The 57,671-nt window shown below is 31.3% G+C and carries 47 protein-coding genes, 1 tRNA gene and 6 pseudogenes (2 of these 54 only partly in view); 26 read left to right on the top strand and 28 right to left on the bottom strand.

Going from position 1 to position 57,671, the window contains the following annotated elements:
• Nucleotides 1-511 carry the 5' portion of a DUF6427 family protein gene (locus ACPWTF_RS12790; RefSeq protein ID WP_427875710.1) on the bottom strand. Its footprint begins 419 nt before the window's first position, so only the first 511 of its 930 coding nucleotides appear in the window; the start codon lies at nt 509-511; the stop codon falls past the left edge of the window.
• A 142-nt stretch (nt 512-653) separates the two neighbouring features.
• Between ACPWTF_RS12790 and ACPWTF_RS12785 the strand changes: the two genes are divergently transcribed.
• Nucleotides 654-884, top strand: coding sequence for a DUF6341 family protein (locus ACPWTF_RS12785; RefSeq protein ID WP_427875709.1), 231 nt, complete (start codon nt 654-656; stop codon nt 882-884).
• 43 nt (nt 885-927) lie between these two features.
• Here the strand turns inward: ACPWTF_RS12785 and purD are convergent.
• A pseudogene (gene purD / locus ACPWTF_RS12780) lies at nt 928-2,202 on the bottom strand (phosphoribosylamine--glycine ligase).
• 122 nt (nt 2,203-2,324) lie between these two features.
• Here purD and ACPWTF_RS12775 point away from each other — a divergent pair.
• Together ACPWTF_RS12775 and ACPWTF_RS12770 are read left to right on the top strand one after the other, a co-directional pair.
• A pseudogene (locus ACPWTF_RS12775) lies at nt 2,325-3,637 on the top strand (phenylacetate--CoA ligase family protein).
• A 43-nt stretch (nt 3,638-3,680) separates the two neighbouring features.
• On the top strand, nt 3,681-4,211 hold the full coding sequence (locus ACPWTF_RS12770; RefSeq protein ID WP_427875708.1) for an ORF6N domain-containing protein: 531 nt from the start codon (nt 3,681-3,683) through the stop codon (nt 4,209-4,211).
• Between the two features lie 286 nt (nt 4,212-4,497).
• Here the strand turns inward: ACPWTF_RS12770 and ACPWTF_RS12765 are convergent, their stop codons facing one another.
• From ACPWTF_RS12765 to ACPWTF_RS12755, 3 genes are read right to left on the bottom strand one after another with little or no spacing between them, the layout of a single operon-like run.
• Nucleotides 4,498-5,265 carry a glycosyltransferase family 2 protein gene (locus tag ACPWTF_RS12765; RefSeq protein ID WP_427875707.1) on the bottom strand — a complete coding sequence of 256 codons (768 nt, stop codon included), beginning with the start codon at nt 5,263-5,265 and terminating at the stop codon, nt 4,498-4,500.
• 29 nt (nt 5,266-5,294) lie between these two features.
• On the bottom strand, nt 5,295-6,278 hold the full coding sequence (locus ACPWTF_RS12760) for a UDP-glucuronic acid decarboxylase family protein (protein WP_427875706.1): 984 nt from the start codon (nt 6,276-6,278) through the stop codon (nt 5,295-5,297).
• Nucleotides 6,275-7,264, bottom strand: coding sequence for an O-antigen ligase family protein (locus ACPWTF_RS12755; protein ID WP_427875705.1), 990 nt, complete (start codon nt 7,262-7,264; stop codon nt 6,275-6,277). Before ACPWTF_RS12755 ends, ACPWTF_RS12760 begins: the two co-directional genes overlap by 4 nt.
• A gap of 73 nt (nt 7,265-7,337) precedes the next feature.
• On the opposite strand from ACPWTF_RS12755, the gene ACPWTF_RS12750 reads away from it, so the two are divergent.
• Entirely contained in the window at nt 7,338-7,580 is a 243-nt protein-coding gene (locus ACPWTF_RS12750) for a hypothetical protein (RefSeq protein WP_427875704.1), read from the top strand.
• On the opposite strand, the gene ACPWTF_RS12745 is transcribed toward ACPWTF_RS12750, so the two are convergent.
• Nucleotides 7,557-8,645: a DUF1972 domain-containing protein gene (locus ACPWTF_RS12745; RefSeq protein WP_427875703.1), complete on the bottom strand. Its 1,089-nt coding sequence runs from the start codon at nt 8,643-8,645 to the stop codon at nt 7,557-7,559. The two genes, ACPWTF_RS12750 and ACPWTF_RS12745, sit on opposite strands and share 24 nt — an antisense overlap.
• A 134-nt stretch (nt 8,646-8,779) precedes the next feature.
• Here ACPWTF_RS12745 and ACPWTF_RS12740 point away from each other — a divergent pair, with 134 nt between their 5' ends.
• Nucleotides 8,780-9,058, top strand: a complete 279-nt coding sequence (locus ACPWTF_RS12740; RefSeq protein ID WP_427875702.1) for a hypothetical protein — start codon at nt 8,780-8,782, stop codon at nt 9,056-9,058.
• Nucleotides 9,059-9,135: 77 nt separating this feature from the next.
• Nucleotides 9,136-9,555 carry a 2OG-Fe(II) oxygenase gene (locus tag ACPWTF_RS12735; RefSeq protein ID WP_427875701.1) on the top strand — a complete coding sequence of 140 codons (420 nt, stop codon included), beginning with the start codon at nt 9,136-9,138 and terminating at the stop codon, nt 9,553-9,555.
• A 13-nt stretch (nt 9,556-9,568) separates the two neighbouring features.
• Here the strand turns inward: ACPWTF_RS12735 and ACPWTF_RS12730 are convergent, their stop codons facing one another.
• The 8 genes from ACPWTF_RS12730 to ACPWTF_RS12695 form a co-directional block, all read right to left on the bottom strand.
• Nucleotides 9,569-10,684 (bottom strand): glycosyltransferase family 4 protein, encoded by a 1,116-nt coding sequence (locus tag ACPWTF_RS12730; protein WP_427875700.1) that lies wholly within the window; start codon nt 10,682-10,684, stop codon nt 9,569-9,571.
• Nucleotides 10,674-11,936 carry a hypothetical protein gene (locus ACPWTF_RS12725; protein ID WP_427875699.1) on the bottom strand — a complete coding sequence of 421 codons (1,263 nt, stop codon included), beginning with the start codon at nt 11,934-11,936 and terminating at the stop codon, nt 10,674-10,676. Before ACPWTF_RS12725 ends, ACPWTF_RS12730 begins: the two co-directional genes overlap by 11 nt.
• Entirely contained in the window at nt 11,936-13,207 is a 1,272-nt protein-coding gene (locus tag ACPWTF_RS12720) for an oligosaccharide flippase family protein (RefSeq protein WP_427875698.1), read from the bottom strand. Before ACPWTF_RS12720 ends, ACPWTF_RS12725 begins: the two co-directional genes overlap by 1 nt.
• Nucleotides 13,208-13,356: 149 nt before the next feature.
• Complete coding sequence (locus tag ACPWTF_RS12715) at nt 13,357-13,905, bottom strand: hypothetical protein (RefSeq protein ID WP_427875697.1); 549 nt, start codon at nt 13,903-13,905, stop codon at nt 13,357-13,359.
• Between the two features lie 65 nt (nt 13,906-13,970).
• Entirely contained in the window at nt 13,971-14,963 is a 993-nt protein-coding gene (locus ACPWTF_RS12710; RefSeq protein WP_427875696.1) for a hypothetical protein, read from the bottom strand.
• A 12-nt stretch (nt 14,964-14,975) separates the two neighbouring features.
• Nucleotides 14,976-16,652, bottom strand: coding sequence for a DUF6909 family protein (locus ACPWTF_RS12705; protein ID WP_427875695.1), 1,677 nt, complete (start codon nt 16,650-16,652; stop codon nt 14,976-14,978).
• 139 nt (nt 16,653-16,791) lie between these two features.
• Nucleotides 16,792-18,276 (bottom strand): GH3 auxin-responsive promoter family protein, encoded by a 1,485-nt coding sequence (locus ACPWTF_RS12700; RefSeq protein ID WP_427875694.1) that lies wholly within the window; start codon nt 18,274-18,276, stop codon nt 16,792-16,794.
• 11 nt (nt 18,277-18,287) lie between these two features.
• Nucleotides 18,288-18,794: a peptidase gene (locus ACPWTF_RS12695; protein WP_427875693.1), complete on the bottom strand. Its 507-nt coding sequence runs from the start codon at nt 18,792-18,794 to the stop codon at nt 18,288-18,290.
• A gap of 213 nt (nt 18,795-19,007) precedes the next feature.
• Between ACPWTF_RS12695 and ACPWTF_RS12690 the strand changes: the two genes are divergently transcribed.
• The 3 genes from ACPWTF_RS12690 (at nt 19,008) to ACPWTF_RS12680 (ending at nt 23,298) form a co-directional block, all read left to right on the top strand.
• Nucleotides 19,008-19,187 carry a Sec-independent protein translocase subunit TatA/TatB gene (locus ACPWTF_RS12690; RefSeq protein ID WP_008465789.1) on the top strand — a complete coding sequence of 60 codons (180 nt, stop codon included), beginning with the start codon at nt 19,008-19,010 and terminating at the stop codon, nt 19,185-19,187.
• A gap of 98 nt (nt 19,188-19,285) precedes the next feature.
• Nucleotides 19,286-20,689, top strand: coding sequence for a glycosyl hydrolase family 8 (locus ACPWTF_RS12685; RefSeq protein ID WP_427875692.1), 1,404 nt, complete (start codon nt 19,286-19,288; stop codon nt 20,687-20,689).
• A gap of 113 nt (nt 20,690-20,802) precedes the next feature.
• Nucleotides 20,803-23,298: a T9SS type A sorting domain-containing protein gene (locus ACPWTF_RS12680; RefSeq protein WP_427875691.1), complete on the top strand. Its 2,496-nt coding sequence runs from the start codon at nt 20,803-20,805 to the stop codon at nt 23,296-23,298.
• A 74-nt stretch (nt 23,299-23,372) separates the two neighbouring features.
• On the opposite strand, the gene ACPWTF_RS12675 is transcribed toward ACPWTF_RS12680, so the two are convergent.
• Together ACPWTF_RS12675 and ACPWTF_RS12670 are read right to left on the bottom strand one after the other, a co-directional pair.
• Entirely contained in the window at nt 23,373-23,999 is a 627-nt protein-coding gene (locus ACPWTF_RS12675) for a hypothetical protein (protein ID WP_250834641.1), read from the bottom strand.
• A gap of 239 nt (nt 24,000-24,238) precedes the next feature.
• Nucleotides 24,239-26,364, bottom strand: a pseudogene (locus tag ACPWTF_RS12670) (Tex family protein).
• Nucleotides 26,365-26,479: 115 nt separating this feature from the next.
• On the opposite strand from ACPWTF_RS12670, the gene ACPWTF_RS12665 reads away from it, so the two are divergent.
• Nucleotides 26,480-26,749 carry a DUF1294 domain-containing protein gene (locus ACPWTF_RS12665; RefSeq protein ID WP_427875690.1) on the top strand — a complete coding sequence of 90 codons (270 nt, stop codon included), beginning with the start codon at nt 26,480-26,482 and terminating at the stop codon, nt 26,747-26,749.
• Between the two features lie 152 nt (nt 26,750-26,901).
• Here the strand turns inward: ACPWTF_RS12665 and rpiB are convergent, their stop codons facing one another.
• A complete protein-coding gene (gene rpiB / locus ACPWTF_RS12660) occupies nt 26,902-27,333 on the bottom strand; it encodes a ribose 5-phosphate isomerase B (RefSeq protein ID WP_427875689.1) in 432 nt (143 codons plus the stop codon).
• Nucleotides 27,334-28,135: 802 nt separating this feature from the next.
• The gene (locus ACPWTF_RS12655; RefSeq protein ID WP_095930570.1) at nt 28,136-28,369 is read right to left on the bottom strand and encodes a putative signal transducing protein; all 234 of its coding nucleotides are present in this window, start codon (nt 28,367-28,369) and stop codon (nt 28,136-28,138) included.
• 110 nt (nt 28,370-28,479) lie between these two features.
• Between ACPWTF_RS12655 and rnr the strand changes: the two genes are divergently transcribed.
• From rnr to ACPWTF_RS12640, 3 genes and pseudogenes are all read left to right on the top strand, one after another.
• Nucleotides 28,480-30,663, top strand: coding sequence for a ribonuclease R (rnr, locus tag ACPWTF_RS12650; RefSeq protein WP_427875688.1), 2,184 nt, complete (start codon nt 28,480-28,482; stop codon nt 30,661-30,663).
• Nucleotides 30,664-30,686: 23 nt separating this feature from the next.
• The gene (locus ACPWTF_RS12645) at nt 30,687-31,355 is read left to right on the top strand and encodes a head GIN domain-containing protein (RefSeq protein ID WP_427875687.1); all 669 of its coding nucleotides are present in this window, start codon (nt 30,687-30,689) and stop codon (nt 31,353-31,355) included.
• 13 nt (nt 31,356-31,368) lie between these two features.
• Nucleotides 31,369-32,050: pseudogene (locus ACPWTF_RS12640) on the top strand (LysE family translocator).
• 801 nt (nt 32,051-32,851) lie between these two features.
• Here the strand turns inward: ACPWTF_RS12640 and ACPWTF_RS12635 are convergent.
• The 4 genes from ACPWTF_RS12635 to ACPWTF_RS12620 all read right to left on the bottom strand — a co-directional run bounded on the left by ACPWTF_RS12635 (nt 32,852) and on the right by ACPWTF_RS12620 (nt 33,897).
• Nucleotides 32,852-32,922, bottom strand: a tRNA-Cys gene (locus ACPWTF_RS12635).
• A gap of 94 nt (nt 32,923-33,016) precedes the next feature.
• Complete coding sequence (gene folB, locus ACPWTF_RS12630) at nt 33,017-33,376, bottom strand: dihydroneopterin aldolase (protein ID WP_095930566.1); 360 nt, start codon at nt 33,374-33,376, stop codon at nt 33,017-33,019.
• Nucleotides 33,377-33,379: 3 nt separating this feature from the next.
• Nucleotides 33,380-33,676, bottom strand: a complete 297-nt coding sequence (locus tag ACPWTF_RS12625) for a hypothetical protein (RefSeq protein WP_427875686.1) — start codon at nt 33,674-33,676, stop codon at nt 33,380-33,382.
• 2 nt (nt 33,677-33,678) lie between these two features.
• The gene (locus tag ACPWTF_RS12620; protein ID WP_427875685.1) at nt 33,679-33,897 is read right to left on the bottom strand and encodes a hypothetical protein; all 219 of its coding nucleotides are present in this window, start codon (nt 33,895-33,897) and stop codon (nt 33,679-33,681) included.
• Between the two features lie 142 nt (nt 33,898-34,039).
• Between ACPWTF_RS12620 and ACPWTF_RS12615 the strand changes: the two genes are divergently transcribed.
• The 5 genes from ACPWTF_RS12615 to ACPWTF_RS12595 all read left to right on the top strand — a co-directional run bounded on the left by ACPWTF_RS12615 (nt 34,040) and on the right by ACPWTF_RS12595 (nt 38,829).
• Nucleotides 34,040-36,157, top strand: coding sequence for a glutamine--tRNA ligase/YqeY domain fusion protein (locus tag ACPWTF_RS12615; protein WP_427875684.1), 2,118 nt, complete (start codon nt 34,040-34,042; stop codon nt 36,155-36,157).
• 1,089 nt (nt 36,158-37,246) lie between these two features.
• Nucleotides 37,247-37,726, top strand: coding sequence for a hypothetical protein (locus ACPWTF_RS12610; protein ID WP_095930163.1), 480 nt, complete (start codon nt 37,247-37,249; stop codon nt 37,724-37,726).
• A 93-nt stretch (nt 37,727-37,819) separates the two neighbouring features.
• Nucleotides 37,820-38,146 (top strand): YtxH domain-containing protein, encoded by a 327-nt coding sequence (locus tag ACPWTF_RS12605; protein ID WP_095930164.1) that lies wholly within the window; start codon nt 37,820-37,822, stop codon nt 38,144-38,146.
• Nucleotides 38,147-38,221: 75 nt separating this feature from the next.
• A complete protein-coding gene (locus tag ACPWTF_RS12600) occupies nt 38,222-38,572 on the top strand; it encodes a competence protein (RefSeq protein WP_250834653.1) in 351 nt (116 codons plus the stop codon).
• 2 nt (nt 38,573-38,574) lie between these two features.
• Entirely contained in the window at nt 38,575-38,829 is a 255-nt protein-coding gene (locus ACPWTF_RS12595; protein WP_427875683.1) for a DUF6327 family protein, read from the top strand.
• A 25-nt stretch (nt 38,830-38,854) separates the two neighbouring features.
• Here the strand turns inward: ACPWTF_RS12595 and ACPWTF_RS12590 are convergent, their stop codons facing one another.
• Nucleotides 38,855-39,835, bottom strand: coding sequence for an SPFH domain-containing protein (locus ACPWTF_RS12590; protein WP_427875682.1), 981 nt, complete (start codon nt 39,833-39,835; stop codon nt 38,855-38,857).
• Between the two features lie 254 nt (nt 39,836-40,089).
• Nucleotides 40,090-41,597 (bottom strand): annotated as a pseudogene (gltX, locus tag ACPWTF_RS12585) (glutamate--tRNA ligase).
• Nucleotides 41,598-41,760: 163 nt separating this feature from the next.
• Between gltX and ACPWTF_RS12580 the strand changes: the two are divergent.
• Both ACPWTF_RS12580 and ybeY read left to right on the top strand, forming a co-directional pair.
• Entirely contained in the window at nt 41,761-45,162 is a 3,402-nt protein-coding gene (locus ACPWTF_RS12580; RefSeq protein ID WP_427875681.1) for a hypothetical protein, read from the top strand.
• Nucleotides 45,159-45,578 carry an rRNA maturation RNase YbeY gene (gene ybeY, locus ACPWTF_RS12575; RefSeq protein ID WP_427875680.1) on the top strand — a complete coding sequence of 140 codons (420 nt, stop codon included), beginning with the start codon at nt 45,159-45,161 and terminating at the stop codon, nt 45,576-45,578. Before ACPWTF_RS12580 ends, ybeY begins: the two co-directional genes overlap by 4 nt.
• Nucleotides 45,579-45,889: 311 nt before the next feature.
• Here the strand turns inward: ybeY and ACPWTF_RS12570 are convergent, their stop codons facing one another.
• Nucleotides 45,890-46,759 carry a hypothetical protein gene (locus ACPWTF_RS12570; RefSeq protein WP_427875679.1) on the bottom strand — a complete coding sequence of 290 codons (870 nt, stop codon included), beginning with the start codon at nt 46,757-46,759 and terminating at the stop codon, nt 45,890-45,892.
• 120 nt (nt 46,760-46,879) lie between these two features.
• Here ACPWTF_RS12570 and mnmG point away from each other — a divergent pair.
• From mnmG to ACPWTF_RS12545, 5 genes and pseudogenes are all read left to right on the top strand, one after another.
• Nucleotides 46,880-48,754 (top strand): annotated as a pseudogene (gene mnmG / locus ACPWTF_RS12565) (tRNA uridine-5-carboxymethylaminomethyl(34) synthesis enzyme MnmG).
• Nucleotides 48,755-49,090: 336 nt separating this feature from the next.
• The gene (locus tag ACPWTF_RS12560) at nt 49,091-49,939 is read left to right on the top strand and encodes a class I SAM-dependent methyltransferase (RefSeq protein WP_427875678.1); all 849 of its coding nucleotides are present in this window, start codon (nt 49,091-49,093) and stop codon (nt 49,937-49,939) included.
• Nucleotides 49,940-50,173: 234 nt separating this feature from the next.
• Nucleotides 50,174-50,758: an OmpH family outer membrane protein gene (locus ACPWTF_RS12555; protein WP_095930173.1), complete on the top strand. Its 585-nt coding sequence runs from the start codon at nt 50,174-50,176 to the stop codon at nt 50,756-50,758.
• Nucleotides 50,759-50,860: 102 nt separating this feature from the next.
• Nucleotides 50,861-53,140 (top strand): helix-turn-helix domain-containing protein, encoded by a 2,280-nt coding sequence (locus ACPWTF_RS12550; protein ID WP_427875677.1) that lies wholly within the window; start codon nt 50,861-50,863, stop codon nt 53,138-53,140.
• A 78-nt stretch (nt 53,141-53,218) separates the two neighbouring features.
• The gene (locus ACPWTF_RS12545; protein ID WP_427875676.1) at nt 53,219-53,980 is read left to right on the top strand and encodes a hypothetical protein; all 762 of its coding nucleotides are present in this window, start codon (nt 53,219-53,221) and stop codon (nt 53,978-53,980) included.
• A 250-nt stretch (nt 53,981-54,230) separates the two neighbouring features.
• Here ACPWTF_RS12545 and ACPWTF_RS12540 read toward each other — a convergent pair whose 3' ends face one another.
• Together ACPWTF_RS12540 and ACPWTF_RS12535 are read right to left on the bottom strand one after the other, a co-directional pair.
• The gene (locus ACPWTF_RS12540; protein ID WP_427875675.1) at nt 54,231-54,665 is read right to left on the bottom strand and encodes a hypothetical protein; all 435 of its coding nucleotides are present in this window, start codon (nt 54,663-54,665) and stop codon (nt 54,231-54,233) included.
• Nucleotides 54,666-54,790: 125 nt separating this feature from the next.
• Nucleotides 54,791-55,762 (bottom strand): SPOR domain-containing protein, encoded by a 972-nt coding sequence (locus ACPWTF_RS12535; protein WP_427875673.1) that lies wholly within the window; start codon nt 55,760-55,762, stop codon nt 54,791-54,793.
• Nucleotides 55,763-55,999: 237 nt separating this feature from the next.
• On the opposite strand from ACPWTF_RS12535, the gene dprA reads away from it, so the two are divergent.
• Entirely contained in the window at nt 56,000-57,100 is a 1,101-nt protein-coding gene (dprA, locus tag ACPWTF_RS12530; protein WP_427875672.1) for a DNA-processing protein DprA, read from the top strand.
• 265 nt (nt 57,101-57,365) lie between these two features.
• Here dprA and trpS read toward each other — a convergent pair whose 3' ends face one another.
• On the bottom strand, nt 57,366-57,671 hold the 3' portion of the coding sequence (gene trpS, locus ACPWTF_RS12525) for a tryptophan--tRNA ligase (RefSeq protein WP_427875671.1). Its footprint extends 669 nt past the window's final position; 306 of the gene's 975 nt are visible here — the last part of the coding sequence; its start codon lies beyond the right edge, outside the window — the gene reads right to left on this strand; the stop codon is at nt 57,366-57,368.

The raw sequence follows: 57,671 nt of genomic DNA, 5'->3' as shown, positions 1-57,671 counted from the left end.
CGGCCAAAAGTGCTATAAAAGGCAAAACCCAGTTTCTATAATCTCTTGAAACGTGAAAAATAATAGAGATATAAACCAATATTATAAAGAGAATACTCCAAAATTGAAATAAAGAAGCTACAAAAATCCAAAATGCAGCATCAAATATTTTTTCTTTTGATGCTTTTAGAGATTGCAGCGAAACTAATCTTCGAAGCGCCAATAAAATGAAAAAATTGGCATAGACAACATTGGAGTCGTTAAAGATTGTTGGAAAAAATAAAATGAACAACAAGTAGAAAAGTATCGCGTAACCGTTGTCTTTACTAAGCCCATTCTTTTTTACGATAAAATTAATCATAAAAAAAGAAGCCAAAATAAAGCACAACAAACTCACTTTTTGAAAAGCCAAAAAATAAGAAGTAACCCAAGATGGGTCTTTAATTTGGAACATAAAAAAGAAAACCAGTATTAAAATTACAACCAATGAATAATTTAATGGTGTAGATTTTTTAAAAACACTTGTTATCATAAGGATATTTTATACTTTTGTGATTGTAAAGATAATACTTGTTTAAAAGGAAAAACCTAACAAGTTGAAAAAAAGATTTGGTTTACCGAATTTTATCTTCAAGGCATTACACAACAATAAATAACATATAATTTTTAAAATTATGACAGCTTTTTTTGAAGGAATTCAATACCTATTTGTTAACATTTTGTTTGCTCCTCTTGACTTTTTACGTCATTTAGAATTAATTACTTGGTTTGGTGCAAACACTATTAACTGGATTTTTATGATCATCTGTACATGCGCAATCGTTTATTGGATTAAACAATTACGTATTTTTGATGACGCTGGAACAGAAAACCAAGATACAACGGCTCATTCATTTTTAAAATAAAAAACCAAACCCTTTAATTAAAAAGGGCTTGTGAATTTATTTTTTAGATTAAATCGAAACCGATATCTTTTCTAAAATACATCTTATCAAAGCTTAGTTTATCTATGTTTTGGTAAGATTTTTTTATGGCCTCCTGGAAATTATCTCCATAAGAAGTTACAGCAATTACACGTCCTCCATTAGTAACAACATTTTCTCCATCTAATTTTGTTCCCGCGTGAAAAACTATAGAATCTGTAACATTTTCTAAACCAGAAATTACTTTTCCTTTTTCGAAATCTTCAGGATATCCACCAGAAACTACCATTACAGTTGTTGCACTTCTTGGATCAACTTCTAAATTAAAGTCTCCTAATTTCTGATCTGCAACAGATAAGAACAATTCAACTAAATCTGATTTTAATCTTGGAACCACAACTTCAGTTTCTGGATCTCCCATTCTAACATTGTACTCAATAACGATAGGTTCGTTTTTAACATTAATCAAACCAATAAATACGAATCCTTTATATTCGATTCCGTCTTTTTGGAAACCCTCGATTGTTGGTTTTACAATGCGTGTTTCAATTTTTTCCATTAAAACAGCGTCAACATAAGGGACTGGAGAAACTGCTCCCATTCCGCCAGTGTTTAAACCTGTATCTCCTTCTCCAATTCTTTTGTAGTCTTTTGCCGTTGGAAGAATTTTATAGCTTTTTCCGTCAGTTAAAACGAAACAGCTTAATTCGATTCCGTCCAAGAATTCTTCGATAACAACTTTTGCACTTGCCGTTCCAAATTTTGCATGAACCAACATGTTTCTCAATTCTGTTTTTGCTTCTTCAAGATCTTGAATAATCAAAACACCTTTTCCTGCTGCTAATCCATCTGCTTTTAAAACATAAGGCGGCTGTAATGTTTCTAAAAACTCACATCCTTTTTCAACTGTTTCAGCAGTGAAACTATCATAAGCTGCAGTTGGAATATTATGTTTCATCAAGAATTCTTTTGCAAATTCTTTACTTCCTTCTAATTGAGCACCCAATTTTGATGGTCCAATAACTGGAATATGTTTTAAACTTTCGTCGTTTTTAAAATAATCGTAAACTCCTTTTACTAACGGATCTTCTGGTCATACGACTACTAAACTTATATTTTCTTTAAGCACTAATGCTTTTACTGCTTCAAAATCAGTTGGAGATATCGCAACGTTTTCAGCAATTGCAGCAGTTCCTGCATTTCCAGGTACTACAAAAAGTTTTTCGCAAAGCGGACTCTGAGTCATTTTCCACGCAAATGCATGTTCTCTTCCGCCTGATCCCAATAGTAAAATTGTCATGGTGTAGTTGTATTTAGTTGTGCTGCAAAAATACTTGCTTTTGTACGTAAAAAATAATTAAATCTTTAAAAAGTTGTTGAATCATTCCGAAACATTATTTTTGATGAAAATTATTCTAAAAAATGATTCGCCTTTTTGATATTTCGCTAAAATTAAATGGTTTTCCTATAGAGAAAGCCAAGACCGAATTGGATAAAATTGTTCATTTTTCTGAAGAAGAATACATTACATTTCTTGAAAATAAAAAGAAAGAAATCGTTGATTTTCATTTAAATAATAATTCTTTTTACAAGAAATTAGTTGGAAATACTCCTGTAGAAAATTGGGAAGATTTACCAATTTTGAACAAACAAAATCTCCAAAAACCACTCGAAGAAAGACTTTCGAATGGTTATTCAAAAAACAATATTTACCTCAACAAAACTTCTGGATCAAGCGGAACTCCTTTTGTTTTTGCTAAAGATAAATATTCACATGCTTTAACTTGGGCTTCCAATATTATGCGCTTTGGCTGGTTTGGAATTGATTTTAACCATTCGTATCAGGCACGTTTTTACGGAATTCCAATGGATTTTATTGGATATCAAAAAGAACGTTTCAAAGATTTTTTGAGTCATCGTTATCGTTTTCCAGTTTTTGATTTGTCTGATGAAGTACTAGAAAAATTTCTGGAAAAATTCAAAACCAAAAAATTCGATTACCTCAACGGATATACCAGTTCTATTGTTTTGTTTGCCAAATATTTGGAAAAGAAAAATATTGTTTTAATTGAAATCTGCCCCACCTTAAAGGCTTGTTTTGTTACTTCGGAAATGCTTTTTGAATCGGATAAAAAGTTATTGGAAAAACAATTTGGTATTCCGATTATAAGCGAATACGGCGCGTCTGAATTGGATTTGATTGCTTTTGAAAATCCAAAAGGCGAGTGGCAAGTTAATGCCGAAACCCTTTTTGTCGAAATTTTGGATGAAAACAATAATCCTGTTCCACATGGAACAGAAGGAAAAATTGTGATTACTTCTTTATACAACAAAGCAAATCCATTCATTCGATACGAAATTGGCGACATTGGAATTTTGGACGAAAAAAGTACACCTCAAAAACCAATTCTTAAAAAATTAATTGGAAGAACCAATGATGTTGCCATTTTACCAAGCGGCAAAAAATCTCCAGGTTTGACGTTTTATTATGTAACCAAAAGCATTATTGAAGATGATGGAAACGTCAAAGAATTCATTATCAAACAAACTAAATTAGATACTTTTGAAATTGAATATATTTCTGAAAATGAATTAGTTTCAGAACAAATTCAAAAAATAAAAGAAGCAATTGATTTATATTTAGAACCGAATTTAAACTTCACTTTTACTCGAAAAACAGTTTTAGAAAGTGACCGAATCGCGGGAAACTAAAACAATTTAAATCGTATTTATAAAAAATAAACAAAATCTTACATTTGTTTTTTTAATTAAAAACTTATGGAAGATCAATCTTTACTTTCTGAAGAAACAATTTCTAATAAAATATATTTTATCCGTGGTCAAAAAGTGATGCTTGATCGTGATTTGGCTTTGCTTTATGAAATAGAAACTAAAGTTCTAAAACAATCTGTTAAAAGAAATTTATCCCGGTTCCCGGAAGACTTTATGTTTGAACTTACTAAAATAGAATATGATTCTCTAAGGTCACAATTTGTGACCTTAGAGAAAGGAAGAGGTAAATATCAAAAATATTTGCCTTTTGTTTTTACAGAACATGGAATTTTAATGCTTTCAAGTATCTTAAAAAGCGACAAAGCAATTCAAACCAATATTCAAATTATGAGGATTTTTACGAAAGTGAGACAGATGCTTTTAGATACAACTGAAATTAAAGTTGATATTCTTCAAATTCAGAAGAAATTAGAGAATCATGATAAAAACATAGAGTTGGTTTTTTCTTATTTGGATGAATTGAATGAAAAGAAAGAAAATGAGTCTGAAAGAGTGAAAATTGGATATAAAAAATAATTCTCTAAGGTCGCAAATTGCGACCTTAGAAACTTGATGTCACAATTTGCGACCTCAAGTTTGTCATTTATATTACGGTTTGAAAAAATTGGAAGTCACAAATTGTGACCTCCAATTCTAAACTAAAATCTTTAAGGTCGCAAATTGCGACCTTAAAATTCGAAACGTATTATTTAAAAAAATTGGAGGTCGCAATTTGCGACCTCCAATTCTAAGCGAAATTCTTCAAGGTCACAATTTGTGACCTTGAAACTTGAAGTCGCTATTTGCGACTTCAAGTTGAATTTTAAATCTTCTTTATATATTTTGATTTGATTATCAATTGAGTAAACAAAAACCTTATCATCAATAAAATAGAAAACACAAAATTATATCCGTGAAATTCTCTGTAAACACCAAAATTATGTTTAATCAATTTAAATTTTGAAGAGGAAACAGAATCTTTTCTAATTCTGTAAAAAGCTAAAGATTCTGGAACTGGTTTTGCTATTTTAATTTGTTTTAAAATCGTAAGCCATATTCTCCAATCTTGTCTTTTTTGTGAGGTTTCCAAGATAATTTTTCCAAAATAATCTGCATCATAAACAGCTGTTAGATTGCCTACATAATTGCAGAAAAACAATTGTTTATAAGTTAATGGATTTGGTGATTCAACTCTTCTATTCAAATCATTTCCTTCTTCATTAATAGAATCGTAAAAGCTAAAAGTAAAATGTAAATTATTTGCTTTTAAAAACTGAATCTGTTTTTCTAATTTCTCAGGAAACCATAAATCATCAGCGTCTAAATAGGCAATATATTTTCCTGTGGCTTTTTCTAAAGCGGCGTTTCTGGCAAAACCATTTCCGCGATTTTGTGGTAGTTTAAAAAGCTTTATTCGACTGTCTTTTTTTACAAATTCTTCAATTATAGTAATCGTAGTATCTGTAGAAGCATCATCAACCAAAATCATTTCCCAATTTGTATAGGTTTGATTTTGAGCTGACTCTATTGTTGTTCTAATGAACTTTTCAGTATTATATGTTGGAGTTAAAATAGATACTAAATCGTTCATTAGAATTGAATGTCTTTCAAAGTTAAATGTTATTTAATGTAGCTTGAAAAATCTTTATGTTCTTCTTTAGCAAGTTCTTCAGGAGATAATGATTTGAAATACTCATAGGTAATTTTCATTCCCTCTGCACGGTTTACTTTTGCTTCCCAACCTAGCAATTCTTTTGCTTTTGTGGTATCGGGCTGACGCTGTAATGGATCGTTTATTGGCAATGGATGATAAACCACTTTCTGATTTGTTCCTGTCAGTTTTATAATTTCTTCTGCAAAATCTTTGATCGTGATTTCGTCTGGATTTCCAATATTTACTGGATATACATAATCTGAATGCAACAATCTATAAATACCTTCAACTTGATCATCAACATAACAGAAAGAACGTGTTTGCATTCCGTCACCAAAAATGGTTAAATCTTCTCCGCGAAGTGCTTGTCCGATAAAAGCAGGAATTACACGTCCGTCATTTAATCGCATTCTTCGTCCGTAAGTATTAAAAATACGAACGATTCTGGTTTCTACGCCATGAAAAGTATGGTACGCCATTGTTATAGATTCCTGAAAACGTTTTGCCTCGTCATAAACACCACGTGGGCCAATTGTATTAACGTTTCCGTAATATTCTTCAGTTTGCGGATGCACCAAAGGATCTCCGTAAACTTCTGATGTTGATGCAATCAAAATTCTGGCTTTTTTTACTCTCGCCAATCCAAGTAGATTATGCGTTCCTAAAGATCCTACTTTCAAAGTCTGAATCGGAATTTTTAAATAATCAATTGGGCTTGCCGGCGAAGCAAAATGCAATATATAGTCTAAATCTCCAGGAACATGAACAAACTTAGTAATATCATGATGATAAAATTCAAAGTTTTCTAATTTGAATAAATGTTCAATATTTTTAAGATCTCCCGTAATCAGATTATCCATTCCGATTACAAAATAACCTTCTTTGATAAATCTGTCACATAAATGCGATCCTAAAAAACCTGCCGCTCCTGTAATAAGTATTCTTTTCATTTCAATATTTTCTGTTCATTACAATCGTTTACCAAATTAAGCATACAGTAAAAAATTATAAAGAAAATTATTCCTCTTTGTCGACTCAAAAAAGATTCGGTCAAAAATAAGACTATCATTGTTACTGCGAAAGCAATATGTACAAAATCTTTAGTAGCTATTCCTTTTCTGATGGTCGTAAACAACATCATTACGACTGTCAAAAATCCAAATATTCCTAATTCTGAAAATATTTGAACATATTCATTATGGAAATTAAACTCGCCATAATTGGGGTATAAATTATGTTCTTTTACTTTTTCTTTTATTTTATTTTGAGAAGCATCTAATCCAAATCCCGTGAAAAAGATATTCTCTTCCACAAGCATTTCTTTAAAAATTCTAATTTGAAAAAGTCGAAAAGCTGTTCCTGGAAAAAAATCATTTTGTTGAAATTGATCTTGGTTCCAAGCTTGTTTTAGACTAATATTATAAATTGGCCCTTGATTTTTTGCTTTAGTTTCATTCAAAAATCCATCAACAAATACAGTTTCAAATTCAATCATAAATCGATCTCTAACGGGTTTAATAAAAAGTATAGAACTCACAGATAATATAATGACCGACAACAATATGGCTTTCTTCGTTTTTCTAGAAACATCAGAAAAAAACGAGTAATATATTATTATCATTACTAAATCGACTATAATGATATTCTTTGATGATAATAAAAAAATAAAAACAATAAGGATTATAAATGCTATTTTATCGATAATTGACTTTTCTTTTTTGGCTAGAAAAAAAAACATGGCCAATGAAACAAAGACAGCCATATATATAGCATTCAATTCTAAAGTAACGAGTTCATGGTAGAAAAAGACTTCTTTATTTCCTGAATTTATAAATCTTACAATTGCCTTTAAAATATAGAAAACCGTAAAACCTACCATTGCAAAACTATACCAACTGAAAACCTTGTTTACATCATTTCGATTTATTTTTGGCAAGCTGCAAAATGCTAGAGGAATTAATAAAAATAAAACTTCTTTTTGTAACCCCTTAATTGTTTGCTTACTTTCTATGGTTCAGATAAGTGATAAAAGCATTAAACCATACAATAGAATTGGAAATACTAAAACCTTTGGAATTGAAAAATTTGCTTTTTTTGATTTGACTAAAGAAACCAGTAAAAAAACAATACAAGTTAAACTTCCTATTGAATGTTTCAATGGAAGGGCAATCAACATTACGGCTAAAAGAAAAATGAGCAATGTTTTATTCTGCCATAATTCATCAATTTTACTGAAGACTTTTTTCAAATAATCTGAGGTACGATTCATTTATTTTATTCCAATTAAATTCTTGAATTATAGTATCGAAGTTATCTTGAACCATTTGGTCATGATCTGTTCTTTTTACCGTTTCTATGAGACGCTTAATATCTGCTGCATCCGAGAAGTAAAATGCATTTTCTTGTAAAATAGCACGGTTAAACTCATTGTTATGCGCTACAATTAATGCTTTTGCCGCCATCGCTTCCAGTAAAGACGGATTTGTCCCTCCTACTGAATGCCCATGAAAATAGAGCTTAGAAAAATATCTCAAATTATCTAAATGTTCTTTATTATAAATTCCGCCTGTAAAACATATATTTTGATAACTGCTAAATTTATTTTTAAGATGATTCCCAAAACTATTATTACTGTTTCCTACAACCAATACAACCTTATCATCTTTACTATCGACTATTCCTTCTAAAATTACTTCGATATTATTCTCAGGCTCAAATCGAGCGATCAATAGGTTGTAGTTGTTTTTTTCTACATTATAGACTGAAAGTAATTCTTCCTTTTGCTTAAGGAACGGCTCAGCTCCATACGCAATGTAAGTTGCTTCTACATTGTATTTCTCTTGCAAATATTGTTTAATTCCAAGTGAATCGGCAATTAGGTAATTACTGCCTTTCACTGCTTTTTGTTCTGCAAATTTTAAAAACTTTTGGGTGGTTTTAGAATATTTTGTTCTCTTCCATTCCAATCCATCCATATTGGTAATAATAGTCGATTTTTTAGGGAAAAGAAAAGACCAAATAGAACTGCTTGTGTATCCTAATTGTAAGATAATGTCAAAATTTCTTTTTCTCGAATCTAGAATACAATTCAAATCATAAATAAATTGTCCTGCAGAACCCATTTTATCTTCGGGATCATATTGATGAATAATATGTACTCCCCTATACTGTTTTTCCTGAAAAACATGATTATGTGAATTATATACATAAACTTCATATTTTTGCTGCGCTAAATACACTGCAAAACATTCTGCAAATTGCTCAAATCCGCCATAATTGTTAGGGATTCCTCTAGTACCAAGAATGGCTATTTTCATCTATTTTTTTATCAATCAGAAGCCAAAAATAATGATTTTAAAAATTAAAATTTAGTTATAACAAATTCTATTTTAAATTATGAATACATAATTAAATTCCTATTTTTGTTTGAAAGCAGCTTATAGCAATATTTATGATAAATTTTGAATATCTCGAAAACCACTTAGATGATCTTCGCTTAAAGTATTTAACAGCAAAACCTTTTCCGCATTTAATAATTGATAATTTTTGTGAAGAAGAAAAATTACTTAAAGCTCATAAAAGTATCCCTGAACTCAACAACAAGAGTCGCGATTATTCTTTTGCAAATAATAAATTTGAAAAATCAAATTATAGAGAATTAGGCATGAACTTCATGAACTATATGATGACCTCTCATCTGAAAGATTCAATAAAATCATATCTTATATAACATCAAAATCAATTTTTGTTGACCCGAAAAATCACGGTGGAGGATTACATCAGGGCAAGAAAAATAGTTTTTTAGATATGCATTTAGATTTTAATTATCATCCTATTAACAAAGATTGGTACCGAGAATTGAATCTGCTTTTATATCTAAATAAAGATTGGAAACCAGAATATAAAGGAGGTTTAAAAATATGTGATTTAAGAACTCTAGAAGAAGCTGAACTTGATGTTCCTTTTAATCGCTTAATTATCCAACAATGTGCTCCTTACACACTTCATGGATATGATATGACTTATTTTCCAGAAGGAAGTTATAGAACATCAATCGCAACGTACGCCTATCAAATTCATAAAAGACAAATTGAAAAACCGCGAACAACAGATTGGTTTCCAAAGGAAGATGCTTCTTTTTTAAAAAAACAATTTGCAAAAAATTATAACTTTTTAGTGCAAACGAAAAATAAGCTGTTTGGAAGCAATACTGCTAAAAATCAGTAATTAAATTATCTAATTACTGATTCTGTTTTGTAAGACGGTATACTATTTCTGCTGATTTTTTCCAGCTATACTTTTCTTTAATCTTTTGCGCCATTATTTTAAAATCTGCGCCTAAGTTTTCTTTTAAGATTTTTTGAAGTTTATCATTAAAATCAATCTGATTATGAGGATCGAAATAATAGTCTTCAAAAAAGCTAAAATCTGACATAGCCGTTTTATCTGAGCAAATTGTCGGAATTTTTGCTGCTACTGATTCTAATGGAGGAATTCCAAAACCTTCAGCCATAGAAGGATAAACAGATGCATCTGCCCCTCTTAGTAGTAATAACATGGTTTTAAAATCGGTGTTTTTTAAAGTAATTATCTTATTTTTTATTTCAGAATCTGCTTGGCTAAAAATTTCATTGTATTGAGGATTACATAACGTATCATTTCCTAAAAAAAGAAGCTCGTATTCTTTATACAACTCCAAGTCTAAAAAAGCCTTTAAAACCATTTGGTGATTTTTTCTTGGCTCCCATCGGCTTACATAAATAATATATTTTTTTAGTGAAAATTTTTGGGCTACTTCATTCTTAATTAACACTTTATCATAATCTTCAAAAAATACATTGTCAATTGCGTTTGGCGTTATTTCATAATTTGAAAAACCAAAATGCTGATGGATTTTTTGTTTAGAAAATTCTGAAACTGTTAATCTAATTTCTGACCATTTGGCACTTTGTTTATATAAAAACGTATTGATGATTTTGCTGAAAAAAGAGAAATATTCTGGAAAATCAATAAACAATATATCGTGTGTTGTAACAATGTATTTACACCTTTTAAACGGTGAAACGGTATATTGAAAATGAGCAAAATCTATTTTATGTTTTTTTATAATTTTCGGTATATCAATAAGCAATCTCAAATATTTGTTTTCGTATTTATATTTCAAATAGGTAACATTTGAATGATTGCCAAAAATAGATGCTAAATTATCTGGATTAGAAGACACTAAAAAGAAATGAAGATCTTTTTTTATAATCAACTCAGAATATAAACCTTGTATATATGTTCTAGTTCCTTGAAAACCACTATCAAAAACATGACAGTCAACAAAAATACTGGTTGTGTTTTTAATATTCATCTTTTATTCTTTTTTGGCTATTATGCTCTCTAATCATTAATTCTCTAAGAGCAATCAAGAATCCAATTATTATCGATTTGTTGTCTAATTTTAAATACAATCCTAAAAATACCCAATTTGAAACTATCAGAAAAACACTTGAGCCTATTAATAAATAATTTATTGTCTGCACGTTCTCTACATCAGATTTTTTTTGTCTGAATAAAAAAATCAAAAAAATCAGTAGCAATGAAACACCCAATAATCCCGATTTTAAAAACACAGTCATGTATCCATTGTGTACAATTGGAATATACTGAACATATTCGTGGTCGTTTGTCCAAATTTTTCTACCCAAATTCAGAGTCGATCCTAAGCCTTCGCCAAAAATTATAGCCCTATTTCCGTTAGCTGAAACTTGTTTTACAGTAATTATATTTTCAAATGATCTATAATTGTCATTAAAATCTTTCCAGTCATCCTTGTCTATTTTTGTTTTAAAAGCTTCCTGAGGAGCAATTTTTATTTTATACAAAAAAGCTTGAATTCCTTTTCCTTCTCTTTTTGGATTAATATAAACAATGGCTGTATAACCTACAATTACAGCCACTAGAACCAATAAAATTACTTTTAAAGATCTTTTATTAAAAGTTAAATATCCTTTTAAACCAACATATAGAATTATAAATTGAATCAAATTTGTACGAGCGAGATATAAAAAGCTTGATAAACCAATTATGACTATTAAAAGTAATCTTTGATTCTTTGAAATTTCTAATTTCAGGTTTTTATAAAAAATAAGAATAATTAGTATATAGATTTCATAATCACTAAAATATCCTCCATGTTCTCTTAAAAGATTTACACTTAAAGTTCTAAATTCAATTACAGCAAAAAGTATCATTACCAAGTGCATAATAGCAATCGCTAATCCAGTATAAACCATGACTTTTAATCCTAGTTTACTACTAAATCTGCATAGTTGATAACCTATAAATAATCCTAAAATCGGTTTAACGAGATACGTAAAATCTCTTATGAATAAAAATGGTGTTGTATTATTGAAAAAAGTAGAAACAATTGCAATTAAAAGAATTAGGAGAAAAATGGCATTGTATTGAATTATGGTAAAAGAGTATTTTCTTTTAACGGTTACCAATAAAGTTAAAGACCAAACTGCAAAAGTAAGTTCGTAATTAGCAAACAAGGAAACTATAATGCATAGCAAAAATAAAACTTGATACGGAAAACTTTTATAAATCTTGATATTCATTATTCCTTGTTCAATCTAATTATTGGTTTTAAAACAGTACAATATAAAAGGATTACCATTATTTCTATAACAATTGTAGCCAAAAAAGCACCTTGGAGTCCAATGTTTTTTACGAACAAGTAAATTACGAACAAACTAAAAATAGAAGAGCTAATCGTAATATTTATGTACATTTTATTCTTGTCTAATGCAAAAAGCAATTGTTTTAAAGCAAAGGAAATTGCCATAAACAGAGGAATAATCAGACCTAGTCTGAAAAAGAATGCCATAGAATCTAATTCATTTGAAGAAATATTGAAATACATTAAAATCTGATCTGTCAATACAAATGCAACAACTACTAATAATAGGATAAACAAATAATTTAGACCATTATACTTCAACCAATTAGAAATTCCGTTTTTTAAACTAGTATGTATCTGCAGACAAACATCAGCATATACGAAATTGAAAAACATTTGCAAATAAGTCCTGAAAGTCATAACAATCTGCTCTATAATTCTATATTGTCCGGCCATGTTATTTCCTCCTACATAACTAATAATCATTATTGGCAGATACTGATAAAATGAAAGAAACAATTGAGAAAAAGTCAGAGAAAACTCTTCTTTTAACAACATCACAGCGTCTTTAGTAACATTGCGGTAGAATCGTAAATTATATTTTTCGATCAGACTAATTAATCCTATCAAACTCGAAATAATTAATCCCAATCCTAAATAAGCATTGGCAAAAATGTAGTCTTCCTTTTTATTAATAAAAATAAAGATCCCAACTACATATATTGCTTTAGAAATAATATTGATGAAAGAAATCCATTTATAATTTTCTAGACCCTGAAAAATCCAAGTGGGATTTATTAATTGACCAGCCACATATAAAAAACTGAAAAAGAATACAGCCTGTTCTTTTTTAAAAAAGGGTATAAAATAAACCAGGAAAAGAGCTATAAATAATAAAATTACAATCAAAAATAACTTCATTACATAAATTGAAACTATTTTCTTTCTTATAATTTCAGCATTATTTCTGTTAATTGATATTTCTTTAGTTCCGTTAATATAAGAACCGTAATCGACCAAAACATTTAATACTAAAGCAAACGAAAATCCTACTCCAATCTTACCTAATCCTTCTTTTCCACAAATAGTTACCAAATATGGCATTACCAAAAGCGGACTCACCAGATTAACAATCTGACCAATTCCGTAAATAACAAAATTCCTGATTCGGCTATTTTGCAATATATTTTGGTAATTTAATTTAAACAAGATATAGGATTTGTTTAGAAATTAGAATAAAGCTTTTGGTTAATTTTAAAAGCTACGAAATTCATTATAAAAAAGTTAAAAAATATTTTGTATCAAAACCAGATAAAAAGAGCCACAAAATGTGGCTCCTAAATATTTATAAAATATCGTTATTTTACGATTAATTGTATTTGATCATAAAGTGCTTTTTCTGAATAAAACAACGGATCATATTTTCCTTCCTTAGTTTTGAAGTTTTGTATAACAGCATTTTTCTTATCTACAATTTTTATGCAATCATTTGGAATGAAATAGTTGAAAAATAATGAATCTTTAGCTTCAAAACTTTTACTGTAATACTTCATTTTAAAATTTTTGATAATGATTTCTTTTTGGTCTTCATTTGTTCCAAAATCAATTCGGATATAATTCGGAATTGCATCTTCTGGAAGATTAAAAACAATGTCTTGCGGATTATCATTACCTTTTACAGCTGTCCAAACTGAATTTTCTTCTTTATAAGGAGCCTCATAAGCATCCTGGCTATAATACAACTGAAAATTATCGTCCGTTTTTACTGTTGCTGTTAAAGTCACTTGAAAATTATTATTTTTTGTTTCAACTTCAGCGGGTTTAATCTCTTCTTTACTAACTTCTTTCTTACATGAAGTAAATGTGACGAATAAAATCAAACTTGCAAAAAATAGTTTTGTTCTCATTTTAAATTTTTGGGCTAATTTAGTTTTTAAAGTTTAAAAATGCTTTATCTGTATTAATATTTCTTCTATGCTATTTTATCTACAACTAATAACTTCTGCTTTCTATAAAAAGCCTTAAAAAATTGTAGCAAAATATAAATAAAAACAAATAAGAAAGGAAAAAACAGTTTCTTTTTTCCGTAAAGGATACCTTCTTTTTCAATGTTTAATGTTGTACTAATATCTTTTATAATTTTATCGTAGCCTATTAATTCAATTCTATGATTTCCTTGTTCTCTAACTAAATCCCCTTTTGTTTTAATAACATCGTTAAGCTGGCTATTCTCATTATAATAAACTAGTTTGTCGCTTTTTTGAGAATTGTTTGCTTTATTAGAAAATTCATTGAGTAAGCCTTCAATCTGAGAAATTGTCACATCATTTTGCTCCATTTTCGCTTTAACATTAGCTAATTGCACCTCCTGAATCTTTTTATAAAACTCTGTTTGATTTAAAAAACTCAAAAATGGTTCTGTCCCTTTTTTATCATCAAGTAATCCATCTGTCATAATTGAAATTCTGTGATATCGGTAATTTTTACTGGTCAGATTATCTTCTATAATTTTTTTGACATCGCCATTATCTGACATCAATTTTATTAATTCAAAATTTTCGGGTTTATTTTCAATTAATTTATAGATATCGGTTATAGGCTTTATTTCAATAGATTTAAGGTTTTTAGGATATTGAATTCCAACAGTATTTTTTAAAAATAGCGTATCGCCTTCATTAATTTTAGAGTCAATTAAATTAATTTTTGAATATAAATAATCAGTACTCTCAAAATTTGGAGCTACAATAATTTCATGCGTATATTTTCTTTGAGTAATGTCTAGAAATAGTCCTATACCGAATCCTAGCAAAACTAAAACCAAAACAATTACCCAATTTTTTATGAAAAACTGAATTCCTTTAAAAATAGAAGTATTAATTCTAGCAAAAAAACTATTAACCTTCTTTGAAATCAGAACTAAATCAATCTCTTGATCTTCTGCATTTTGCGGTACTTTTGTACTCATTTAAAAGCGCTATTATAAATTGAAAATCTGTTCTAAAATTTTAATGGTAATCAAATAAGTTGGTTTTACACCTGTTGTTCCTAATCCGCCTGAAGCCAACGTGCTTCCTGTTTCTAAAGGATTATCTGAAGCATAATACGCATAACGAACTTTAATATCGTGTGGTACACTTTTTCTAATTTTTGATGCCGACTGAATTGCTTTTTGGTAATAAGAACCTTCCATTTCTAGACCAATTACGCCCCAAGTCGATTCATGGAAAAACTTTAATAAATCTCTATTTTGTAATGAAGTTCCAAGAACGGTAACCATTGCTCCTTCATAAATATCTATATCATTTCCTTCAAACATTGCGCCTGTCAATTCATTTTCGAAGAAATAATTATCTGCCGTTCCTTCGTTGATATGTGCAGACGGAATCATGATATCGCCTTTTCCTCCTTCTAGAATTCCGGCTTTACCCATAATAGAAACCGATTTTACATTTAGTAAAGTTTCTTTTTTATATGGTTTTAAAAGTTCGTCGATAGTCTCGTAGGCTTGTTCACCAAAAGCATAATCCATTACGATTATTACTGGTTTATCTTCCCCAACATTAGCGTGAGAAAAGGCTGTTTTTGACCAGTCAATTTTAGCAGTATCAAAAATTTGAACATCGATATTGGTTCCTGAGCAATCTGGTAATGAAATCATTCCGTTCTTTAAAGCCAAATCTTCTACTTGAGATCTAATTTCTTTTGAACCAGAACCGCTTAATTCTTCATAAATAAAGAAATCTGTTTTTCCTTTGTATTTTGTTTTTAACAATGGTGTTGCAAAAATCGAATTCATTACACTGTGCATGTTAGCACTGATAACGTGAATTGGTCTTTTCAACAAATCATTTGCTTTAAGAACTTCTTTGATGTTTGTTGCCCAAATTTCTCCGTGAATATGGTGTCCCAGACGCTCACGTAAAACGGGGCTAAAAGTAATTGTACGTTTATTATTTTCAACAATTTCTTCGATTGCTAATTTTCCTAACCAATAAATAACGTGCAAGAAGCGATCTGGCGCAGTTTCTGAACCAAATGCGTCGTAAATGTCTAAAACCTCTTCAAAAGTTCTCGCCAAAATATTCGCAACATGAGAAATCGCTTTTTCTTTTTCTACCAAAGTAAGCTTTTTGGTCTGCATAACAGCTTGTTCCAGTTTCTGCCAATCGCGAGAAACCTCTCCTCCATCGTCTATTAAAACTCTATTTTTAATTTTATGAGATTCAATGAAAATGAAAGTCAAGTGGGTTAGAATATCGTAAATGTCTGAACGTCCACGCGTGATTTCGACATTCATTTGCTCTTCGTCGATTCTATAGCAGTTTCTTCTTCTTTTTGGAGGAACAATTGCTTGGAAATGCGATTTAGAATATCCTTCGTCTGAAGTTAAATTGATAAAACGGCATTGCTCAATTCCTATCGGAAGACGCTCAATAACGTACAGAAGTCCGTTAAGTTCTACTTTTTCTTCGGCAATATTCCCGTAAATCTCAGGACGTAATGCTAATAATGATTCTCTTAAACTATCGCCCGAAACTCCCATTGGTTTGTAAAAACCGCGGTTGAATAAATGGCGCATTGTAATGTACATTTTTTCTATCGCCGCAGAAGATTCCTGCGCTCTAGATCTTGAAATATGTTTGGTTTCTTTCATTTCTTTTTAATTTTAAAATCATCTTCATTTGTAAAGAAGATGTGAATATTTCAATAAACGAAAGTAGGAATTATATATATAACTTTAATGAATTTCCATTTAACAAATTGTTAGACGGTGATTTTAAAAAAGCTAAATCCTACTTCAAATTATCTGCAATATCTCTATTATTTGATAATCTCGGAAGTTTATTTTGTCCGCCCAGTTTTCCTTGCGATTTCATGTAATCTTGAAATCCATTTTTAGAAACTTTTGTGATCACTACTTTTCGTAAAACGTTTCCGGTAATTAAATCATCGTAATAAATGTTTTGCTTACGCATTGAATTGTCAATCGTTTCTGCAAAAATTTCCATGTCTTCAGGCTCTTTTTCAAATTCTATTAGCCATTCATGATAAGGTAATCCGCTTGCAGGCGTTATTTGTGGTGCAACGGTAAATTCGTTAATTACAATATTAGTAGAATTTACGGCTTCTTTCATCGCATTTTCGACCTCATTGGCAATTACGTGTTCACCAAAAGCCGAAATATAATGTTTAATACGTCCAGAAACTATAACACGATGCGGAGCCAAAGTGGTAAATTGAATAGTATCGCCAATATTATAACGCCAAAGTCCTGCATTGGTCGAAATAATCAAAACGTAGTTTACTCCTACCTCAACTTCACCTATTGTATATACTTTCGGATTTTCGTTAAAGAATTCGTCTGCTTTTATAAACTCGTAAAAAATACCAGAATTCAAAAGTAGCAACATTCCTTTTTCTTTCTGAGAATCTTGATAGGCAAAAAATCCTTCAGAAGCTGGAAACAATTCGATACTATCAACTTTTCGGCCAATCATGTTTTCAAATTTGGCGCGATAAGGCTCATAATTAACGCCTCCGTAAATAAACAGATTAAAGTTTTTGAAGATCTCGCCAATCTTTTTTCCGCCGCTTTTTTGCTGTAAACGTTCAAAATACATCTGGACCCAAGACGGAATTCCAGAAATCACCGACATATTTTCTTTGATTGTTTCATCTGCAATAGCATTTACTTTGGTTTCCCAATCTTCAATACAATTAGTTTCCCAAGATGGCATTCTGTTTTTCTGTAAATATTTAGGAACAAAGTGTGCTACAATTCCAGAAAGTCTTCCAAATTTGATTCCGTATTTTTCGGTTAGAATTGGGCTTCCTTGCAAAAAAATCATTTTTCCGTCAATAAAATCCGCATTTCCAGTTTCATGAATATAGTGTAAAATTGCATTTCGAGCCGCTTCTATATGATAAGGCATTGATTCTTTGGTTAGCGGAATAAATTTTGCTCCCGAAGTTGTCCCCGAAGTTTTAGCAAAATACAATGGTTTTCCTTTCCATAAAATATCCGATTCGCCTTTTACAACCTTTTCAACATAGGGTTTTAAATCTTCATAATCTCTTACAGGAACGCGTTTCTGAAAATCCTCAAAGTTTTTTATCTGATCAAAATGATGATCTTTTCCAAATACAGTACTTTTTGCATTCTCTATCAAACTTTTAAAAACCTTTTGTTGGGTTTCAACTGGTTTTTCAGTCCATTTAAGCGTTTGTTTATATATTTTTCGGGCAAAAATTTTTGCCGCAATTGACTTAATTGACATTTTCAGTGGTATTATTTTTTGTCACTTTTCTTTTTGTCTTGAGATTTTGTCTTTAGCTCTTTTTCTGTTTCGGCTACATCTTCTCTTAGCTTTATTTCTGCATCAGATGCTTTCATATTTAAATCTGAAGCATCTTCAACAGATTCTGCTAAGATAGAATCTTTATTAAATTTTGAATAATCTAATTCCCCTTTTAAAACTTTCTGAATCCCTTTTATATAAGCCTCATTTTGTTTTAAAGCCGTTTCTAAAGAATCTGATTTAATAGCCAGTTTCGTAGCATTTCGTTTTAATTCTGTCGAAGAATATCCAGGAATAAATTCACGAAGTGGGGTAAATGCAATAATGAAAGTTGTAACCAAAATTAGAAATATTCCGCCTAAAGTAAACGTTACAAACACATTCATTAAAGTAAGCTTAAAAGAAAAGATCTCTTCAAAAGTGTCTTCATTTAAAATTACTAATCGGTTTTTAATGAATAGTTTTTTCCTAAAATTCTTTTTCTTATTCTTAGTCATTCTGCTTCTTTATGCTAGCAAATATAGTAATTAATCGTCATGATATTTGTTCTAAAAATTTCATGAAGAGCTATAATTTACGATTTTATAAAATATTTAACGCGGTCTAATCGAAATATTTTAAACTAAAAATACTTCTATTTCGTATATTTCTATATACCTTTGCGGAATAATTAAGATAAACAATTTGCTTCGGCATTAAATATATTAGTCATGGGAAGATTAGGTCTTACAGAAATCCTTGTTATCGTAGGTATTGTGATATTACTTTTTGGAGGTAAAAAAATTCCAGAATTAATGAAAGGTTTAGGAAGTGGAATTAAGGAATTTAAAAACGCTGCTAAAGACGATCAACCTGCTGCTTCTAAAAAACAAGAAGAAGAAACGAAATAATAAATTCGAAAAAATTATTAAGTCCCAAATTACAAATGTAGTTTGGGATTTTTTTTATATCTAAAAATTCTTACTTTTAGAGTCCCAAATTTTTACATATGAAAAACTTAATTTTAGTGATGGCTTTTCTGCTCACAGCAGAAAGTTGGTCGCAAACTCAACCCTTTCCCGCCAATAAGGTGTACGGAAACGGAATTATGGCAGTATCCAAAAACAGTAAGGATGCACAAGAAAGTTACGACACTTGGAAAATCAATTTTGTCGAAACCTGTAACAATGGTCGGTACAGGGTAAAATTTGACAATCCAGGTGAAACCGTTTCTGAAGGTATTGCATACGGAATGCTCCTTTCTGCTTACATGGCCGATAAAACACTCTTTGACGGTTTCTGGCTTTACTACAAAGACCATGTGAACGGAAATGGTGTTATGAATTGGAAAATAAACGGATGCTCAGGAACAGCAGGTGCAAACGGAGCTACAGATGCAGAACTAGACGCGGCATTTGCTTTAATTGTTGCCGATTATCAATGGGCAAGTTCTGGAAGCATCAATTACAAAAATGATGCAAAAGCGCTTATTACAGCAATTAAAAATTATGAAATTGAAGCCAATACTTTTGTTTTAAAACCTGGAGATCAATTCGGCGGAAGCCAAATTACCAACATATCCTACTTCTCTCCTGCTTATTACCGAGCTTTTGGTGTTTTTACAAATGATGTCGCTTTTTGGAATCAGGTTGCTGCTAAAGCTTATACGGTTATCAACAATAATTTGACGCAAAATAACGCCGTTGGCGGTTTAGTATCTGATTGGTGCGAAGCTTCTGGGGCATATTCTTATATTGCTGTAATTAATCGTTATAATCGAGAAGGAAAAACCTATACTTATGATGCCGCTAGAACTCCTTGGAGAATTGCCGTTGATTATCTTTGGTACGGGTCTCCTGATGCCAAAACCTATTCTAAAAAAACATCAGATTTTGTTCGGGTTAATCTTGGCGGTTCTGCAAACATCAAAGACGGTTACAATCAAAATGGAAACGTAATCGGACAATGGCATAATGCTACGTTTGTGGGCGCTTTTGCCTGCGCGGCCATGGCTGGTGAAGATCAGGCGCATTTAAATGCTTCTTATAATGATCTTAAAAACCTCAACGAGCCAAATAGTTATTTCAATCATACCCTTAAAACATTATATTCCCTATTACTAACAGGTAATTTCTATTTACCACTAAACGCCACATTATCTAATGATACTTTCGATCTTGAAAAATCTACAGTTACGCTTTACCCCAATCCGAGTGCTGATCGAATCACAATTAACGCGCCTGGGCAATCTACTATCTCGATAATTTCTTCTTCTGGAAGTATCATTCATCAGCAAAAAACAACTTCAGAATTGACAGAAATAAATTTAGCTAACCAATCAAGAGGTGTTTATTTTGTAAAAATATCAAATGCAGATTTTAAAAGCATTACCAAAAAAGTGATTTTGAAATAACTCTAAATCAAAAACTCCCAAATTACGATTGTAATTTGGGAGTTTTTTTATTTATAAATTTCGTTAAATATTCTCGAGAGAAAATTTCTATATATTTGATTAAAATTTTTTATATGAAAAAAACTCTACTTTTTTTACTTTTCTTTTTGCAATTTATTTCTTTATCGGCTCAAAATCCAGCTGAAATTGAACACAATTTCGGAACAATTCCTGGATTTGATGACGAAGTAAAATGTATACTAATTCAATCTGATGGAAAAATAATTATGGCTGGAAAATTTTCTAGCTATAACGGAAACTCCAACATCAAACAAATAGTTCGTTTAAATCCTGATGGAAGTATTGATTATTCTTTTAATTATATTAGAGAGGGTGAATATTATGAAATATTGTCTATTGCATTACAATCTGATGGAAAGATACTTGTGGGAGGTACAAATTATCTCGCAGAAAAACGATTAATTCGTTTAAATGTTGATGGCAGTAAAGATAACACTTTTGACGTAGGATCTAATTTTATTGTAAAAAATAGGGTAAGTTCTATAAGCATACAACCAGATGGTAAAATACTAGCAGCTGGTGATTATTTAATAGCACGTTTAAATTCGGATGGAAGTAATGATGCCTCTTTTAATTTAGGAACTGGTTTTGATAACAAAATTTCATCTATAGCTCTACAACAAGATGGAAAAATAGTTGCAGGAGGATCGTTTAATAAATTTAAAGGAATTAATCAAAATTATTTAATTCGTCTAAATTCGGATGGAAGTAAAGATAGTACATTTGATATTGGAACTGGATTCACTGGTTTCGTTAATACTATTATTATTCAACCAGATGGAAGAATAATAGTAGGAGGTCGTTTTGGCACTTATCAAGGAAGTTCTCAAAATCGTTTGATTCGCCTAAATACAAATGGAAGTAAAGATTCCTCTTTTGTTGTTGATAATTATAGAGATGTAAACGATTCTACAGGTGTAACTTCTTTGGCGCTACAGTCAAATGGCAAAATAGTTGTTGGCTACGGGGGTAGTGGTAACTCCGATAAATCAGCAGTTTTGCAATATTTAAACCCAGATGGAACGAAAGATCAAAATTTTATTGGAACTAGATTCAACCATGATATTTATTCTGTAGCTATTTTAAATGATGGAAAAATATTGGTTGGAGGTAAATTTAGAGGTTGGCGAAACAATATTCAGTACTATAATATTCAATATTATATGGTTTGTTTAAATGCTGATGCAACCAAAGATATGACATTCAATAAAGAAACTGGTTTTGACGGTATAATATTATGTTCTGCTTTGCAAAAAGATGGTAAAATTTTGGTTGGTGGTTATTTCAATAATTATAAAGGAATTCTACAAAGAAATTTGATTCGTTTAAATTCTGATGGAAGTATTGATAATTCTTTTAATTTGCAATATAAATTCAATAATTCAATTACTTCTATAATCTTACAACCAGATGGGAAAATATTAGTAATGGGTTCATTCACGTACTATGATAACAATAACTATAATACCTCTAAACAGTATCTAATACGTTTAAATCCTAATGGATCATTAGACACTTCTTTTGCTAAGAGATTTGATTATGAAGTTAGCGCAATAGCTTTACAAGCTGATGGAAAAATATTAGTTCATACATATCAAGATAATTTTCCTAACCTCCCAAAAAACAAATTATATCGATTAAATCAAGATGGAACTCAAGATCAATCTTTCTTAACAGGGACAGATTTTAACAATGTAGCCTATAGTATTGTTGAACAGTCAGATGGAAAAATACTTGTAGGAGGTCAATTTACTTCTTTTCAAGGAACTACTCAAAATCGTTTAATTCGTTTAAATACTGATGGAAGTAAAGATAATTCGTTTAATATAGGAACAGGATTTGATGCCAGCGTTAGATGTATAACTTTACAAGATGATGGAAAAATTTTAGTTGGCGGTGATTTTGACAATTTTAAAGAGAATCCTCAAGTAAATTTGATCCGATTAAATAAAGATGGAAGTAAAGATGAATCATTTGATTTGGGAATTGGTTTTGGACATTTACCCAGATCAAGTTACAGCTTGGGTGTTAAATCAATAGTTTTACAAAAAGATAAAAAGATAATTGTTGGAGGAGAATTTCAGTCTTATAAAGAAAGTGTTCAAAATCGCTTAATTCTTTTAAATACTGATGGAAGTAAAGATAATTCCTTTGATATAGGGACGGGATTTAACGCTCCTATCGAGACTATAGCATTATACTCAGATGGAAAAATATTACTGGGAGGATGGTTTTTATCTTATAAAGACCAGCTTTCTTCAAATTTAATTCGTTTAAAAGGAACTGAAGTTGTCTTATCAAACGAAGATTTTATCACAGAAAACAAATCATTTTCTGTATGGCCAAATCCAGTAAAAAACACATTAAATATCAATTCATTAAACGAATCTAATTACTCCGTAAAAATTTATGATTTGTTAGGAAGATTGATTTACACAAAAGAAAATGTAAATACTTCAATAGACGTAAGCTCTTTTACATCAGGTTTGTATTTAATTAAAATAAAAGCCGAAAACGGAGAAGCTTCGCAAAAGTTCATAAAAATATAATCGATTGATTTCTAAAAAAACGCCCAAATTACGAATTGTAATTTGGGCGTTTTTTTAAAAGGTAATACTATTTTTTATTTACACTTATTTTTATCAAAAATAGATGTAATCTGGTTTAATACTTTGTCTAGCTCAAATGTTTCCTTTTCAATTGCTTTGCTTATTTTAGTACAATCTGCAAATTCTTGCTTGGCCATTTTTTTCATGGTCGCATCTGTTCCGTATGATTTTACTACATTTCCCATTGTGTTATAGCCAAAAACTAAATGGTCTGTTTCTTTTTTTCCAAAAAAATAAGACGAACTAGGTGACCTGAAAGTATTTCTTCTAGCATCTCCCTTATCAAAAATTTTACCTATTTTAAATTCTTTAACATACACAATTTCAAACCAATGTTTCTTTTTTGAATTAGAAAATTTTCCTGAAAAAATATTAGCACTAGTTAAATAAAGATATTCCATTGTAAATATACCGCCTGATTCACCAGTGTATACTATTTTAGTAAGCTCTTTGCTCGGTATTTTTTCAGTATCTGAATCTTCATTCGCTTTAAAAGTTACTTTAGAATCATCATCATCAACTAGTTTTGCTAAACCTGTTTTTTGAGTTCCATCTGCTAAATACAAAACTGCTTTAAGAAATTTTGCTTGTCCTACAGTAGAACATAATAAAGCTATTAGAATTAAAAAGTTTTTTTTCATAAGTATTTTTGGGGTTTTAATTTCGGGCAAATATAGTAGTATAGTAAGAATTATTTTAAAAAATAAGCCTAACCACTTATATTCAATCTTAAATCAAGCTTAGTTTACTCATTATCAAAGGTTTTAAAACATAAAAAAATGAGTTACAGAATTTAAACTGAAACTGATTTAAAATAAAAACGCCCAAACTTCAAAAAGTTTGAGCGTATTATTATGTTTCCTAATTAAAAAATAGAGTTTTATAAAATCATCGTTAGCTGAATTCTCTTTCTATCTTCATCAACCTCAGTAACTTTTACATCAACATGCTGATGCAGTTTCACCACTTCATTCACGTCACTTACAAAGCCGGCCTTTAACTGCGAAATATGTACTAATCCGCTTTCTTTGATTCCGATATCAACAAAACAGCCGAAGTTGGTGATGTTATTAACAATTCCCGGAAGAATCATCCCTGTTTTCACATCTTTGATCGATTTTACGTTGGCATCAAATTCAAAAACCTTAGCCGACTTTCTTGGGTCTAATCCAGGCTTTTCAAGCTCTTTTATGATGTCTTTCAGTGTAAGTAAACCTATTTCTGGTGTTACATACTTTTCAGGCTTAATAAGCGCTGTTTTCTCTTTGTTTGCAATTAATTCATTCAAAGAAATATTCAAATCCTTTGCCATCTTTTCAACAACTGGATAAGCTTCTGGATGCACTGCCGAATTATCCAAAGGATTTTTAGCATTTGTAATTCTAATAAACGCTGCTCCTTGCTGATAGGCTTTATCTCCCAAACGTGGCACTTTTTTCAACTGTTTTCTATCTTCAAAAGCTGTCCGTTTTCAGAACGATATTGTACAATGTTTTCAGCCAGCTTCTCCCCGATTCCACTCACATAACTTAGTAAATGTTTACTTGCCGTGTTGATGTTAATTCCAACCGAGTTTACACAACGAATAACTGTATTATCTAATTCTTCTTTTAATTTAGTTTGGTCAACATCGTGCTGATACTGTCCTACTCCAATCGCTTTCGGGTCGATTTTTACCAATTCGGCCAACGGATCTGAAAGCCTTCTTCCGATGGAAACTGATCCACGTACCGTTACATCATAATTAGGAAATTCTTCTCTCGCAATTTTTGAAGCCGAATATACTGAAGCTCCAGCCTCAGAAACTATAAATACCTGAACTGGTTTGTCGAACGCGATTTTTTTGATGAAAAATTCAGTTTCTCTCGAAGCCGTTCCATTTCCAATAGAAATCGCATCAATTTGATAGGCGTTAACCATCGAACGAATTTTTTTTATTGCCATCGATTCCTCATTTTGAGGCGCGTGCGGATAAATGGTTTCATTGTATAATAAATCTCCTTTTTCGTCCAGACAAACCACTTTACAACCGCTTCTAAATCCTGGATCAATTGCCAAAATACGTTTTTCTCCCAAAGGCGGAGCCAATAATAACTGCCCTAAATTGTTGGCAAAAACCTGAATAGAATTCGCATCGGCTTTTGCTTTTGCTTCTTGCAGGGTTTCATTTCCAATTGCCGGATTCAATAAACGTTTATAACTATCCTCAATTGCTAATTGCAAATGAGCTGTTGAATTATTTTGTTTTTTAATGATGATTTCGTCAATAACATCGTACGCATCGTCAATATCTACATCAATTTTCATTTTGATAAAACCTTCATTTTCTGCACGAAGCATTGCTAATAATCGGTGAGCTGGAGCTTTTGTTAAAGGTTCTTCCCAATCAAAATATTGGTTGAATTTCTGTGCTCCTTCTTCTTCCGCTTTCTTTTTAACCACTTTTGTAGTGATTGTCGCTTTTCGCTGAAATAATCTACGAAGCTGTTTACGAACGTAGATATTCTCATTGATCCATTCGGCAACAATATCTCTTGCACCTTGAATAGCGGCCTCTTCGTTAATAACATTTTCATTAATGTACTGTGTTGAAATAAAATCAATATCAGCATCACTTTCAGATATAATCAATTTCGCCAAAGGTTCCAAACCGAATTCGCGCGCAACATCGGCTTTTGTTTTTTTCTTCTTTTTGTATGGAAGGTAAAAATCCTCGATTTCTTGCAAATCAAAACTGTCTTCAATTTTTTTCTTCAAATCTGCCGTAAGTGCTTTTTGTTCTTCAATAGATTTTAAAACGGCTTCTTTACGTTTTATAAGTGTGTCATAATCTTTTTGAAGTTTTGCAATCTGCTCAATTACAGTTTCATCAAGATTTCCGGTAGCATCTTTTCGGTAACGTGAAATAAACGGAATCGTACAGTCTTCTTCTAATAATTTTACTGTGTTTTGAATACTAACTGCTGGCGCCTGCACAGACTTGGCAATGAATTGAATATTAGTCATACTTTTAATGAAATGATTTTCTTACTTAAAATAGTGTAATTTACTTGTTAAAACATTTCTGCAAAATAGTAAATCATTTGGCTAAAATAATATCTTTGTTTCTAATTTTAAACCAATGGAAGTTTTATTACTATATTTTTTATTTATAAATGTTCTCGTTTTTATTTTCGCTGGATATGACAAATCTCAAGCTCGAAAAAATAACCGAAGAATTCCTGAAAAAACCTTGTTTCTGATGGCTTTAATTGGAGGTTCACCGGGGTTATTAACAGCGATGTTGCTATTTAGACATAAAACGAGTAAAACTTCTTTTATTGTGAAGTTTGTTTTGATTTTAGTAATTCAAGCATCACTTATAATTGCCTTTCTGAATTACAAAAAGTAGATATTAACATTGTTGATAACTCAAAAAATAGTGTTTTTACAAAACTTTAAATAATTGAATTATAAATACTTAAATAAAAAACCGGGCAAATTAAAAAATCGGCCCGGTGTGTTTATTACTAGGTGCGAAGCACCGAATTTTTTTTTGACTTTTTATGCACAAGCAATTTTATTCACTCTATTTTGGTGTCTGCCACCTTCAAAAGCGGTATCAAGGAAAGTTTCAACGATTTCAACAGCCTGATGAATTGAAGTAAATCTTGCTGGAATACTCACAATATTTGCATCATTGTGTAAACGAGTTAAATAGGCAATTTCTTTAGTCCAGCATAAACCAGCTCTTACTTTAGGGTGTTTATTAACAGTCATTGCAATTCCGTTACCGCTTCCGCAGATAACGATTCCAAAATCAGCTTTTCCTTCAGATACATCATTTGCCACCGGATGTCCAAAATCAGGATAATCCACAGAAGCATCAGTATCTGTACCATAGTTAGTTACTTCATATCCTCTAGCATTCAGCATTTCAACAATTGCTTTTTTATATTCTGGTCCTGCGTGGTCGTTTCCTATCGAAATTTTCATTTTTCTATACTATTAAGTTGTGTTATGCAAATTTACTCAATTAATAAATGGTTGCTACGAATTACACCAATTTTCACAAATTATTTTCTTTTTCAATACTATATAAACATTCCAATATAAGTTCGTACACATTCGTGTAATTCGTTTCAAAAAAAACAAAATCACAACTATCTTACTGTCAAAACCTTATAGGTTATTAACAATTTTGACAACTCTATAACTATCTCATAATCAATGAAGAATAAACAGAATATTTGTTAAAATTTTGAGGTGTTAATAGGAGTTTGTAATTGCTTGATATTCAATTAACTTTAAGTTAACAGAAAATGTTAATAAGTTCGAAAAGAAAATTAGAAGTTTTTTTTGGTTGTTTCAAAAAAATACCTAATCCAAAACTTGATTTTAATATGCAAGAAAAGTTTCGTGAATTTTTGGAAAAGTTATCAATATCAAAAATACCATTTTCAACAGAAATCAACATATCAACTTATCTACAAAATCAATTCAAATTTGGTTGTCAACCGTTGTTAATTAAAATACAAAAAGTCTTATAAATTAATCATTTAACTAAAAATAACTATGTTGATAACTCAAAATAACTAAGAGAAACTTCATTTCAATACTTTTAAAAATAAATTTATTCGACATATTAACACACTATAATAACCAACAAATTTTTTTAAATTTTTAAAAATCTTTTTTGTTGTATTTAATATATGTTGAAAACTAAAAAAGTTGAAAAGGAAAAAATTTTTTTGATGAATTGAATTTTACTCTTTTTTTGAGTTTGTTTGAATCTGTTTCAGACAATTTTGAGAGGATTGTTGAGATTGTCCAGAATTTGTTGGACTTCTTCGAAATCGTTTGGATGAACTTTGAGTTTGATGCCACCGAGTGCGTTGGAGTAAAACGGCATGACAGAGAGTGTCATTTCGTTTTCAAAAAAGAACGGAATTCCTTCTTGCTCTAGTAAGTGTTTGAGAACTACGGTTTCGTGCAGATAATTGAATACGGCAATCGTTTTGAAGCTTTCCATTTTAGGTCTTTTTGTAAATGTACGAAAAGTTATAATTTTAATAATTCTATTTGTTAAAATCTGTAATCTGATTTCTTATTCGTAATTTTAAACCTTATTAGAAAAGATATATGAGTAAGAAAATTAGAAAGCCGATAAAGAAGGAGAAAGATTTCTCTGGAAAAATACTTAAGATTTTATCGCAAAATGCTAATAAACCTTTCAATTACAAACAAATAGGAGCTAAGCTAGAATTAGATGATACAAATAGTAGAAATCAGATTATAAAAGAACTAAAGATTCTTGCTGCTCAAAAGAAGATTATAGAAACAGAACCTGGAAAATACTTGATTAAAGCAGTAAGCCAGGATTACTACGAAGGAACAATAGATATGACGAGCAGAAAAACGGCATATTTTATTTGTGATGAATTTGAAGAAGATGTTTTTATTCCGTCCAATAATTTGAATCGTGCATTAGATAAAGACAAAGTAAAAGTTTACGTTTATAACCGTAGAAAAGGAAAAAGACCTGAAGGTGAAGTAATTGAAGTGGTCGAAAGAGATAAAACAGAATTTGTTGGTGTAATTGATATGCAGCCAAATTTTGCTTTTGTTTCTACTGCAAATCCTAAAATGTATACAGATATTTTTATCCCTAAAGATAAAATTGGTGAAGCAGAAAATGGTGATGTTGTTTTAGTTAAGATTGAAGACTGGCCAAAAAGAGCAGATAGTCCATTTGGATCTGTAATTAGAGTTTTAGGTAAACCTGGAGAACATAATACTGAAATCCATGCTATTTTAGCTGAATATGGCTTGCCAGCAGATTTTCCTGTTGAAGTAGAGGTGTTTGCACAAAAACTGGACACTTCGATTCAGGAATCTGAAATTGCAAAACGTCGTGATATGCGTGATACACTTACGTTTACGATTGACCCAAAAGATGCAAAAGATTTTGATGATGCCTTGTCTTTCAAAAAGTTAGAGAATGGAAACTTTGAAATTGGAATTCATATTGCCGATGTTTCGTATTATTTAGAAGAAGGAACAATCTTGGATGATGAAGCGTATCAAAGAGCTACTTCGGTTTATTTGGTCGATAGAGTAGTGCCAATGCTTCCAGAAGTATTGTCTAACTTTGCTTGTTCACTTCGTCCAAATGAAGAGAAATATACATTCTCTGCTGTATTTGAAATTTCGCCAACTTCACAGGTTATTAACCAATGGTTTGGAAGAACAGTAATTTATTCAGATCAACGTTTTGCTTACGAAGAGGCTCAGCATATTATTGAAACAAAAGGAAATAATACTATTCCAGTTGATATTTCTATTACTGGAGAATCGTATGTAGTTTCAGATGAAATTGTTGAAGCCACTTTAAAATTGGATGAATTAGCTAAGATTTTAAGAAAGAAAAGAATGCAGCAAGGCGCTATTTCTTTTGATAAAGTAGAAGTGAAATTTAATCTTAATGAAGAAGGAGAACCAGAAGGAGTATATTTTAAAGTATCAAAAGATGCCAATCATTTGATTGAAGAATTTATGCTTTTGGCTAATCGAAAAGTAGCAGAATATATTGGAAAACAAAAGAAAACCTTTGTTTACCGTATTCACGATGAACCAAACGAAGATAAACTGGTTGCCATGCAAACCGTAATTGCTAAGTTTGGTTATAAAATTGATTTTAGGACAAAAGGCGATATAGCAAAATCAATAAATGCTTTGATGGAAGAAGTAAATGGTAAGAAAGAACAAAATCTTATTGATACTCTTGCCATTAGAAGTATGAGCAAAGCCAAATACTCGACTGACAATATTGGCCATTATGGTTTAGCTTTTGATTATTATAGCCATTTTACATCGCCAATACGTCGTTATCCAGACGTTATGGTACACCGTTTGTTACAATACTATTTGGATGGAGGGGCTTCTGTAGATGAGGAAACTTACGAAACCAAATGTCTGCATTGTTCAAACATGGAAAGTTTAGCTACTAATGCTGAGCGAGATAGTATTAAATACATGCAGGTTAAATACATGCAAGATCATCAAGATGAAGAATTCCTTGGGGTTATTTCTGGTGTTACCGAATGGGGAATTTATGTTGAAATCGTTTCTAATAAATGTGAAGGAATGGTAAGAATCAGAGAAATAAAAGAGGATTACTATACTTTTGATGAGAGACAATATGCATTGGTTGGAGCAACTTCAAACCGTTTACTGCAGTTAGGAGACGAAATTTATGTGAAAGTAAAAAATGCCGATTTAGTTAAAAAACAACTTGATTTTCATTTTTTAAGAAGAGCAGAATAAATAATTAATTTAAAAATAAAAGTATGAGAAAGCTAATTATTGGAGCAGCAATTTTATTTGTACAAATGTCTTTTGGTCAGGTTACCAAAGAGTTAGGTGATTTTGATAGCGTAAAAGTATTTGATAAATTAAGTGTAAAATTAGTTCAGTCATCTGAAAATAAAATTGTTATCAAAGGAGCAAGAGAAGCAGAGGTTGAAGCGGTTAACAAAAATGGTATTTTAAAATTAAGAATGCCTTTCCCAAAACTTTTGTCTGGAAATGATCTCGATATTACATTATACTACAAACATTTAGAACTTATTGATGTTAATGAAGGAGCAGAGGTAAAAAGCAGTGAAGCTATCAAAGCAACTTCTTTTAAAGTAAGTGCACAAGAAGGAGGTGTTATTAATGTTGATTTGAATGTTGATAAACTCAAAGTAAGCTCTGTTTCAGGAGGTTCTATCACTTTGACAGGAAAAGCAGAAAATCAAGTTGCAAGTTTAGGAGCAGGAGGTTATTTGCTTGCTAGTAAATTAGAGACTTCTCAGACTACTGTAAGCGTTTCTGCGGGCGGAAAAGCAGATGTTAATGCTTCTACCCTTGTCGACGCAAAAGTGAGCGCAGGAGGCTCTATTTACATTTATGGAAAGCCAAAGCAAATAAACCAAAAAACTGTTTTTGGCGGTAAAATAGAAGAAGTAAAATAACAAGTAGTAATTGATGATTAATGATATTCTAGCGGGACTTCCCTGGGGACTTGTTCTTAGTTTTATGGTAGTGCCTGTATTTTTTGTTTTATTAGAAACCAGTATTACAAAAGGATTTAGAGCTGCGATGGTTTTTGATCTTGGAGTAGTACTAGGTGATATTTTTTTTATTGCTATTGCTTATCTAGGAAGTTACCGTTTGATTTCGAGTTTAAAAGACGATCCAGCGCTTTTTATTTTTGGAGGAATAATTATGCTTTCCTACGGTATTATTTCGTTTGTAAAACTAAAGAAAGAGGAAAAAATAAACGATGAAGAAATTGATCGTGACATTCTGAAAAGAAACTATGGTAGCTTGTTTGTAAAAGGCTTTTTACTGAACGTTATTAACATTGGAGTTTTAGGCTTTTGGTTAGCAGTAATTATCTCTGTACTAACCAAAGTTAGATATGCAGACTTCAAGAATGATGACCTTTTTTGCTGCAGTAATTATCACTTATTTATTAATTGATTGTGCTAAAATTTTATTAGCCAAACAGTTAAAATCGAAAATGACTCCGACTAATATTCTTAAAATTAAAAAAGGAATAAGCATTGTTTTAATGGTTTTCGGATTTGCTTTAGTAATTCAAGGATGGTTTCCAAAAGAAAAAGAAATGGTTAAAAATGCTTTCGAAAGAATAGAGAAAAAGTAGTTGTTAATAACTCAATAATATAAAATCAAACCTCTGAATTTCAGAGGTTTTTTTTGTGTTTATAACGTTCATGCAGGTATAACTTTGTCAAAGTTTTAAACTTTGACAAAGTTATTTACACAAAGTTTGTCATTTCGAAGAAGGAGAAATCTTCGCAAGTAACTCCGCAACTATTTTCCAATCTTTGTCGAGCTTCTCACGAAGATTTCTCCTTCGTCGAAATGACAAGATTGTGCAAAAATGAGAAACCCGACAGGTTTTTAATACTTGTCGGGTTTATGTACAAACTTTAATAATTAATTTTTTCTAAAAATTAAACATAAAAAAACTTCAAATTGCTTTGAAGGTTTGAGGCATCGTTCGGATTCGAACCAATATATTTTAATTAATTTTTTTTAAAAATTAAGCATAAAAAAAACCTTCAAATTGATTTGAAGGTTTGAACATTGTCCGGATTCGAACATAAATCTTTATCTAATTTTTTCTAAAATTAAACATAAAAAAAAACTTCAAATTGCTTTGAAGGTTTGAGGCATTGTCCGGATTCGAACATAAATCTTTATCTAATTTTTTCTAAAAATTAAACATAAAAAAACCTTTAAATTGCTTTGAAGGTTTGAGGCATCGTCCGGATTTGAACATAAATCTTTATCTAATTTTTTCTAAAAATTAAATATAAAAAAACCTTCAAATTGCTTTGAAGGTTTTAAGGTATCGCCTGGATTCGAACCAATATATTTTAATTAATTTTTTCTAAAAATTAAATATAAAAAAAACCTTCAAATTGCTTTGAAGGTTTTGAGGCATCGTCCGGATTCGAACCGGAGTAGGAGCTTTTGCAGAGCCCAGCCTAGCCGCTCGGCCACGACGCCATTACTTGAACGGTTGGCAAAAGTAACTAAAATCTTTAAATTTCAAAAGTTTCGAATGAACTATTTTAAAAAAATACAGATTTAATTAGAATGATTACTTTCTAATTTCCGTCATTTTTATAGTAACTGACTCAACATCACCACCAATAGGCGGATTTATTTTAGAAACCCAAACTGTAGTTTTTTCTACTGTTTCTATCTCTGCCAGCACACGAATATTGATTCTTTTGGCAACATGCTCTAATAAATGCGAACGAATTGCCATTTCTTCGGCTACAATTTTGTTCAAATGAACATAATCAACAGTATCTAAAAGATGATCTGTTTCTGCTGATTTCTGTAAATTAGTTTTAATTTTTAGATCGACAGTATAATCAGATCCAATTTTTCCTTCTTCAATTAAACATCCGTGGTAAGAGAAAGTGCGAATGTTTTTAAGTTTAATAACTCCCATTTTTTATAATTTTATTCTTGTGGTGTTTGGATCTTGGTAATTGGATGTTACAGCGTATAAAGTAACTATTTTGTTAACTTCATCAACTGTAAAATGAATAGTGTAAGGAAATTTTTTCAAAGGTAGGGTTCGAACAGTATTGTATTTTTCTTCAAAAAAAGGAAAAGTATGTAAAGTTTCTACGTATTCTTGATACTCATTGAAGAATTTTGTTCCTAGTCCGTTTGAAAGAGATTCGTAGTATTCTGCAATTTCATCTACTTCTAAATCAGAGCGTAAGAGAATAATTATTTCAAACATTACTATTTATTCCATTTAGCGTTGAGTCTTTTTTTAGATTCTTCCCAGCTTACAAAATCCTCTGGTTTGGCATTCTTTATACGATCTAAAACCATTTCTTGCTGCCATAACGGAATTTCATTCTCAATATTTTCATTTATAGAAACATCTGGAATGTGTTTAAAAAAACTTATAAAAGTTTCGTAAAAATCGTCTGGAATTGTAACAGTTAATTGTCTCATAATTCTGAATATTTATACAAAAATACTAATAAAATTAATTTCGAGTTTCGGCTTTAACGTTTCATGTTTTGTGCCACTTAAATAACTTTAAACCTAAAAGCTGGAACCTTTTTTTTATCTTTGCTAAAATTACTATAAAATAATGGCATCAGAAGAGAAATCACTCAATTTTATTGAACAAATCATAGAGGAAGACGTAAAATCAGGTCTTTCAAATACTAAACTTCGCTTTCGTTTTCCACCAGAACCTAATGGTTATTTACACATTGGGCACGCAAGTTCTATTGCGTTAAATTTTGGTTTAGGAATTGACTATCAATCTCCTGTGAATTTACGTTTTGATGATACAAATCCTGAAAAAGAAGAACAGGAATTTGTTGATGCTATTAAAAAAGATGTAGAGTGGCTAGGATATAAATGGGCAGAAGAATGTTATGCATCAGATTATTTCCAACAATTATATGACTGGGCAGTTTTCTTAATTAAAAAAGATAAAGCTTATGTTGACAGTCAGACTTCTGAAGAAATGGCGATCCAGAAAGGAACTCCAACGACTCCAGGAACTGATAGCCCTTACAGAAATCGTTCTGTTGAAGAAAACTTAGATTTATTCGAAAGAATGAAAAACGGTGAATTTGAGTCTGGTACACATATTCTACGTGCAAAAATTGACATGAAATCAACAAACATGTTAATGCGTGATCCAATTATGTACAGAATTTTGCATAAAGAACATCACAGAACTGGAGATGCTTGGAAAATCTATCCAATGTACGATTGGGCACATGGACAAAGTGATTATTTAGAGCAGATTTCTCATTCGTTTTGTACACTTGAATTCTTGCCTCACCGTGAATTATACGATTGGTTTTTAGATCAGATTTTTGATGATAATAAATTGCGTCCAAAACAAAGAGAATTTGCAAGACGTAACTTATCGCATACCGTTGTTAGTAAAAGAAAATTACAGCAACTAGTTAAAGAAAAGCATGTTAACGGTTGGGATGATCCGAGAATGTCAACCATTTCTGGATTAAGAAGACGTGGTTATACAGCGGCTTCTTTGCGTAATTTTGCCAATACAATTGGTATTGCAAAACGTGATAATTTAATAAATGTATCAGTTTTAGAATTCTGCATTCGTGAAGATTTGAACAAAATTGCACCTCGTGTAATGGCTGTGTTAGATCCTGTTAAACTTGTAATTACCAATTATCCTGAAGGAAAAGAAGAGTGGCTAGAAGCTGAAAACAATCAAGAAGATGAAAGTGCAGGTTTCAGAAAAGTGCCATTTTCTCGTGAGTTATACATCGAAAGAGAAGACTTTTTGGAAGAAGCTCCAGCTAAATTTTTCCGTTTAACTTTAGGAAAAGAAGTTCGTCTTAAAAATGCTTATATTATTAAAGGTGAATCAGTTGTAAAAGATGAAAACGGAAATATTACTGAAATTCATGTAACGTATGATACCGATTCTTTGAGTGGAAGCGGAACAGAAGCAAGCCAAAGAAAAGTATCTGGAACATTGCATTGGGTTTCAATTCAGCATGCATTAGAAGCAGAAGTTCGTTTGTATGATCGTTTGTTTACAGATGAGGCTCCAGACAGTTATAAAGAGAAAAATTTCTTAGATTTTGTGAATCCAAATTCTTTAGAAATTGTAACTGGATATGTTGAACCAAGTTTATCAACAGCTCAAAATGAAGATAAATTTCAGTTTCAACGTTTAGGTTATTTTACTGTTGATAAAGACTCAACTACTTCAAAATTAGTATTTAACAAAACAGTTGGATTAAAAGATGCTTGGGAAGAAAAGGGTAAAAAAGAAGAAAATAGCATCAATAATTCTTTGAAAGATATCAACAAATATTTTAAAGTTGAGAGTAAACCAGAGCGTATTGCAATTGAAAGTGCGATAGGGGAGAACATAAAAAACATCTCTACTTTTTCACTTTTACAAAATTCTTTGAAGAAGAATATCAACAATAATAAGGCTTCGCTGTTGTTTTCTCAGTTTATTTTGAAGTATTCAAAGTGGAAATCAACAGATTTTGAAGAAGAAGATATTAAGAAATTATATTCAATGTCTCTAAAAAGTGAATCTACTTATGTAAGATCAAAAGCACTTTTAAATTTGAGAGATATTGAAAATGAAAGTTTCAAAAATCAGTATGATGATGAAATTTTGAAATTATATTCAAATCCACCAAAAAATGCTTCTGAAAGAGAAATTGAAATTCTTTCTGAAATGGTAAAGAAGTAATATCAACTAAATTTATGAAAAGCGCTTTTATAAGCGCTTTTTTTTATTATATAGATTAACTATTGAAATATGTAAATTTATAATTTTTATAGATTAAAAGTGACTTTCATAAATTGATTTTAATGAAAAATAAAATTATGTTGGATAAGGAATTCATTTTTTAATTTTTCGTTTATTTAGAAGCTTTATTTGAGTTTTGGCTTCTTTTAAGTCCCAATTTTGTTCGAAAAGTAATTTTAATAAATTAAATTTATAAATATAATATTTAAAATTAATTTTACTTATTATTTATAAAATCTATTATATTTGAAATTTATATTTATTTTATAGATTAAAATTGACTCTCATAAATTAATTTTAAGAGGAAATAAAAAATGGTTAAATAGAGAAGACCTTTTTTTAATTTTCATGCAGCAAAACTCCTTATTTCATTTTTTTGCTTTTTTGACTCCAATTTTCTTCTCCAAATCTGAAAATTTCAGTTTTTTCCTAATTTTTAAAATTTTGACTTCAATTTTTAATTTATAAGTTTTATTTATTGATATTTTTTAATTTTAGTATTTAATTATTATTTACTAAATTGATCATAAAATTAAAAATAATAGTTTTTATATATTGATTTTAACCTTCATAAATTGATTTTAAGACGTTTTTTAAACTTGATTGATAGATAACTCATTTTTTAGATTATTGTTTATTTACGGTCTTTATTTAACTTTTTACTGTTATTTTAGTCAGTTTAACGGCTTGTTAACACACAATTGTTTATAAAGTTGCTATTTTTAACTCAATACCAAAAGTCAGAGATGATTTTTGTAAAAAATTAAAATTTGCCGTAAAGAATCTAAGTTGAAATTTATTGTTTTTAGAAACTCGTAATTTTTATAACAATAGATTTTCAAAACTGATTTCCTAAAAAGACAATTTTATGTTCTGATTTTTATTATGATGTAATTTTGATAATATTTCCCGTAAAAGATATTTTTTCAAATTGTATCATAATGTACAAAATTCCATAATGTTGAATTTGAGTGAAAGTTTAGTTTTTAAATTTCAGGTCTGACAATTTTTAATTTAAATCTAATTATCATGAAAATTTTATATTTCGCAGTAGCGCTATTATTTGCAAATGTTGCAATTTCGCAAACACATCAAATTACAAAACACAATGGAGAACAACTTGATGTAAATTTTATTAAAAACGAAAATGGCTTTGTTTATTATTCTTTAAATGGAAGTTCTGAAGAAATCAAAATTAGTAAACATGCTGTTTCATCAATTACAAACAAACAGAGTAAACAAACTCAGAAAGTTTCTGATAAAATAGTAGTGGATTCAAAAGATGATTACAAAATGGTAACTGTTCTTCCACAAGAAAAAACAATAGGACTGAAACAAGTTGCTAGTTTTACTGGTGTCTCAACAAGGACAAAAGGGGAACCGCCAATTGCAAATCAGAACCAGACTGCTATGAGAATCAAATCTAAGTCAGCTTCAAATGGATATCCGTTTGTTAGCATTGTTGAAAAAGCAGATGGTAAGTATGAAGCTGTAGCTTATGTGTATTAATAATATTGTTAATTTTGTATAAATTACAATTAATCAAAGTTTTATCATTTTAAAAAAGAGTATCTTTATTAATAATTTTAAATTGTAACTATCATGTCTAAGAATTTAAATACAGCAGCAGCAATTTTAGCTGCAGCAGCTGCAGGAGCGGCAATTGGAATTTTATTTGCTCCAGATAAAGGATCAAAAACTAGGGCAAAAATTAAAGAAGGTATCGATGATGCCAAACATAATCTGAAAGATTCTTTTGATGCCAGCTCTGAAGTTCTTCGTGAAAAATTTACGAGTGCTACTCATAATCTTGACGGAACTTTGAATGAGTTACTTTCTAATGTCAGCCATAAAACAGAAGAAGTAATCACTTTTTTAGAAACTAAATTGGCTGATTTAAAAGCACAAAATGCTAAATTTCAGAAATAATAATTTTATAAAGCACATTACTTGCTTATTTTTATAAGAAAGTAATGTGCTTTTTTTTTATCTAAAATTTTAATTATGGCTTTTGAAGAATTAAAAGAAAACACTGAAAAAGTTCAAGATCAGGCTAAAGAATATATTGATAGTCATTTAGCTTATTACAAACTTTGGGGTTTTAAGGTTGCAATGAAATCGACAACTTTGATCTTTAAGTTTACCTTGATTTTATTATGTTTCAGTATGGTTATGATTTTTGGATCTTTTGCCGCAGCGTACGCTTTTGGTTCTTTGTTTGAAAGTAATGCCCTCGGATTTTTGGCAGTAGGAGGGATTTATCTTTTCTTTACCATTTTACTTTTCTTTCTAAAGGATAAGTTTGTTGAAGGACCAATTTTGGAGAAATTTTCAGAAATCTTTTTTAATGATTAATTATGGAAAGAAAAAAATACTCTTCGTATGCTGAGATTGAAAGAGATCTGGAAATTCTAAAACTAGAAAAAGAAATCAATTATCAAAAATTGGTTTTAAGTTTTCAGAAAACTAAGGAAAGCATAACACCGCAAAATATTGTAAATGGTTTTATTTCATCTTATACAGGTTATGTTAAAAAATCATTTCCAGAAATTTTACAATCTATTTTACCATTTGTGATCAATTGGTTTATAAATAAAAAAAGAGGCAATTAAGCCTCTTTTTTATTTTGTAAAATTATTACTGAACATCTGGTTGAATGTCATCTTCATAACCAGACTGTGGCTGAATAGGTTTTGGTTTCTCTACTTTTTTATTGTGTTTTTTCATCATTTCGCCAACTTGGTTTGATGCTGTAAATGATGCAACCATATTATTCAACATGTCACTACCAGCTTGTGGAGAATTTGGAAGTAAAATTAGATTAGAATTAGCATCAGCTCCAATTGCTTGTAAAGTATCATAATGTTGTGTTACGACAATTAAAGCAGAAGCTTCTTGAGAATTGATTCCAACTTGGTTCAAAACTTCAACACTTTCTACAAGACCTCTTGCAATTTCACGACGTTGATCTGCAATACCTTGACCTTGCAAACGTTTACTTTCTGCTTCGGCTTTTGCTTTTGCAACGATTCTAATTCTTGAACTTTCAGCTTCAAATTCAGCAGCCGTTTTTTCTCTATCAGCAGCGTTGATTCTATTCATTGCATTTTTTACTTGAATGTCTGGATCAATATCAGTAACCAAAGTATTGATAATGTCATATCCGTAAGTAGACATTGCTTCGTTCAATTCACGTTTTACGGCAACTGCAATATCATCCTTTCTTTCAAAAACATCATCCAATTTTAGTTTAGGAACTTCGGCACGAACGACATCAAATACGTAAGAAGTAATTTGATCGTGTGGATATTCAAGTTTATAAAAAGCTTCATATACTTTTTCTTGAATTACTTTGAACTGAACAGAAACTTTCATTTTAATAAAAACGTTGTCTCTGGTTTTAGTTTCGATGATAACATCCAATTGCTGAATTTTAAGATTTACTCTTCCGGCCAATCTATCAACCAACGGAATTTTAAGTTGTAATCCTGAATTTCTTACACTTTGAAATTTTCCAAATCGTTCGATAATAACAGACGATTGCTGTTTTACAGTAAAGAAAGACGACATGAAAATGAAGAATGCCAATACTAAAAAGATAATAAATGCTGTACTCATGGTTATTTAGTTTAATTTATGAATTTCGGTAAATTACGAAAATTCTTCTAAATTAAAATTTTAAAACATTAAAAAAACGCTAAGAACATTTTTGAGATGTTGCTTAGCGTTTGTTTTTTTAACCACTATGGTATTAAGAAAATTAAGATCAAAGCTTTGTCAAGAGAATTAAACTTAGCTTTATGAACTTTTAAGTTCTGTTTTTTACCATCAAGAAATGCTTAATTAACTTAATATCTTAATGGTAAAATTTTTTACAAAGAAGAAATTGCTTTCTGAATTCTAGAAATAGTTTCTTCTTTTCCAATGATTTCAACAATGTCAAATAGGTGATGAGCTTTTAAGTGCTCCAACCAAACTTAGACGGAAAGGTTGCATTACTTTACCCATTCCGATTTCATTTTTGGTTAACCAATCTTTTACAATTGTTTCAATATTTGCAGAAGTAAAATCTTCGATATTTTCTAAAACAGAAATTAGTTCTTGCATTAAAGTAGGAGTTTCTTCTTTCCAATTTTTACTTGCTTTTTCATCGTATGATGTTGGAGCCTGAAAAAAGAAATCAGTCAGATCCCAAAAATCAGAAACAAAGTTTGCTCTTTCTTTGATAAGTGATACAATGCGAGTTGTCACTTCGAGCGGAGTCGAGAAGCCTTTTTCTTCTAAAATAGGAGAGAAGGTTTTGGCCAAATCAGCATCATTTTGTTTTACTAAATATTGGTGATTGAACCATTTGTTTTTCTCTGGATCAAATTTTGCTCCAGCTTTGTGAACTCTGTTTAAGTCAAAAGATTGAGCCAATTCTTCTAAAGAGAATAATTCTTTATCTGTTCCGTCATTCCATCCTAGCAAAGCAAGGAAATTTACAACTGCTTCTGGAAAAAATCCTTTTTCTCTATAACCAGATGAAACACCTTCTTCAGTTTTCCATTCTAATGGAAATACTGGGAATCCCATTTTGTCTCCATCTCTTTTTGATAATTTACCATTTCCAATTGGTTTTAAAATCAAAGGTAAATGTGCAAATTCTGGAGCTTCCCAACCAAATGCTTTGTATAATAAAACGTGAAGAGGCATAGATGGTAACCATTCTTCGCCACGAATTACATGTGATGTTTCCATCAAATGATCATCGACAATATTGGCTAAATGGTAAGTTGGCATTCCATCACTTTTGAACAAAACCTTATCATCCAAAAGATTAGTTTCAAACTTCACATCTCCACGAATGATATCTTTCAAATGTAAAATTTCATCAACCGGAGTTTTAAAACGGATTACATAATGCTCTCCATTTGCAATTCTCTTAGCAGTTTCTTCTGCAGAAATAACTAGAGAAGTATCTAATTTTTCACGATTGTGGTGATTGTAAATAAATGTTTTTCCTTCAGCTTCATGCTCATTTCTTAATGAAGTTAAAGATTCTGGAGTATCAAAAGCATAATAAGCCCAACCAGAATTTATCAACTGATCTGCATATTGTTGGTATAAATCTTTACGTTCGCTTTGTCTGTATGGACCAAATTTTTCATTTTTTCCAACCGTTTCTTCAGGAGCAATTCCTAGCCATTCAAGAGCTTCCATAATGTAAGCTTCTGCACCTGGAACAAAACGAGTCTGATCTGTATCTTCAATTCTCAGATAAAAAACACCATTATGTTTTTTTGCAAATAAATAATTAAATAGGGCAGTACGAACTCCGCCAATATGTAACGGTTGCAGTCGGACTTGGTGCAAAACGCACACGAACTTGCTTTGACATTTGTTTAAATTTTGTTGCAAAGATACGTTTTATGATTTTAGATTTCGGAATGTTGATTTTAGATTTTGAAATCTTAGAACCTTAGCGTCTTAGTAACTTAGAATCTTAAAAAGGTATTATTATAATTACTACTTTTATAGGTTATAATTAAAACAGATTTATTTTGAAAACATCATCTGCGATATATCAAAAGCTAGAGGCTTTCATTAAGAAATATTATACCAACGAATTGATAAAAGGGATATTACTTTTTACTGGTTTTGGTTTATTATATTTTCTATTTACGCTTTTTGTAGAGTACTTTCTTTGGTTAAAACCTCTTGGAAGAACTTTTCTATTTTGGTTATTTGTTGGAGTTGAAGTTTTCCTTTTCGTTAGTTTAATTATTTTTCCTTTGTTTAAATTATTCAAACTTCAAAAGGGAATTGATTATACTCAAGCTTCAAAAATTATTGGAAATCATTTCACGGAAGTGAGTGATAAGCTGACGAACTTTTTGCAATTGTCTTCTGAAAATAATAATGAAAGTTCAGAATTGGTTTTGGCTTCGATCGAACAAAAAGCAAATTCTTTGCAACCAATTCCGTTTGGAAATGCAATCAATTTTAAAGCAAATAAAAAATATTTACCATTGGCTTTAGTTCCAATTTTACTTTTTGCGGTGTTTTATATTTCTGGAAATAGTAATATTATTTCGCAAAGTTTGAATAGAGTAGTGCATTTCAATTCTGCCTTTTTACCGCCAGCTCCTTTCAAATTTGTGGTTTTGAATTCGAATTTGCAAGCAGAGCAAAACAAAGATTTCGTGATCAAAATGGAATCTGTTGGGAATGTAGTTCCAGAAAATGTAATGATTCATATTGGTGATGAAAGTTATTTTATGGAATCTTCTCAACCTGGAAAGTTTGAATTTAAAATTGAAAAACCTTCTGAAAATATTCAATTTTCTTTTGAAGGAAATTCAGTTGTTTCAGAGGAATATGAATTGAAAGTAATTACTGTTCCGTCAATTGCAAACTTCGAGATGGTTTTGAATTTTCCTTCTTATCTAAAGAAGAAATCAGAGACAATTCAAGGAACTGGAAACGCAATAGTACCTGAAGGAACAACTGTAACTTGGAAAATGAACACCAAATCTACACAAGAAGTAGCATGGAAAAGAGATAATGAAGTTTTCAAGTTTAATAAGGTAGAAAATGAGTTTAAATTGGCTAAAAATATTAGTCAAAATACAGAATATCAAATTCTTACGTCTAACGATAAGGTTAAAAACTACGAGAAATTAGACTATCAGCTGTCTGTAATAAAAGATCAGTTTCCAACCATCAATGTGGGGCCAGCGCCAGATAGTTTGAAGTTAGATAAGAACTATATTCTAGGTAGATTGGGTGATGATTATGGACTTTCGAAACTGCAAATTGTATACTATGAACGTAACAAACCTCAGTCTGCTAAGCGTGGAAATATTCCTGTAAAGGCTGGAATATTTGATCAGTTTGTTTTTAATTTTCCAAGCAATCTCCCAGTAGAAGAAGGAGTTTCATATGAATACTATTTTGAAGTTTTTGATAACGATGCACCACACGGATTTAAGTCTACAAAGTCTTCTACATTTTCAGATCGTGTAGCTACAACAGATGAAATTCAAGATCAGGAATTACAGCAACAAAATCAAAATATTAATAGTTTATCTAAATCTTTGAAGAACCAAACAAAGCAGATTTCAGAAATGGATAAGCTTCAGAATACCGGAAAAGAAAAAGATAATTTAGAGTTTAAAGATCAGCAGAAGATCAATGATTTTATCAAACGTCAGAAACAACAAGACGAAATGATGAAACAATTCTCTGAAAAAATGAATCAGAATTTAGATAAATTCAAAGATGATAAGAAGGATAAAACTGCTGAAGATTTGCAAAAGCGTTTGGATAATGCACAGAAAGATTTAGAGAAGAATCAGAAATTATTAGACGAATTAAAGAACTTGAATGATAAATTAAACAGCGAAGAACTGTTTGATAAGATGGAAAAGTTCAAACAAATTAGTAAAAACCAATCTCGTAATTTAGAGCAATTGGTTGAGTTGACCAAGCGTTTTTATGTTTCTAAGAAAGCAGAACAAGTTGCTGAGAAACTAAATAAACTGTCGGAACAACAGGAACAGTTATCTAATAAAGAGAAAGAAAATACGAAAGAGAAGCAAGATGAAATCAATAAATCTTTTGATAAGATTCAGGAAGATTTAAAAGATTTGAAAGAGGAAAATAAGACTTTGAAGAAACCTTTGGATATTCCATCTGATGCTTCTAAAGAAAAAGATGTAGACAATGATCTTAATAAAGCTTCTGAAGAATTGAGCAAAAAGAATACTTCTGCGGCTAAGCCAAAGCAGAAAAGTGCGGCTAAGAAAATGAAGTCTATGGCTCAAGAAATGCAGAGCGAAATGGAAGGTGGAGAACAAGAACAATTGGAAGAAGATGTAGCAATGCTTCGTCAGATTCTAGATAATCTTTTGGCTTATTCTTTATCACAAGAAGATGTGATGAAACAGTTCAAAGCAATGAAATTGGGTTCCTCTACATTTACAAAAAACATCAAGATTCAGCAGAATTTGAAACAGCAGTTTCGATATGTAGATGATAGTTTGTTTGCACTTTCATTACGTAACCCAAAGGTTGCAGAAGACGTAACTAAAGAAATTGGAAATGTACAATACAATATGGACAAGGCGATTGAAACTTTAACTGATGTTCAAATTCCAAGAGGAGTTTCACACCAACAATATGCAGTTTCATCTGCTAATAAGTTAGCCGATTTCTTGAGTGATTTATTGAATAATATGCAGATGTCTATGTCTAAACCGGGAGCGGGAAAACCTAAACCAGGAGACGGACAAGGAATGCAATTGCCTGATATTATTCAGAAACAAAAAGGACTTGCTGATAAGATGAAAGAAGGTATGAAACCTGGACAGCAATCTGGAGATAAACCTGGAGAAGGTAAAGATGGAAAGTCTGGACAAGGGCAAAATGGACAAGGAAAAGAAGGTCAGGGTAAAGAAGGACAAGGTAACAAAAGTGGAGATAAAGGTTCTTCTGGTAAAGAGGGTAAGAGCGGAAAAGGAGAGAAGAACGGTAATGAAGGAGAAGATGGAGAAGGAGATGCAGAAGCTATTATGGAAATATACAAGGAGCAAGTTAAACTTAGAGAAGCATTGCAAAAGGAGTTAGCAAAGAAAGGTTTGGATGCGCAAGGAAAATCTATAATAGACCAAATGAAACAATCTGAAAAGCAGATTTTGAACAAAGGATTTAAGAATGAGAACCTGCAACGTATATTAAATATCCAACAAGAATTGTGGAAATTAAACAACGCAGTTCAGCAACAAGGGCAAGATACACAAAGACAATCTGAAACTAATAAGGCTGAATTTAGTAATCGTTCAAATGCTTTGCCAAGTTCATTATTGGAATATTTAAACAGCGTTGAGATATTAAACAGACAATCACTACCTTTGCGCTCGAATTTTAATCAAAAAGTTCAAGAATACTTTAATACAAAATGATAAATTTTAATTACGAAACAGATTTTACTTTAGGAGACGAGCAGGCTTTTAGTGACTGGCTAAGCTCTGTAATTGTTTCTGAGAATAAGAATGAAGGAGAGATCAACTATATATTTTGTGATGACGAATATCTACATAAGATCAATGTTGAATATCTAGATCACGACACGCTTACAGATATTATTAGTTTTGATTACTCTGTTGGTAACGAGTTAAATGGAGATATTTTTGTTTCTGTAGAACGTGTTGCAGATAATGCAAAAGACTTCAATGTTTCATTTGCTGAAGAACTTAAAAGAGTGCTATCTCATGGTATACTACACTACTGTGGATATAAAGATAAGTCGGAGGAAGAAGCTCAATTAATGAGGCAAAAGGAAGAAGAGAAGATGAAGATGTTTCACGTGGAACAGTAATTAAATCTCTTTTGATATATATGTTCCACGTGAAACGTTTTTGGTTTTTGATTTTTAAAACGTTCCACGTGAAACATATTTAAGAAGAATACAAGAATTTTATAACGTTCCACGTGGAACGTTAAAGTAATGAAGTTGAATAAAAGATTAAATCGTTCCACGTGGAACGATTTTTAGGTTTCAATTTTAGAGAGAATGAAGAAGATGTTTCACGTGGAACATGGTTAAAAAATGTTCTTTGGAAGTTTAGAATGGAAGTTTAGAATGGAAGTTTAGAATGGAAGTTTAGAATGGAAGTTTAGAATGGAAGTTTAGAAATGTTTCACGTGAAACATTTCTTTTGGAAGTTCTGTTTGGAAGTTCTGTTTGGAAGTTCTGTTTGGAAGTTCTGTTTGAAAGTTCTGTTTGAAAGTTCTGCTTTGAAAGTTCTGCTTTGGAAGTTCTGCTTTGAAAGTTCTGCTTTGAAAGTTCTGCTTTGAAAGTTCTGCTTTGAAAGTTCTGCTTTGAAAGTTCTGCTTTGGAAGTTCTGTTTGGAAGTTCTGATTTGGAAGTTCTGATTTGGAAGTTCTGCTTTGGAAGTTCTGATTTGGAAGTTCTGCTTTGGAAGTTCTGATTTGGAAGTTCTGATTTGGAAGTTCTGATTTGGAAGTTCTGATTTGGAAGTTCTGATTTGGAAGTTCTGATTTGGAAGTTCTGATTTGGAAGTTCTGATTTGGAAGTTCTGATTTGGAAGTTCTGATTTGGAAGTTCTGATTTGGAAGTTCTGATTTGGAAGTTCTGATTTGAGAGTTCTGATTTGAGAATTCTGATTTGGAAGTTCTGATTTGGAAGTTCTGATTTGAGAGTTCTGATTTGAGAATTCTGATTTGAGAGTTCTGATTTGAGAGTTCTGATTTGAGAGTTCTGATTTGAGAGTTCTGATTTGAGAGTTCTGATTTGAGAGTTCTGATTTGAGAGTTCTGATTTGAGAGTTCTGATTTGAGAGTTCTGATTTGAGAGTTCTGATTTGAGAGTTCTGATTTGAGAGTTCTGATTTGAGAGTTCTGATTTGAGAGTTCTGATTTGAGAGTTCTGATTTGAGAATTCTGATTTGAGAGTTCTGATTTGAATGAAGTAAAATGTTTCACGTGAAACATTTTTATTGATTCCAGAATTTGAGAATTCCAGTTGACACGTTCCATTTTGAACTTGAAACCTGAAACTTCAAAACTTGAAACAAAATATAAAGTTCCACGTGGAACAAGAAAGAAATAATTTAATTCTAAAAACCGCTAGCGGTTTTTAGAGAATAATAAAACAAAATGTTTTTAGAAGAATACGATGTTATTGTGGTTGGTGCAGGCCATGCTGGTTCTGAAGCTGCGGCTGCGGCTGCAAATTTGGGATCGAAAACTTTATTGGTTACAATGAGTTTGCAAAACATAGCACAGATGTCTTGTAATCCTGCCATGGGTGGAATTGCAAAAGGACAGATCGTTCGTGAAATTGATGCGCTTGGTGGTTATTCAGGAATCGTTTCAGATAAAACTGCGATCCAGTTCAAGATGTTGAACAAATCAAAAGGCAACCTGCAATGTGGTCGCCAAGAGTTCAAAGTGATAGAATGCGTTTTGCAGAAGAATGGAGAATGATGTTGGAGGCAACTCCAAATCTTGATTTTTATCAAGAGATGGTAAAAGGGTTGATTATTGAAGACGGAAAGATAAAAGGAATTAGAACTTCACTTGGTGTGGAGATTCGTTCCAAATCTGTGGTTTTGACAAATGGTACTTTTTTGAACGGTTTAATTCATATTGGAGAAAAACAATTCGGAGGAGGAAGAGCAGGAGAAAGTGCTGCAACTGGAATTACCGAAGATTTGATTAAGGTAGGTTTTGAAGCAGGAAGAATGAAAACAGGAACGCCACCTCGAGTAGATGGGCGTTCTTTAGATTATTCTAAAATGAATGAAGAAAAAGGAGATGCAAAGCCAGCTAAGTTTTCTTATTCAGATGTGACTGCTCCGTTAACGCATCAACGTTCTTGTTACATGACATACACTTCGTTGAATGTACATGATATTTTGAGAGAAGGTTTTGATCGTTCTCCAATGTTCAACGGAAGAATCAAAAGTTTAGGCAACAAGATATTGCCCGTCGATTGAAGATAAAATAAATCGTTTTGCAGATAAAGAGCGTCACCAATTATTTGTTGAGCCAGAAGGATGGAATACTTGCGAAGTTTATGTAAACGGATTTTCAACTTCGCTTCCAGAAGATATTCAATTTAAAGCGCTCCGTTCTGTTGCAGGTTTTGAAAATGTAAAATTCTTTAGACCTGGTTATGCTATCGAATATGATTTCTTTCCGCCAACGCAATTGAAACATACTTTAGAAACGAAACTAGTTGAAGGATTATATTTCGCAGGACAGATCAACGGAACAACCGGATATGAAGAAGCAGCTTCTCAAGGTTTGATGGCTGGAATAAATGCACACTTGAAAGTACATGAAAAAGATCCATTGATTTTAAAACGTGACGAAGCGTACATCGGAGTTCTAATTGATGACTTGATTACAAAAGGAACGGAAGAACCATATCGTATGTTTACATCAAGAGCAGAATATAGAACTTTGTTGCGACAAGATAATGCCGATTTCAGATTGACTCCAATGTCATACGAAATTGGTTTAGCTTCTGAAGATCGTTTACGAAGAATGGAAAAGAAACTAAACGAATCTGAAAAGATGGTTCAATTCTTCAAAGAAACAAGTGTTACAATTGCCGAAACAAATCCGATTTTAGAAGCGAAAGAATCAGCTCCAATTTCTCAAGGAGATAAAATGTTTAAGATTTTCTCTCGTCCACAAATTGAATTAGAAGATATGTTGAAATTTGAAAAGGTTTCAGCTTATATTAAAGAAAATGATTTGGATGAAGAAATTGTAGAGCAGGCAGTAATTCAAGTTAAATATTCTGGTTATATCGAAAAAGAAAGAAATAATGCAGATAAATTGAATCGTTTGGAAGAAGTAAAAATTCCAGACAATTTCGATTATAATAAAATTAAATCAATGTCTATTGAAGCAAAACAGAAATTAAGCAAGATTCGTCCTGTAACCATTTCGCAAGCTTCAAGAATCAGCGGAGTATCACCAAGTGATATTTCCGTGCTTTTGATTTATATGGGAAGGTAAATAATTTTAGATTTTAGATTGCTGATTTTAGATAATTGTAATATTTTCAAAATGACTTGTTCCACGTGAAACTATTTTTCGGTTTTTTATTTTCAGAATCCATTATAAATCTAAAGTCAGAAATCTAAAATTTTTGCTGTTCCACGTGAAACCTTTTGAAGATTTTCATGAAAAAGTATTTGATAAAGCAACTTTTACAAGTGTACTGAATTATAAAAGTAAAAAGAAATCTAAAGAAGAATTAAAAAATAAAAAGACAAAAAAAATCCTAAAAGCGATATAATTTCGTTTTTAGGATTTGCTATAAATTAAACCCAATATCTATAAATTTAAAAAATGAACGTTTTAAATAAAAAACATTTTCTTACGGTAAAAGACCACTCTGTTTCAAAAGAAACTTTTGATTTGTATTATGATGAAGAATTAGATATGCTAATTACTTCTCCACAACCTGAACTTCAAAATTTAGGTAAATATTACGAAAGCGAAGATTATATTTCGCATACCGACAACAAACGTTCGTTATTTGAAAAAGCATATCACTTTGTGAAAAATATTGCGCTTAAGAATAAATTGAATTTAATTAATAGCCAACAACCACAAAAAGGAAAACTTTTAGATCTTGGAGCTGGAACTGGAGATTTTCTCTTGACAGCAAAAAATGACGGTTGGGAAACCATTGGAGTAGAACCAAGCGATCGAGCAAAAAATATTGCTAAAGAAAAAGGAATTTCATTCGTAGAAGAAACTAGCACTTTAGAAAGTAATTCTTTGGATGTAATTACAATGTGGCATGTTTTGGAGCACGTTCCAAATTTAGAACTTCAGATTCAAGAATTAAAGCGTTTGTTAAAACCAACTGGAACATTAATTATTGCGGTTCCAAACTACAAATCGTTCGATGCGTCTCATTATGAAACTTTTTGGGCTGCTTATGATGTGCCGATTCACTTTTGGCATTTTTCAAAAAAATCAATTCAATTGCTTTTTGAAAGAGTGGATATGAAATTACAAAAGATACTTCCAATGAAGTTTGATTCTTTTTACGTAAGCCTTTTGTCTGAAAAATACAAAACGGGAAAGATGAATTATATTAAAGCTTTTTTCATTGGTTTAAAATCAAATTGGAAAGCGAAGAACTCAAAAGAATATTCATCGCATATTTATATTTTAAAAAATAAATAACACAAAAATACAGAAAGCCATTTTGCCCTAAAAGGACAGAGTGGCTTTTTCTGGTTGATATAAAAAAAGCAAAAAAGCATCTAAAATAGTGCGATAGCGTTGGTTTATGGTGATATTTTTTTCGATAAATAAAAACAATATCATAAATTTTACGCATTTTTTAAACTTTATGTTGATGCTATTGATTTTTTTATATTTTTGTCTTCAATACTTAAAAAAATAGAATTAAAAAAAATGAAAAAAGCATTAGTTATTATCGCACTTTCAGTTTTCGCAGTTTCTTGTAACAAAACAGCAGAGGTAAAGGAAGTAAAAACAGCTTACGTGGATACTTCGGTTTTGATGAAAGAATACACTGAGGCAAAAGATTTAGAGGCAAAGTACAAAGCTCAAGCGGAAGAAAAAGGTAGACAATTACAAGCTGAGATTTCACGTTTTAAACAAGACGCTGCTAATTTTCAAAGCCAGGCACAAGCAAACGGTCAAGCTTGGGCACAGCAAAGAGGAGCTGAATTGCAAAAGAGAGAGCAGCAATTAGGTTATGCACAACAAGCATTAGCACAACAATTACAACAAGAAAGTGGTGTGGAAATGGATTCTCTTGTTAGTGGAGTTAAAAAATTCATTAAAGACTACGGAAAGAAAAACGGTTACTCTTACATCTACGGAACAGGAGATGCTGCTACAATTTTGTATGCTGAAGAGAAATACGATATTACAAAAGAAATTATCAAAGCTTTAAATGATAAATACAAAGCAGAGCCAAAAACAGATGCAAAACCAGCAGCTGAAACAAAAGAAGGCGAAGCTAAAAAATAAAACTACCAAACTAACTAAATTACTGAAAACCTAAATCCACTGCGATTTAGGTTTTTTCTTTTTATAAAAATGCGGTAATTTTATTTTTTTAATACAAGCCCAATGCAGAACGTTTCAGAAGCGGCAGCTTATACTTTGCAATTCATCAATCAGACTCAGAAATCTATTTTCCTTACGGGAAAAGCAGGTACGGGAAAAACTACGCTTTTACGCGAAATTATTGCCACAACGCATAAAAATACTGTGGTCGTTGCACCAACCGGAATCGCTGCTTTGAATGCGGGTGGCGTTACCATTCACTCCATGTTTCAACTTCCGTTTTCTGCGTTTATTCCATCGTATGATGTGAGCGCGCAATTTACAGAAACAGTAAAATTTGAAAACAAAGAATCACTTCGCCGCCATTTCAAAATGAATAACGTCAAGCGAAATGTAATCAAAAACATGGAGCTTCTTGTGATTGATGAAGTGAGTATGATGCGTGCCGATTTGTTGGACGCGGTCGATTTCATGATGCAGACCGTTCGAAGAAACACCCATCCGTTTGGTGGAGTTCAAGTCTTGTTTATTGGAGATTTGCTGCAATTGCCGCCAGTGATTCGCGATGAAGAATGGCGAACACTTAAAAACTACTACCGTGGGAAATTCTTTTTCCATTCTCATGTTCTCCAAACGTATCCGCCAATTTATATCGAATTGTCAAAAATCTATCGCCAGACCGATGATGCTTTTATCTCGGTTTTGAACAATTTGAGAAATAACCAGATCACTCCCGAGGACATAACTATTCTAAATCAGTATGTTAAGCCAGATTTTGACTTCAAAGAGAACAAAGGCTATATCACGCTCACAACCCATAATGCGAAGGCTGATTCTATCAACTCACAGTCAATCAATGATTTAGATGGTAAAGAATACATATATACGCCATTTGTGGTGGGAGATTTCCCAGAAAAGATATTTCCTGTTGAAGAAGAATTGAAATTGAAAGTAGGTGCGCAAATCATGTTCGTCAAAAATGACTTGTCTTTTGAAAAGAGATACTTCAACGGAAAGATGGGTGTAATCAAATCGCTTTCAGACGAAGAAATCTTTGTTCACTTTCCAGAAGAGAACATGACACTCGAAGTGGAGAAGTACGAATGGAAAAATATCCGCTACAAAGTCAACGAACAGACCAAAGATATCGAAGAAGAGGTTTTAGGAACTTTTGCGCATTACCCAATCAAGCTAGCATGGGCAATTACGGTGCACAAAAGCCAAGGTTTAACTTTTGACAAAGCAGCGCTCGATGTATCGCAAGTTTTTCTTCCTGGGCAGGCCTATGTAGCACTTTCGCGTTTGCGTTCGTTAGACGGGCTTATTTTGCTTTCTCCGATGCAGATGAATGGCATTTCGAACGACCAAGATGTGATGGATTACGCTTTGAACCGAGCAACTGAAGAAACTTTGGAAAAAGCGCTTCACTTCGAAACCAAAAATTTTATTCACAACTATTTGATAAACAGTTTTAATTGGGGAGAATTGGCGCAAGAATGGCGAAATCATCGTTTCAGTTATAACGAAAACGCAGCAGGTTCCGAAAAAACGAAACATGCGGTTTGGGCGCATAAACGAATGGAAATCATGGAACAGCTTTTAGATCCTTCGCAGAAATTCATTTCGCAACTCAATAAAATCTTCATCAAAGAAACGGTCGATTTGTTTTTTGTGAAAGAAAGGGTAGATGCGGCCTACGATTATTTTTTCAAGCCAATGGACAAATTGGTCGATGATCTGATTTACAAAATGGCTGAAATTCAAAAATTTAAAAAAGTAAAAGAATTCTACGAAGAGCTTAACTTTTTGGAAGATCTGCAGACCAAAGCGGTTTTGAGATTGATGAAAGCCAAGTTATTGATCGAAGTAGTTGTGGCCGGCGAAGAAATCAGTAAAGAAAAGTTAACATCGCCAAATATTAAAAATTACAAAACGAACAAAGCAGAAAGGATTCGAGAAGAGCTGAAAACGACAAATACGGACATTTTTAGAACCGAAGAACCCGTTGTTCGATACAAATCAACTAAGACGGAGAAAAGTGAGCTTAAAACGGCTAAAAAAACGACAGTCGAAGAAACATACGATTTGTGGATGGAGAAAAATTCGGTTGAAGATATTGCAAGAATGCGTAAATTAAATGTTCAAACGATCGAAGGCCATTTGATAAGACTTATTCAGTCGAAGAAAATCGAAATTACTGATGTTCTTCCGTATGATAAAATTTTGGCTTTGCGAGAAGCTTTTCAGTTTTATCAAGAAGAATCTTTGAGTCCTTTGAAAGAAAAATATGGAGATGAATTTACTTGGGACGAACTAAAAATGTTCAAAGCGAGCATCAATTGATTTTATGAACGTCCTACGTGAAACATGGTTTTCTGTTTTTCAAAAATCTAATTCCTAACGCATTAAATTATTTTGGACATGAAAACATTTAAAATATTGCTAACAATTCTGGTGTTTAATTCTTCGTTTTTGATTGCCCAGGATTTGAAACCAGAATATCAAAAGTTCATTTCGAAATTTATTCTCGAAGTGAAAAATAGCGATAAAGAAGCAATTGCAAAACGTATTAAATTTCCCTTTAAGCGAGATTATCCAATTCCTTCGGTTAAGGATAACGCAGATTTCGTGAAAAGATATAACCAAATTTTTGATAAGGTTTTAATTGAAAAAATAACAAAATCGGATCCAGCAAAAGATTGGTCAGAAGTGGGATGGCGCGGAATTATGCTAAATCGTGGAGACATGTGGATTGATATTGATGGAAGAATTATTAGCATCAATAATCAATCGGAGGAAGAATTGAAATTGAAAAATTCATTAATCGCAAAGCAGAAAAAAAGCGTAAATTCTTCACTTTCAAATTTTAAAGAACCTGTTGCAGTTCTTGAAACCTCTAAGTTCAGAATTAGAATCGATGATTTAGGAAATGATAATTATCGCTATGCTTCTTGGTCGATCAAACAGCAAATGACTGAAAATCCAGATCTTGTAATCGAAAAAGGAGTTTTTGTTGCAGACGGAACGGGAGGAAACCATTACTTCGATTTTAAAAAAGGCAATTTCAAATACCGATGCTATTTTATTGTTTTGGGAGAAAAAGATTCTCCGCCAGCAATATTGACCGTTTATCAGTCTGGAAAAGAAATCCTATCTCAAGACGCCAAAATTGTTTCACGATAAACATTAGAAAGAAGCTATTTTAAAAAGATATTTAATCTCCACATAGAATTATATGCTGAACCTCAGAGAGGTTAAATATTTATAGAATCAAATAAAACAAATGAAAAAAAGCTCCAGCGGAGCGACATAATTTTATAATAGTTATGTCGCTCCGCTGGAGCTTTTATATCGTAGATATTTATTCTTAGCTATAAATATTTTGCTTCTCCGAAGCTTAAAAAAGAAAGTGTTCTTTGTATTAAAACGCTATTTAAATATTTGAGATTATTTTTTCCAATTCTTTTTCTTGAGAAATTTGAGTAAGCTTCAATTTCTGAATAGTAACTTCATTCTCTTTGGTTTTAATTTTTTGCTTTTGAATTTCTTCGTCAGAAACTGATGTAGTTGAGATTTTGTTTTCGATTTTCTGATTAGCGATTTCCAACTTTTCAATTTTATCTCTAGTCGATTTTAGCTGGTTTTCAGCCTTTGCAAGAGTGTTCTTTTTGGTTTCCAATTCCTTCTGTTCTTTTTTGAGTACAGCAATTTTGTCATCAAGCTTTTTATAATTTTCTTTAAGAACTTGCTGTGTTTGAGCTTCGTTCTTCTTTATTTGATTTTCTTGATTAGAATTGTTTTGTTGTGCAAAAATGGACTGAGAGGCGAGTAGCAATAAAAAAGCAAAGGTTTTAAAAATTATCTTCATGATTGTATTAAATTTATGAAGACGAATTTATTTGAATAGAGTTTAAGAAGTGTCCATTCAAAGATTTTAAAACAATAGAATAAGGCAAAAAAAATCCTGCTCTTTCGAACAGGATTAAAAGTATTTTATAGATTTTCGACCAGAATCCAAGCTTGTGGATTTTCGCCTTTTTGTATTTCTTTTTGAGCTTGTTCAGCTTCTTTCATTGTAGCATAACTTCCGTACAAAACAGGAAATAAACCGTGTTTGTTTTCTTTTAGCATTCTAGCTTTGAAACCATCTTTAATCAATTGGTTATAAGCTTTTCTAGCATTTTGTTCACTTCTAAAAGCACCGGCCATAATGTGGTAAGGCATTGTGGTTTCGACAGTTTCAACAGCAGTAGAATCTACAGAAAGAGTTACAGCCGGAAGTGGACTTTTGATAAAGAAAGTGGCTTCTTGAATTTTGTTTTGCACTTTTTTCTGAACTGCTTGTTCTACAACAAGTGTTTGGTTATCAATTTGATTTTGGTATAATGGATAACCAATGCTTCCTGTAATTCCTAGTCCTAAAACCAGAATTGCAGCATATCGCAAGAACGGATTCGAAGATTTGGTTTCTTCTTCATTTTCGTATATTAAAACAGCATCTTTTTCTTTTGCTGCAATTTTTTCGATTTTTTTCTCGAATGCCTCTTTTTTCACCATTGGAGAAACAAAAGGACTCAGTCCAAAAGAAGCAGCTAAATAGTTGGTCTGATCGTTTGGCTTGAAAACAATATTGCTTTCAGAATTTAAACGTAGCTCTCCAATATTTTTTAAAAGAATTACGCCATCTTCTTCTAATGCTTTTTTCCAATTCAAAATTTCAAAAGCAATTGCGCTAACAGCAAAACCATAGGATGTTTTTTCTGCTTGAGCAATATGATTTGCCAATAATCCGTCATTATTTTTGATACGGCTGTTGAAAGAAATGGTTTTTTTTGGTGGAAAAAACGAATTAGTGCTTTCATTTAGCTGAGCCGAATGAGTTTCTGTTAAAAATGCACCAAACCCTGGAACCGTTACACACTGATAACGATACAATAACTGTGAGATATATACTTCGATTTTCATAGTAACAAAGTTAGACAACGCGTATAGTTATCAAAATTTTATTCACAATTTTTATTAACAATTCAGAATTATTTTTAGACAATTCGTTTTCAATTAATTAAGTGGTAGGTTTTTCTTATTTAAAAAGCATCACGAGAATTATTTTTAAAATTTATTAAGAAATTACTTTGTTTTATAGATATTTGCGCCTCATAAAAAGTAGATTTATTTTTTCTATTTTACATAATGTTAAAAACAATGAACGATCAGGAATTATTTAATTTACTTGCCTTATTAAAGGTTGATGGAGTGGGAGATATAATGGGCAAAAAGTTGCTTAATTCTTTTGGCGATGCTTCGGCTATTTTTAAAGCTAAAAGTTCGCAATTAGCAGCGGTTGATGGAATTGGAAGTGTTTTATTGAAAAATCTGAAAGATAAAAGTGTTTTTGAGAAGGCAGATAAAGAACTTTCGTTTATTAAAAACAACAATATTAAGATTTCTTTTTTTCAGGACGAAAACTACCCAGAACGGCTTAAGCATTGCATTGATGCACCGATTCTGATTTTTACCGCTGGGAATCTGGATTTCAAAAACAAAAAAATAATTAGCATTGTAGGTACACGCCAGATTACTTCTTATGGAACCGATTTCTGTAAAAAATTGATAGAAGATATTGCTCCTCTTGATCCTGTAATTGTAAGCGGATTTGCTTATGGAGTTGACATCGTGGCGCATCAGGCAGCAATGGATTTTAATTTGCAAACTGTTGGCGTTCTAGCTCATGGCTTAAATCAAATTTACCCGAGAACTCATAAAAAGTACATGGCCAGAATGGAAGAGAAGGGCGGATTCATAACCGAGTTTTGGAGTGATTCGAATCCGGATAAAGAAAAATTTGTTCGCCGAAATCGTATAGTTGCTGGGATGACTGAAGCTACAATCGTAATAGAATCTGCTGATAAAGGCGGATCTTTAATAACGGCAAATATGGCTAATGATTACAATCGGGATGTTTTTGCGGTACCGGGTAGAGTGACAGACAAGTATAGCCAGGGCTGTAATAATTTGATTAAAACTCAGAAAGCAAATGTGTTAACAAGTGCCGCAGATTTAATTTATATGTTGAATTGGGATATTAAAGAAAATCCAAAAACGATTCAGAAACAGCTTTTTGTAGAATTAGAACCCGTAGAACAAAAGGTTTATGATTTTCTCCAGAAAAACGGAAAGGAATTATTAGACATCATTGCAATTGAATGTGAAATTCCAATCTTCAAACTATCTGGAATTCTGATTGGTATGGAATTAAAAGGCGTTATTAGACCACTTCCTGGAAAACTTTTTGAGTCAATTTAACGCAGAAAATCCTATATATTATTTTTTTGTAAAGTGTTTGTATAATCGGTATAAAATGTAAATCAGCAATAGGCCAAAAACGATATTTAGAATTTGAAATACATACGGCGGAACATTCTAATCTTCAATATACTTATCCATCTTTTTAATTTTAATAGGTTAATATACTTGAAGTTACAAAAAATAATTGAAATGGTTATTAAAAGAAAAACGCTGACCAATTTTAAATGATCAGCGTTTCTTTAAAAACATTTTTTAGATGGAATTATTTTCCAAATCCTAAAACTTCTCTAACCTTTGCCAAAACACCATCTGCAATGACAGAAGCTTTTGAAGCGCCTTTTTTCAATAAAGCGTCTACTTCTTCTAGATTATTGATGTAGTAGTTATATTTCTCCCTTTCCGTTTTAAATTTTTCTGTAATTAATTCAAAAAGAGCTTGTTTTGCGTGACCATAACCATAATTTCCGCCTAGATAATTTGCTCTCATTTGCGCAATTTGTTCTTCGTTTGCTAACAAAGAATAAATTGCAAATGCATTACAAGTATCTGGATTTTTTGGATCTTCAAG

Origin of the sequence: Flavobacterium sp. MMS24-S5 (genome assembly GCF_050320125.1) — a bacterium.
Taxonomy (GTDB): Bacteria; Bacteroidota; Bacteroidia; order Flavobacteriales; family Flavobacteriaceae; genus Flavobacterium; species Flavobacterium tyrosinilyticum.
Note: the sequence above shows the minus strand (reverse complement) of the source record. Positions and strands in the feature narration are given on the sequence as shown.

Excerpts from the sequence above, each read along its gene's own strand:
- ACPWTF_RS12705 (WP_427875695.1), bottom strand. The coding sequence starts at position 16,652 with ATGAAAGAAACCAAACATATTTCAAGATCTAGAGCGCAGGAATCTTCT.
- ACPWTF_RS12770 (WP_427875708.1), top strand. The coding sequence starts at position 3,681 with ATGGAAGATCAATCTTTACTTTCTGAAGAAACAATTTCTAATAAAATA.
- ACPWTF_RS12535 (WP_427875673.1), bottom strand. The coding sequence starts at position 55,762 with ATGAAAATCGAAGTATATATCTCACAGTTATTGTATCGTTATCAGTGT.
- ACPWTF_RS12700 (WP_427875694.1), bottom strand. The coding sequence starts at position 18,276 with ATGTCAATTAAGTCAATTGCGGCAAAAATTTTTGCCCGAAAAATATAT.
- ACPWTF_RS12685 (WP_427875692.1), top strand. The coding sequence starts at position 19,286 with ATGAAAAACTTAATTTTAGTGATGGCTTTTCTGCTCACAGCAGAAAGT.
- ACPWTF_RS12550 (WP_427875677.1), top strand. The coding sequence starts at position 50,861 with ATGCAGAACGTTTCAGAAGCGGCAGCTTATACTTTGCAATTCATCAAT.
- ACPWTF_RS12620 (WP_427875685.1), bottom strand. The coding sequence starts at position 33,897 with ATGAGACAATTAACTGTTACAATTCCAGACGATTTTTACGAAACTTTT.
- rpiB (WP_427875689.1), bottom strand. The coding sequence starts at position 27,333 with ATGAAAATTTCGATAGGAAACGACCACGCAGGACCAGAATATAAAAAA.
- rnr (WP_427875688.1), top strand. The coding sequence starts at position 28,480 with ATGAGTAAGAAAATTAGAAAGCCGATAAAGAAGGAGAAAGATTTCTCT.
- ACPWTF_RS12760 (WP_427875706.1), bottom strand. The coding sequence starts at position 6,278 with ATGAAAAGAATACTTATTACAGGAGCGGCAGGTTTTTTAGGATCGCAT.
- ACPWTF_RS12610 (WP_095930163.1), top strand. The coding sequence starts at position 37,247 with ATGAAAATTTTATATTTCGCAGTAGCGCTATTATTTGCAAATGTTGCA.
- ACPWTF_RS12545 (WP_427875676.1), top strand. The coding sequence starts at position 53,219 with ATGAAAACATTTAAAATATTGCTAACAATTCTGGTGTTTAATTCTTCG.
- ACPWTF_RS12540 (WP_427875675.1), bottom strand. The coding sequence starts at position 54,665 with ATGAAGATAATTTTTAAAACCTTTGCTTTTTTATTGCTACTCGCCTCT.
- ACPWTF_RS12750 (WP_427875704.1), top strand. The coding sequence starts at position 7,338 with ATGGTTCAGATAAGTGATAAAAGCATTAAACCATACAATAGAATTGGA.
- ACPWTF_RS12710 (WP_427875696.1), bottom strand. The coding sequence starts at position 14,963 with ATGAGTACAAAAGTACCGCAAAATGCAGAAGATCAAGAGATTGATTTA.
- ACPWTF_RS12725 (WP_427875699.1), bottom strand. The coding sequence starts at position 11,936 with ATGAATATCAAGATTTATAAAAGTTTTCCGTATCAAGTTTTATTTTTG.
- ACPWTF_RS12555 (WP_095930173.1), top strand. The coding sequence starts at position 50,174 with ATGAAAAAAGCATTAGTTATTATCGCACTTTCAGTTTTCGCAGTTTCT.
- ACPWTF_RS12645 (WP_427875687.1), top strand. The coding sequence starts at position 30,687 with ATGAGAAAGCTAATTATTGGAGCAGCAATTTTATTTGTACAAATGTCT.
- ACPWTF_RS12730 (WP_427875700.1), bottom strand. The coding sequence starts at position 10,684 with ATGAATATTAAAAACACAACCAGTATTTTTGTTGACTGTCATGTTTTT.
- ACPWTF_RS12715 (WP_427875697.1), bottom strand. The coding sequence starts at position 13,905 with ATGAGAACAAAACTATTTTTTGCAAGTTTGATTTTATTCGTCACATTT.
- ACPWTF_RS12765 (WP_427875707.1), bottom strand. The coding sequence starts at position 5,265 with ATGAACGATTTAGTATCTATTTTAACTCCAACATATAATACTGAAAAG.
- ACPWTF_RS12675 (WP_250834641.1), bottom strand. The coding sequence starts at position 23,999 with ATGAAAAAAAACTTTTTAATTCTAATAGCTTTATTATGTTCTACTGTA.
- ACPWTF_RS12785 (WP_427875709.1), top strand. The coding sequence starts at position 654 with ATGACAGCTTTTTTTGAAGGAATTCAATACCTATTTGTTAACATTTTG.
- ybeY (WP_427875680.1), top strand. The coding sequence starts at position 45,159 with ATGATAAATTTTAATTACGAAACAGATTTTACTTTAGGAGACGAGCAG.
- ACPWTF_RS12560 (WP_427875678.1), top strand. The coding sequence starts at position 49,091 with ATGAACGTTTTAAATAAAAAACATTTTCTTACGGTAAAAGACCACTCT.
- ACPWTF_RS12665 (WP_427875690.1), top strand. The coding sequence starts at position 26,480 with ATGGAAGTTTTATTACTATATTTTTTATTTATAAATGTTCTCGTTTTT.
- folB (WP_095930566.1), bottom strand. The coding sequence starts at position 33,376 with ATGGGAGTTATTAAACTTAAAAACATTCGCACTTTCTCTTACCACGGA.
- ACPWTF_RS12695 (WP_427875693.1), bottom strand. The coding sequence starts at position 18,794 with ATGACTAAGAATAAGAAAAAGAATTTTAGGAAAAAACTATTCATTAAA.
- ACPWTF_RS12740 (WP_427875702.1), top strand. The coding sequence starts at position 8,780 with ATGATAAATTTTGAATATCTCGAAAACCACTTAGATGATCTTCGCTTA.
- ACPWTF_RS12605 (WP_095930164.1), top strand. The coding sequence starts at position 37,820 with ATGTCTAAGAATTTAAATACAGCAGCAGCAATTTTAGCTGCAGCAGCT.
- ACPWTF_RS12595 (WP_427875683.1), top strand. The coding sequence starts at position 38,575 with ATGGAAAGAAAAAAATACTCTTCGTATGCTGAGATTGAAAGAGATCTG.
- ACPWTF_RS12735 (WP_427875701.1), top strand. The coding sequence starts at position 9,136 with ATGCATTTAGATTTTAATTATCATCCTATTAACAAAGATTGGTACCGA.
- ACPWTF_RS12590 (WP_427875682.1), bottom strand. The coding sequence starts at position 39,835 with ATGAGTACAGCATTTATTATCTTTTTAGTATTGGCATTCTTCATTTTC.
- ACPWTF_RS12600 (WP_250834653.1), top strand. The coding sequence starts at position 38,222 with ATGGCTTTTGAAGAATTAAAAGAAAACACTGAAAAAGTTCAAGATCAG.
- ACPWTF_RS12615 (WP_427875684.1), top strand. The coding sequence starts at position 34,040 with ATGGCATCAGAAGAGAAATCACTCAATTTTATTGAACAAATCATAGAG.
- ACPWTF_RS12680 (WP_427875691.1), top strand. The coding sequence starts at position 20,803 with ATGAAAAAAACTCTACTTTTTTTACTTTTCTTTTTGCAATTTATTTCT.
- ACPWTF_RS12690 (WP_008465789.1), top strand. The coding sequence starts at position 19,008 with ATGGGAAGATTAGGTCTTACAGAAATCCTTGTTATCGTAGGTATTGTG.
- dprA (WP_427875672.1), top strand. The coding sequence starts at position 56,000 with ATGAACGATCAGGAATTATTTAATTTACTTGCCTTATTAAAGGTTGAT.
- ACPWTF_RS12570 (WP_427875679.1), bottom strand. The coding sequence starts at position 46,759 with ATGGAACGTGTCAACTGGAATTCTCAAATTCTGGAATCAATAAAAATG.
- ACPWTF_RS12745 (WP_427875703.1), bottom strand. The coding sequence starts at position 8,645 with ATGAAAATAGCCATTCTTGGTACTAGAGGAATCCCTAACAATTATGGC.
- ACPWTF_RS12625 (WP_427875686.1), bottom strand. The coding sequence starts at position 33,676 with ATGTTTGAAATAATTATTCTCTTACGCTCTGATTTAGAAGTAGATGAA.
- ACPWTF_RS12655 (WP_095930570.1), bottom strand. The coding sequence starts at position 28,369 with ATGGAAAGCTTCAAAACGATTGCCGTATTCAATTATCTGCACGAAACC.